This window comes from Streptococcus ovis DSM 16829, from assembly GCF_000380125.1.
GTDB lineage: Bacteria > Bacillota > Bacilli > Lactobacillales > Streptococcaceae > Streptococcus > Streptococcus ovis.
In genome coordinates, this window is sequence record NZ_KB904562.1 from 171,152 (window position 1) to 228,822 (window position 57,671).

Annotated in this window: 53 protein-coding genes and 1 pseudogene (2 of these 54 running past the window's edge); 41 read left to right on the plus strand and 13 right to left on the minus strand. The window is 39.8% G+C overall.

Translation table 11 applies throughout. The features are described from left to right. Window positions 1–1,445, plus strand: partial view of a cation-translocating P-type ATPase gene (locus A3I9_RS0100890; protein WP_018377198.1) — the 3' portion only. The gene continues 1,243 nt to the left of window position 1, outside the view; only the last 1,445 of its 2,688 coding nucleotides appear in the window; its start codon lies beyond the left edge, outside the window; it ends in the stop codon at window positions 1,443–1,445. 42 nt (window positions 1,446–1,487) lie between these two features. On the opposite strand, the gene A3I9_RS0100895 is transcribed toward A3I9_RS0100890, so the two are convergent. Further along, window positions 1,488–1,895 carry a hypothetical protein gene (locus A3I9_RS0100895; protein WP_018377199.1) on the minus strand — a complete coding sequence of 136 codons (408 nt, stop codon included), beginning with the start codon at window positions 1,893–1,895 and terminating at the stop codon, window positions 1,488–1,490. Between the two features lie 108 nt (window positions 1,896–2,003). On the opposite strand from A3I9_RS0100895, the gene A3I9_RS0100900 reads away from it, so the two are divergent. From A3I9_RS0100900 to ftsX, 6 genes are all read left to right on the plus strand, one after another. Continuing rightward, entirely contained in the window at window positions 2,004–2,726 is a 723-nt protein-coding gene (locus tag A3I9_RS0100900; RefSeq protein ID WP_018377200.1) for a glycerophosphodiester phosphodiesterase, read from the plus strand. Between the two features lie 56 nt (window positions 2,727–2,782). Next, a complete protein-coding gene (locus tag A3I9_RS0100905) occupies window positions 2,783–3,142 on the plus strand; it encodes a TM2 domain-containing protein (RefSeq protein ID WP_018377201.1) in 360 nt (119 codons plus the stop codon). A 231-nt stretch (window positions 3,143–3,373) separates the two neighbouring features. Next, window positions 3,374–4,501 (plus strand): tRNA epoxyqueuosine(34) reductase QueG, encoded by a 1,128-nt coding sequence (gene queG, locus A3I9_RS0100910; protein WP_026217273.1) that lies wholly within the window; start codon window positions 3,374–3,376, stop codon window positions 4,499–4,501. Between the two features lie 35 nt (window positions 4,502–4,536). Continuing rightward, window positions 4,537–5,632 (plus strand): peptide chain release factor 2 gene (gene prfB, locus A3I9_RS0100915; protein WP_156809149.1). Its coding sequence is split into 2 segments (ribosomal slippage): window positions 4,537–4,608 and window positions 4,610–5,632, totalling 1,095 coding nucleotides; the frame shifts between segments, so codons are not numbered across the junction. 37 nt (window positions 5,633–5,669) lie between these two features. Next, on the plus strand, window positions 5,670–6,362 hold the full coding sequence (gene ftsE / locus A3I9_RS0100920) for a cell division ATP-binding protein FtsE (protein WP_018377204.1): 693 nt from the start codon (window positions 5,670–5,672) through the stop codon (window positions 6,360–6,362). Beyond that, entirely contained in the window at window positions 6,355–7,284 is a 930-nt protein-coding gene (gene ftsX, locus A3I9_RS0100925) for a permease-like cell division protein FtsX (RefSeq protein ID WP_018377205.1), read from the plus strand. Before ftsE ends, ftsX begins: the two co-directional genes overlap by 8 nt. A gap of 39 nt (window positions 7,285–7,323) precedes the next feature. Here the strand turns inward: ftsX and A3I9_RS0100930 are convergent, their stop codons facing one another. After that, a complete protein-coding gene (locus A3I9_RS0100930; protein WP_018377206.1) occupies window positions 7,324–7,959 on the minus strand; it encodes an MBL fold metallo-hydrolase in 636 nt (211 codons plus the stop codon). 77 nt (window positions 7,960–8,036) lie between these two features. Here A3I9_RS0100930 and A3I9_RS0100935 point away from each other — a divergent pair, with 77 nt between their 5' ends. The 4 genes and pseudogenes from A3I9_RS0100935 (at window position 8,037) to proC (ending at window position 12,785) form a co-directional block, all read left to right on the plus strand. After that, entirely contained in the window at window positions 8,037–8,717 is a 681-nt protein-coding gene (locus A3I9_RS0100935; protein ID WP_018377207.1) for an endonuclease III domain-containing protein, read from the plus strand. Between the two features lie 10 nt (window positions 8,718–8,727). Next, a complete protein-coding gene (locus A3I9_RS0100940; RefSeq protein ID WP_026217274.1) occupies window positions 8,728–11,217 on the plus strand; it encodes a bifunctional DnaQ family exonuclease/ATP-dependent helicase in 2,490 nt (829 codons plus the stop codon). 134 nt (window positions 11,218–11,351) lie between these two features. Further along, a pseudogene (locus A3I9_RS12325) lies at window positions 11,352–11,993 on the plus strand (glutamate-5-semialdehyde dehydrogenase); the annotation flags it as partial. Window positions 11,994–12,002: 9 nt separating this feature from the next. Then, window positions 12,003–12,785: a pyrroline-5-carboxylate reductase gene (proC, locus tag A3I9_RS0100950; RefSeq protein ID WP_018377210.1), complete on the plus strand. Its 783-nt coding sequence runs from the start codon at window positions 12,003–12,005 to the stop codon at window positions 12,783–12,785. A gap of 134 nt (window positions 12,786–12,919) precedes the next feature. On the opposite strand, the gene A3I9_RS0100955 is transcribed toward proC, so the two are convergent. Beyond that, window positions 12,920–13,324: a TetR/AcrR family transcriptional regulator gene (locus A3I9_RS0100955; protein WP_018377211.1), complete on the minus strand. Its 405-nt coding sequence runs from the start codon at window positions 13,322–13,324 to the stop codon at window positions 12,920–12,922. A gap of 141 nt (window positions 13,325–13,465) precedes the next feature. Here A3I9_RS0100955 and A3I9_RS0100960 point away from each other — a divergent pair, with 141 nt between their 5' ends. The 3 genes from A3I9_RS0100960 (at window position 13,466) to A3I9_RS0100970 (ending at window position 17,941) form a co-directional block, all read left to right on the plus strand. Further along, window positions 13,466–14,314 carry a DegV family protein gene (locus A3I9_RS0100960; RefSeq protein WP_018377212.1) on the plus strand — a complete coding sequence of 283 codons (849 nt, stop codon included), beginning with the start codon at window positions 13,466–13,468 and terminating at the stop codon, window positions 14,312–14,314. A gap of 136 nt (window positions 14,315–14,450) precedes the next feature. Beyond that, window positions 14,451–16,208, plus strand: a complete 1,758-nt coding sequence (locus A3I9_RS0100965) for an ABC transporter ATP-binding protein (protein ID WP_018377213.1) — start codon at window positions 14,451–14,453, stop codon at window positions 16,206–16,208. Then, window positions 16,205–17,941, plus strand: coding sequence for an ABC transporter ATP-binding protein (locus tag A3I9_RS0100970; RefSeq protein WP_018377214.1), 1,737 nt, complete (start codon window positions 16,205–16,207; stop codon window positions 17,939–17,941). The genes A3I9_RS0100965 and A3I9_RS0100970 overlap by 4 nt, the downstream gene beginning before the upstream one ends. Before the next feature lie 213 nt (window positions 17,942–18,154). On the opposite strand, the gene A3I9_RS0100975 is transcribed toward A3I9_RS0100970, so the two are convergent. The 4 genes from A3I9_RS0100975 to A3I9_RS0100990 form a co-directional block, all read right to left on the minus strand. Then, complete coding sequence (locus A3I9_RS0100975) at window positions 18,155–18,790, minus strand: bifunctional 4-hydroxy-2-oxoglutarate aldolase/2-dehydro-3-deoxy-phosphogluconate aldolase (RefSeq protein ID WP_018377215.1); 636 nt, start codon at window positions 18,788–18,790, stop codon at window positions 18,155–18,157. Between the two features lie 13 nt (window positions 18,791–18,803). After that, a complete protein-coding gene (locus A3I9_RS0100980; RefSeq protein WP_018377216.1) occupies window positions 18,804–19,811 on the minus strand; it encodes a sugar kinase in 1,008 nt (335 codons plus the stop codon). Window positions 19,812–19,888: 77 nt separating this feature from the next. Beyond that, window positions 19,889–20,527 (minus strand): RpiB/LacA/LacB family sugar-phosphate isomerase, encoded by a 639-nt coding sequence (locus tag A3I9_RS0100985; RefSeq protein ID WP_018377217.1) that lies wholly within the window; start codon window positions 20,525–20,527, stop codon window positions 19,889–19,891. A gap of 43 nt (window positions 20,528–20,570) precedes the next feature. Next, the gene (locus A3I9_RS0100990) at window positions 20,571–21,380 is read right to left on the minus strand and encodes a gluconate 5-dehydrogenase (protein ID WP_018377218.1); all 810 of its coding nucleotides are present in this window, start codon (window positions 21,378–21,380) and stop codon (window positions 20,571–20,573) included. Between the two features lie 328 nt (window positions 21,381–21,708). Between A3I9_RS0100990 and A3I9_RS0100995 the strand changes: the two genes are divergently transcribed. The 6 genes from A3I9_RS0100995 to A3I9_RS0101020 all read left to right on the plus strand — a co-directional run bounded on the left by A3I9_RS0100995 (window position 21,709) and on the right by A3I9_RS0101020 (window position 26,966). Next, complete coding sequence (locus A3I9_RS0100995; RefSeq protein WP_018377219.1) at window positions 21,709–22,146, plus strand: PTS sugar transporter subunit IIA; 438 nt, start codon at window positions 21,709–21,711, stop codon at window positions 22,144–22,146. Further along, window positions 22,124–23,344: a glycoside hydrolase family 88 protein gene (locus tag A3I9_RS0101000; protein WP_018377220.1), complete on the plus strand. Its 1,221-nt coding sequence runs from the start codon at window positions 22,124–22,126 to the stop codon at window positions 23,342–23,344. The genes A3I9_RS0100995 and A3I9_RS0101000 overlap by 23 nt, the downstream gene beginning before the upstream one ends. 76 nt (window positions 23,345–23,420) lie before the next feature. After that, complete coding sequence (locus tag A3I9_RS0101005) at window positions 23,421–23,912, plus strand: PTS sugar transporter subunit IIB (RefSeq protein ID WP_018377221.1); 492 nt, start codon at window positions 23,421–23,423, stop codon at window positions 23,910–23,912. Between the two features lie 14 nt (window positions 23,913–23,926). Continuing rightward, the gene (locus A3I9_RS0101010; protein ID WP_018377222.1) at window positions 23,927–24,790 is read left to right on the plus strand and encodes a PTS mannose/fructose/sorbose/N-acetylgalactosamine transporter subunit IIC; all 864 of its coding nucleotides are present in this window, start codon (window positions 23,927–23,929) and stop codon (window positions 24,788–24,790) included. Beyond that, on the plus strand, window positions 24,777–25,595 hold the full coding sequence (locus tag A3I9_RS0101015) for a PTS system mannose/fructose/sorbose family transporter subunit IID (RefSeq protein WP_018377223.1): 819 nt from the start codon (window positions 24,777–24,779) through the stop codon (window positions 25,593–25,595). Before A3I9_RS0101010 ends, A3I9_RS0101015 begins: the two co-directional genes overlap by 14 nt. Window positions 25,596–25,964: 369 nt before the next feature. Next, entirely contained in the window at window positions 25,965–26,966 is a 1,002-nt protein-coding gene (locus A3I9_RS0101020; RefSeq protein ID WP_018377224.1) for a LacI family DNA-binding transcriptional regulator, read from the plus strand. 125 nt (window positions 26,967–27,091) lie between these two features. Here the strand turns inward: A3I9_RS0101020 and A3I9_RS0101025 are convergent, their stop codons facing one another. Together A3I9_RS0101025 and A3I9_RS0101030 are read right to left on the minus strand one after the other, a co-directional pair. Further along, window positions 27,092–28,351 (minus strand): aminotransferase-like domain-containing protein, encoded by a 1,260-nt coding sequence (locus tag A3I9_RS0101025; protein ID WP_018377225.1) that lies wholly within the window; start codon window positions 28,349–28,351, stop codon window positions 27,092–27,094. Window positions 28,352–28,420: 69 nt separating this feature from the next. Beyond that, a complete protein-coding gene (locus A3I9_RS0101030; protein WP_018377226.1) occupies window positions 28,421–29,257 on the minus strand; it encodes an AraC family transcriptional regulator in 837 nt (278 codons plus the stop codon). A gap of 118 nt (window positions 29,258–29,375) precedes the next feature. Between A3I9_RS0101030 and A3I9_RS0101035 the strand changes: the two genes are divergently transcribed. The 9 genes from A3I9_RS0101035 (at window position 29,376) to A3I9_RS0101075 (ending at window position 42,445) form a co-directional block, all read left to right on the plus strand. Then, the gene (locus tag A3I9_RS0101035) at window positions 29,376–31,541 is read left to right on the plus strand and encodes an alpha-galactosidase (protein WP_018377227.1); all 2,166 of its coding nucleotides are present in this window, start codon (window positions 29,376–29,378) and stop codon (window positions 31,539–31,541) included. A gap of 9 nt (window positions 31,542–31,550) precedes the next feature. Continuing rightward, window positions 31,551–32,786 (plus strand): extracellular solute-binding protein, encoded by a 1,236-nt coding sequence (locus A3I9_RS0101040; protein WP_018377228.1) that lies wholly within the window; start codon window positions 31,551–31,553, stop codon window positions 32,784–32,786. A 168-nt stretch (window positions 32,787–32,954) separates the two neighbouring features. Then, window positions 32,955–33,830, plus strand: coding sequence for a carbohydrate ABC transporter permease (locus A3I9_RS0101045; RefSeq protein ID WP_018377229.1), 876 nt, complete (start codon window positions 32,955–32,957; stop codon window positions 33,828–33,830). Window positions 33,831–33,838: 8 nt separating this feature from the next. After that, a complete protein-coding gene (locus tag A3I9_RS0101050; protein ID WP_018377230.1) occupies window positions 33,839–34,669 on the plus strand; it encodes a carbohydrate ABC transporter permease in 831 nt (276 codons plus the stop codon). 121 nt (window positions 34,670–34,790) lie between these two features. Beyond that, a complete protein-coding gene (gtfA, locus tag A3I9_RS0101055) occupies window positions 34,791–36,236 on the plus strand; it encodes a sucrose phosphorylase (protein WP_018377231.1) in 1,446 nt (481 codons plus the stop codon). 243 nt (window positions 36,237–36,479) lie between these two features. Continuing rightward, entirely contained in the window at window positions 36,480–37,328 is an 849-nt protein-coding gene (locus A3I9_RS0101060) for a helix-turn-helix domain-containing protein (protein ID WP_018377232.1), read from the plus strand. 117 nt (window positions 37,329–37,445) lie between these two features. Further along, window positions 37,446–38,999: an ATP-binding cassette domain-containing protein gene (locus tag A3I9_RS0101065; RefSeq protein ID WP_018377233.1), complete on the plus strand. Its 1,554-nt coding sequence runs from the start codon at window positions 37,446–37,448 to the stop codon at window positions 38,997–38,999. Window positions 39,000–39,007: 8 nt separating this feature from the next. After that, window positions 39,008–40,582, plus strand: coding sequence for an ATP-binding cassette domain-containing protein (locus tag A3I9_RS0101070; RefSeq protein WP_018377234.1), 1,575 nt, complete (start codon window positions 39,008–39,010; stop codon window positions 40,580–40,582). 243 nt (window positions 40,583–40,825) lie between these two features. Further along, a complete protein-coding gene (locus A3I9_RS0101075; protein WP_018377235.1) occupies window positions 40,826–42,445 on the plus strand; it encodes a glycoside hydrolase family 13 protein in 1,620 nt (539 codons plus the stop codon). Between the two features lie 34 nt (window positions 42,446–42,479). Here A3I9_RS0101075 and trhA read toward each other — a convergent pair whose 3' ends face one another. Beyond that, complete coding sequence (trhA, locus tag A3I9_RS0101080) at window positions 42,480–43,130, minus strand: PAQR family membrane homeostasis protein TrhA (protein WP_018377236.1); 651 nt, start codon at window positions 43,128–43,130, stop codon at window positions 42,480–42,482. Then, complete coding sequence (locus A3I9_RS0101085) at window positions 43,114–43,593, minus strand: DUF1836 domain-containing protein (RefSeq protein ID WP_018377237.1); 480 nt, start codon at window positions 43,591–43,593, stop codon at window positions 43,114–43,116. The genes trhA and A3I9_RS0101085 overlap by 17 nt, the downstream gene beginning before the upstream one ends. Window positions 43,594–43,685: 92 nt before the next feature. Here A3I9_RS0101085 and yaaA point away from each other — a divergent pair, with 92 nt between their 5' ends. From yaaA to A3I9_RS0101105, 4 genes are all read left to right on the plus strand, one after another. Further along, a complete protein-coding gene (gene yaaA / locus A3I9_RS0101090) occupies window positions 43,686–44,420 on the plus strand; it encodes a peroxide stress protein YaaA (RefSeq protein WP_018377238.1) in 735 nt (244 codons plus the stop codon). 86 nt (window positions 44,421–44,506) lie between these two features. After that, on the plus strand, window positions 44,507–45,196 hold the full coding sequence (locus A3I9_RS0101095; protein WP_018377239.1) for a response regulator transcription factor: 690 nt from the start codon (window positions 44,507–44,509) through the stop codon (window positions 45,194–45,196). After that, window positions 45,132–46,643 carry a sensor histidine kinase gene (locus tag A3I9_RS0101100; RefSeq protein ID WP_018377240.1) on the plus strand — a complete coding sequence of 504 codons (1,512 nt, stop codon included), beginning with the start codon at window positions 45,132–45,134 and terminating at the stop codon, window positions 46,641–46,643. The genes A3I9_RS0101095 and A3I9_RS0101100 overlap by 65 nt, the downstream gene beginning before the upstream one ends. A 116-nt stretch (window positions 46,644–46,759) precedes the next feature. Continuing rightward, the gene (locus A3I9_RS0101105) at window positions 46,760–47,377 is read left to right on the plus strand and encodes a PepSY domain-containing protein (RefSeq protein ID WP_018377241.1); all 618 of its coding nucleotides are present in this window, start codon (window positions 46,760–46,762) and stop codon (window positions 47,375–47,377) included. Window positions 47,378–47,440: 63 nt separating this feature from the next. Here A3I9_RS0101105 and A3I9_RS0101110 read toward each other — a convergent pair whose 3' ends face one another. After that, window positions 47,441–48,427, minus strand: coding sequence for a helix-turn-helix domain-containing protein (locus tag A3I9_RS0101110; protein WP_018377242.1), 987 nt, complete (start codon window positions 48,425–48,427; stop codon window positions 47,441–47,443). A gap of 229 nt (window positions 48,428–48,656) precedes the next feature. On the opposite strand from A3I9_RS0101110, the gene ptcA reads away from it, so the two are divergent. From ptcA to A3I9_RS0101150, 8 genes are all read left to right on the plus strand, one after another. Next, window positions 48,657–49,670 carry a putrescine carbamoyltransferase gene (gene ptcA / locus A3I9_RS0101115; protein ID WP_018377243.1) on the plus strand — a complete coding sequence of 338 codons (1,014 nt, stop codon included), beginning with the start codon at window positions 48,657–48,659 and terminating at the stop codon, window positions 49,668–49,670. A gap of 65 nt (window positions 49,671–49,735) precedes the next feature. After that, complete coding sequence (locus A3I9_RS0101120) at window positions 49,736–51,094, plus strand: APC family permease (protein ID WP_018377244.1); 1,359 nt, start codon at window positions 49,736–49,738, stop codon at window positions 51,092–51,094. Between the two features lie 27 nt (window positions 51,095–51,121). Continuing rightward, window positions 51,122–52,234 (plus strand): agmatine deiminase, encoded by a 1,113-nt coding sequence (aguA, locus tag A3I9_RS0101125; RefSeq protein WP_018377245.1) that lies wholly within the window; start codon window positions 51,122–51,124, stop codon window positions 52,232–52,234. A 71-nt stretch (window positions 52,235–52,305) separates the two neighbouring features. Then, window positions 52,306–53,253, plus strand: coding sequence for a carbamate kinase (gene arcC / locus A3I9_RS0101130; RefSeq protein WP_018377246.1), 948 nt, complete (start codon window positions 52,306–52,308; stop codon window positions 53,251–53,253). A 134-nt stretch (window positions 53,254–53,387) separates the two neighbouring features. Next, a complete protein-coding gene (locus A3I9_RS0101135; RefSeq protein ID WP_018377247.1) occupies window positions 53,388–54,236 on the plus strand; it encodes an SAM hydrolase/SAM-dependent halogenase family protein in 849 nt (282 codons plus the stop codon). Between the two features lie 26 nt (window positions 54,237–54,262). Further along, window positions 54,263–54,808 (plus strand): ECF-type riboflavin transporter substrate-binding protein, encoded by a 546-nt coding sequence (locus tag A3I9_RS0101140; RefSeq protein WP_018377248.1) that lies wholly within the window; start codon window positions 54,263–54,265, stop codon window positions 54,806–54,808. Between the two features lie 87 nt (window positions 54,809–54,895). After that, complete coding sequence (locus tag A3I9_RS0101145; protein ID WP_018377249.1) at window positions 54,896–56,572, plus strand: ABC transporter ATP-binding protein; 1,677 nt, start codon at window positions 54,896–54,898, stop codon at window positions 56,570–56,572. Continuing rightward, a complete protein-coding gene (locus tag A3I9_RS0101150) occupies window positions 56,565–57,398 on the plus strand; it encodes an energy-coupling factor transporter transmembrane component T family protein (RefSeq protein WP_018377250.1) in 834 nt (277 codons plus the stop codon). Before A3I9_RS0101145 ends, A3I9_RS0101150 begins: the two co-directional genes overlap by 8 nt. Before the next feature lie 46 nt (window positions 57,399–57,444). Here the strand turns inward: A3I9_RS0101150 and A3I9_RS0101155 are convergent, their stop codons facing one another. Further along, window positions 57,445–57,671: the final stretch of an NADPH-dependent FMN reductase gene (locus A3I9_RS0101155; RefSeq protein ID WP_018377251.1), read on the minus strand. 319 nt of this gene lie beyond the right edge of the window; 227 of the gene's 546 nt are visible here — the last part of the coding sequence; its start codon lies off the right edge, out of view; its stop codon occupies window positions 57,445–57,447.

A 57,671-nucleotide genomic window follows, 5' to 3' on the forward strand; every position in this document is an offset into this window, starting at 1 on the left:
AGCCACGTGTGGCTGAGTTACCATTTGATTCAGATCGTAAATTGATGTCAACGATTCATAAATTGGCGGACGACAAATACCTCGTTGCTGTCAAAGGTGCGCCAGATCAATTGCTCAAACGTGTCACTCAGATTGAAGAAAATGGGACAGTTCGTCCAATCACTGACGCTGATAAAGAAGCGATTCTTGCAACCAATAAATCACTCGCTAAAGAAGCGCTTCGTGTCCTCATGATGGCTTACAAGTATGAGTCAGAAATTCCAACGCTTGAAACAGAAGTGGTTGAAAATGATTTAGTCTTTGCTGGTTTGGTTGGTATGATTGACCCAGAACGTCCAGAAGCAGCGCAAGCCGTTGCGGTTGCCAAAGAAGCTGGTATCCGTCCAATCATGATCACAGGTGACCACCAAGATACAGCAGAAGCAATTGCCAAACGACTTGGAATCATCGATCCTAACGATACAGAAGACCACGTCTTTACTGGTGCTGAGTTGAACGAGCTTTCTGATGAAGAATTCCAAAAGGTCTTCAAACAATACTCCGTTTATGCGCGTGTATCTCCAGAGCACAAGGTTCGTATCGTGAAAGCATGGCAAAATGAAGGTAAAGTCGTTGCCATGACAGGTGACGGGGTGAATGATGCGCCATCTCTTAAAACAGCTGATATCGGTATTGGTATGGGGATCACTGGTACAGAAGTTTCTAAGGGTGCTTCTGACATGGTCCTTGCCGATGATAACTTTGCAACTATCATCGTTGCCGTTGAAGAAGGACGTAAGGTCTTCTCAAACATCCAAAAAACAGTTCAATACTTGCTTTCAGCGAATATCGCTGAGGTACTTACAATCTTCCTTGCTACCTTGTTTGGTTGGGATGTTCTTGAGCCAGTTCATCTTCTTTGGATCAACTTGGTAACAGATACGCTTCCAGCGATTGCACTTGGTATGGAACCTGCTGAACCAGGCGTTATGAAACACAAACCTCGTGGACGTAACTCGAGCTTCTTCTCAGGTGGTGTACTTGGTGCCGTAGCTTACCAAGGTTTGATGCAAGGTGCTCTTGTACTTGGTGTCTATGGTTACGCTATTGCCAACCCAGTTCACGTCGGTGACTACCATGCTATCCACGCAGATGCCCTAACTATGGCTTACGCAACGCTTGGTTTGATCCAATTGGTACATGCTTTCAACGTCAAGTCTGTTTACCAATCAGTCTTCACAGTTGGTCCGTTTAAAAACAAGATGTTCAACTGGGCAATTCTTGGTTCTCTCTTACTCTTGGTGGCGACATTAACCATACCATTCCTAGAGAAAATATTCCACGTTGCTCACCTTGATATGAATCAATGGACCGTCGTTCTAATTGGTAGCTTCCTTGCCCTTGTGATTGTTGAAATTGTAAAAGCAATTCAACGTGCGCTTGGACAAGATAAGAATGCTATTTAATTTACCATGTTAAAAAAGACGCCTAGGGCGTCTTTTTTGCGATTAGGATAATAGACTATTTTTAATCTGCATGTTTGGACTGACAAACGGTTTAAACCGATATTGTGGAACGAAGAAAATAGTGATGGATAGAAGTGTTATAATGGCTAAATAGAAACCTATACGTATCCATTGTGCTGTCACGATAAAACAAAGTATTAACAGTACGGTAGAAATGAGCGTTAACAGTTGGTACAATGGATTATTCTCCATAATGAGGATTTGGTGGTTATGGGCGATAAAAAAAGATTTAGGGTCTTCCTTAACCGTTACTTTTGCTGGATAATAGGGCAGTTTAAAGGTCTGTGATTGTTGATGAGATAAGCGAACGACAGACTGTTGGTCTACTGTTAGCTCTAACGTTCGCCAAGAGTTTAGAACATTTGTGTTTCGCAGAACGGTGATACTCATATCGTCCCCTCCTTTTCTCTATTATATCATAGGAAAAGTGGATAGAGCACTCCAATCTTAAAAAAATGTGGTACAATATAGGAAGTTTTGGAAAGAGTGGAGAGTGTCATGACAGAGATTGTAGCGCATAGAGGGAGTCGAATTAATCGACCTGAAAATACCTTGGCAGCCTTTGAAGAGGCGATTCGAGTAGGAGCAGACGGTATTGAGCTAGATGTGCATCTGAGTAAGGATGGAGAGATTGTTGTCATTCATGACGAAACAGTTGATCGAACAACAAATGGTTCTGGTCTCGTGAAGGAAATGACCCTAGCAGAACTGAAGGAACTGGATGCGGGAATTTGGTTTGATACAGAATATGCTGGTCAGACAATTCCGACCCTACGTGAAGTGTTTGAGTTATTAGAGGAACGCCAGTATCAGGGGTGTCTGAATATAGAGTTAAAAACCTCTGTCTATCCCTATAAGGGAATTGAGAAAAAAATTGGCGACTTATTAGTGGAAACTGACCGTCCTTTTGAAGTCATGTATTCATCTTTTAGTTTACGCTCATTATTGAAAATGCACCGCATTGATCCTACAGCTGAGCTTGGGTATTTGGTGAGTAAACGAAGCATTTTGGTTTTTCTAGGGGCTTTCCTGCCATGGATTGGTGCGTTGCATTTATCACATAAATGGTATTTTAAAAAAGGGAAATCGGCTAAGAAACATTTGCGTTTGTGGACGGTAAATGATGAAAAAGTGATGAAAAAAGCCTTCAAAAAAGGTGTCACAGCTATTATCACAGATAAACCAGAAGTCGCACTTGCCCTTCGAAACGAGATGAGTTAATCTTTACAAAAGAATATTTTCCCTGTATACTAGAGTGACAAAGGAGAGGAAATTAGATGTCAGTATTTTCAGATGCTTATTTAGCAGCCAATGCAAGTAACTTACCTGCAGCAGCAGTACCTATGATTCGCCAGCGTTTAGAGAATTTAACAGATAGCCAGCAGGCTTATATCTTTTCAGCAGAAATGAAAAATCCAACGATAGCCTTGATTTTTTCGATTTTCTTAGGCTACCTAGGTGTTGATCGTTTTTATATTGGTCACATTGGATTAGGTGTTTGTAAATTATTGTTTTCTTGGGCCACACTTGGTATTTGGCCTTTAGTAGATTGGTTCTTGATTATGGGGGCTACCAAAAAAGCAAACCTTGAGAAATTAGAAGCTGCGATCAATGCAGCAACTATTTATGGTCAGTAGAAATAAGGATTGAAATGTCTCAATTCTATCATTTTGTAAGATAGTTGTAATTTAAAGAGGCGAATCGTTACCTATTTGTAATTTGATTCCCTCTTTTTTATGTTATACTAATTATCTGTTTTCCTTTTTTAAAACGGATAATTAGTGATAATCTAGAAAGTTCTGTTTGAAAAGTCGCATTGGATTTTGAGAATCATTGCAATTTTAGGCATTTTTGCTAAAATAGAAGTGATGAATCTGAAAGAAACAATCACACAATTAGCGCAGGAAATTGGGATTTCAAAGATTGGTTTTACCACAGCAGATGATTTTGCCTATTTGGAAAAATCCTTGCGTGCTGCTGTTGAAGAAGGACGTTCTTCAGGCTTTGAACATAAGAATATTGAGGAGCGAATTCAACCGAAATTGAGTTTAAACTCTGCAAAGACGATTATCTCGATTGCGGTTGCCTATCCTCGAAGGTTGCCACAACAGCCTCAAAAGACAGCTTTTCGACGCGGGAAAATCACGCCCAATTCCTGGGGCTTAGACTATCATTACATCGTTCAAGATAAGCTAGAGAGATTGGCCCGTGGTATTGAAAAATTGACCGCAGACTTTGAATACAAAGGGATGGTTGATACCGGTGCATTGGTGGATACGGCTGTTGCACGGCGTGCAGGAATTGGTTTTATTGGGAAAAATGGATTGGTCATTTCCAAGGAATATGGTTCCTACATGTTTCTAGGTGAGTTGATTACCAATTTGGAAATTGAGCCAGATAGCCCAGTAGATTATGATTGTGGAAATTGTAATCGCTGTGTCGACATCTGTCCAACCTCCTGTCTGATAGGTGATGGGAGTATGAATGCCCGTCGTTGTCTTTCTTTCCAGACACAAGTCAAGGGCATGATGGAGCTAGAATTCCGCAAGAAAATCAAGACGGTCATCTATGGTTGTGATATTTGTCAAATCTGTTGTCCTTACAATAAAGGAATTGACAGTCCGCCTGTAGTGGACATTGACCCTGATTTGGCACACCCTGAATTATTGCCTTTTTTGGAATTGTCCAATGGTCAATTTAAGGAAAAATTTGGCATGATTGCAGGAAGCTGGCGAGGGAAGAATATCTTACAACGCAATGCTATTATTGCCCTTGCCAATTCGCATGACCGCTCAGCTATTCCCAAACTCCTTGAAATCATCGATAAGATGCAAAATCCCATCCACGCTGCGACAGCTATTTGGGCCTTGGGAGAATTGGTGAAAGAACCTAGCGACGACCTAATTTCCTTCATTGAGGAGATTCAATCAGAACATCCAGATGTACAAGAGGAGAGGGCCAATTTTTTGAAATTAGCCAAACCGCATCAAATATGATAAAATGGAATGAACAATAAAGAATGAGGTAGACAATGGATACAGCAGAAATTTGCCAAAAGATAGACGAACTGTCAGCCAAATTAGACTCGTTCAGGGGGTCTCTTTGACTTAGAAGGTCTAGAGGAAGAGATTGCCATCTTGGAAAACAAGATGACGGAACCTGATTTTTGGAACGACAATATTGCCGCACAAAAAACATCACAAGAACTCAATGAACTCAAGAATACCTACAACAATTTTCACCAGATGATTGATTTGTTGGAAGAATCAGAAATTCTGCAGGATTTTCTGGCAGAGGATGATTCTGTGCGAGATGAGTTGGTTGAAAAGTTGGTTGAGTTAGATAAGCTAATGGCCAACTATGAAATGACCTTGCTCTTGTCAGAGCCTTATGACCATAATAATGCCATCCTGGAGATTCATCCAGGTTCTGGTGGTACAGAGGCGCAAGACTGGGGTGAGATGCTGATGCGGATGTATATTCGCTACGGAAATGCGCATGGCTATAAAGTAGAGACTTTGGATTATCAAGCGGGAGATGAAGCAGGAATCAAGTCAGTGACACTTGGCTTTGAAGGACCAAATGCCTACGGTTTTTTGAAGTCAGAGATGGGTGTACATCGATTGGTTCGGATTTCACCCTTTGATTCAGCTAAGAGACGCCATACCTCCTTTACTTCTGTTGAGGTCATGCCAGAATTGGATGATGCAATCGAAGTGGATATCCGTGACGAAGATATCAAGATGGATACTTTCCGAAGTGGAGGTGCTGGTGGACAGAACGTCAACAAGGTTTCGACTGGTGTGCGTTTGACCCACATTCCAACGGGGATTGTCGTGGCTTCAACGGTTGATCGGACCCAATATGGGAACCGTGACCGAGCTATGAAAATGCTGCAAGCTAAACTCTATCAGCTAGAGCAAGAGAAAAAAGCAGCAGAAGTTGATGCCTTAAAGGGTGACAAGCAAGAAATCACTTGGGGAAGTCAAATCCGTTCGTATGTCTTTACGCCATATACAATGGTAAAGGATCATCGCACGAATTTTGAAGTGGCACAAGTGGACAAGGTCATGGATGGAGAATTTGATGGCTTTATCGACGCCTATTTAAAATGGCGCATTCGTTAAAAATTAAAGAAAGGACTGTCTTTGGACAGATAACCTTATGGGAATTATAGAAATGAAAGACGTTTCCAAAAAATACGGAAACGGGACAACGGCTCTTCGCGGAGTGTCCGTCTCTATTGAGGCGGGTGAATTTGCCTATATCGTAGGGCCTTCAGGGGCTGGGAAATCAACCTTTATCAAGTTGCTCTACCGTGAGGAGAGTATTGATAAAGGGTCTTTGAAGGTTGGAAAATTTAACCTCGCTAAGATTAAGAAAAAAGATGTGCCTTTACTTCGTCGGAGTGTCGGTGTTGTTTTCCAAGACTACAAATTATTACCACGTAAAACTGTATTTGAAAATATTGCTTACGCGATGGAAGTTATCGGTGAAAAACCGCGTAATATCAAAAAGCGTGTCATGGAAGTCTTGGATTTGGTTGGTCTCAAGCACAAGATTCGGTCTTTCCCGAATGAATTGTCAGGTGGTGAGCAGCAACGGATTGCGATTGCGCGTGCTATTGTCAACAATCCTAAAGTATTGATTGCTGATGAGCCAACAGGAAATTTGGACCCTGAAAATTCATGGGAAATTATGAATCTTTTGGAGCGTATTAATTTACAAGGAACCACCATTTTGATGGCGACCCACAACAGTCAAATTGTAAATACCCTCCGCCACCGTGTTATTGCCATTGAAGATGGCCGTGTAGTACGGGATGAAACAGAAGGAGAGTACGGATACGATGATTAGACGATTTTTTAGACACTTTATAGAGTCTCTCAAGAGCCTGAAGCGAAATGGGTGGATGACAATTGCGGCCGTTTCATCTGTAACAATCACTTTGACTCTAGTAGGAATCTTTGCTTCTGTGATTTTAAATACTGCAAAATTGGCTTCTGATTTGGAAAATAATGTCCGTATCAATGTTTACTTGCGTGCAGATTCAACGGATCAGCAAGAAACCATAGTTAATGACGAAGGAAAGACAGTCAAGAATGAAAGTTACCAAGCAGTCTACAAGCAAATCATGGATTTATCGGACGTAGAGAATGTGACTTATTCAAGTAAAGACGAACAGTTACAGAATTTGACAAAGACGCTAGGAAAAACTTGGAATCTTTTCAAAGGAGATGCTAATCCGCTTTATGACGCTTATATCATTGAAACCAAAACTCCTTCCAGTGTGAAAAAAGTAGCGAAGGAAGTTACAAAGATTGATGGTGTATCAGAAGTACGTGATGGAGAAGTAGAGACAGAGAGAATCTTTAAATTAGCAGATCTTGTGCGAACTTGGGGACTTGCAGCAACAGTTCTCTTGCTCTTCACAGCTATTCTCTTGATTTCAAATACGATTCGAATTACCATTATCTCTCGTAGTCGTGAAATTCAGATTATGCGTCTGGTGGGTGCAAAAAACTCATACATCCGTGGACCATTCCTATTAGAGGGAGCATGGGTAGGCTTGTTGGGAGCAATCATCCCATCAGCTTTGGTTTACTTTGCTTATCGTGTGGCTTTCCAGTCTGTACATGCTAGTCTTGCTTCACAGAATTTATCCTTGATTCCAATGAATCTATTTATCCCTGGAATGATTGCAGCCCTCTTTATTGTCGGTATTGTCATTGGTGCATTGGGGTCGATGATTTCAATGAGCCGATTCCTAAAGATTTAAATTGCTTAAAAAAGACCCGTGAGGGTCTTTTTTAATTACTTATTGAAAAAATGGATTGAAAATGCGTTCGTGAGAAATGGTTGTGTCTTGCCCGTGTCCGGGGTAGACTTTGTAATGTCCTGGAAGAGAGAACAGTTGTTCTTTGATACTGCGAATGAGTTGGTCAAAATTCCCTGTTGGTAAATCTGTTCGCCCGATGGTTCCGCGGAAGAGAGCATCTCCTGTCAGAACTAGTTCTTGGTCTGGGAAAATGATAGAGACACTGCCCCAAGAGTGTCCCGGAGTTTCTACTACATGAAAATGAAAACCGGTGATGTCATAACTTTCTTGATATTGAAAGGTCTGTTCTGCAGGTTTGCAGACAACATCCGGTAGATCATCGTGTCGTGGTTGACCAGACCCATTGTCCAAGGGAGTATAGAGCCAGCTGGCTTCTTTTTCAGAAACATAGACGGATGGTTGCCCAAATGTTTCTCTAACCTTTTCTAGACTCATAATGTGATCATAGTGAGTATGAGTCAGTAGAACGGCAGCAACAGGCTTTTGAAGACGATGAATTGTTTGTTCAATGGTGTCCCAGTCACTTCCCGGATCAACCACGATGAGATACTCTTCATTTTCAAGATAGTAGGTATTTTCAGCTGCAATTGGATTGATGGTGCGGTAGATATTCATTTGTCAACCTCTCATTGTTCTTTCTTTTAGTTTATCAAAAAATGGTGGATTTAGCTGATATTTGATAAAATAAAACCATGGAATTAACATTATATGATCTCTATCAAAAATTATTAAGCCATATGGGACCGACGAATTGGTGGCCGGCGGATACGAAGCAGCAGATCTTAGTAGAAGCGATTTTGATTCAAAATACTACCGAAGCCAATGCAACAAGGGCATCCACCCTTATCGGAAATAAAACAGATTACCGTCTGGAAAAGATTGTGAACCTGTCTCAGGAAGACTTACAAGAATTGGTTCGACCAGCTGGTTTTATGGTGAATAAAAGTAAGGCTATACAAGGTTTGGCGAATTGGTATCTATTGCATGATGAACATCCTGAAGCAATTGTGGCGCAATACGGTGCGGGGTTGCGAAATCAACTCTTGCAATTGCATGGCATCGGCCTAGAAACGGCAGATGTGTTGCTGACCTATGTCTTTGACCAGCCCCAGTTTGTAGCAGACAAATACGCAAGAACACTGTTTATGCAATTAGGAGTACCTGCTTTTGCGAATTATCAAGAGTTACACCGGCAACTTTCTCGTTTACCAGAACCCTTTACTGTTCGCGATGCTCAGGAATTTCATGGGTTGATTGATGAATTTGGTAAGAAATTTCTTCGTTCAAAAGAGAATTTTCAGAAGAGTTTTCTTGCAGAAGATTGTTTGATATGGGAGAAGGACCATATAGAAAGTTCTTCAAATATGGTATAATTTGGATATCATGACAGAAAAACATAATGGAACCCGTTATGCAGTTGTGGACTTGGAAGCCACTGGAACGGGAAGTGAAGCAAAAATTATTCAGGTTGGCATCGTGATTGTACAGGACGGCAGAGTGATGGATACGTATGAAACAGATATTAATCCTCATGAGACTCTAAGCCCCTACATTCGCCAGTTGACAGGAATTTCCAATCGTCGGTTAAAAAAGGCACCTGATTTTGGACAGGTTGCAGAGGAAATTTACCGCTTGATTGAAGATGCAGTCTTTGTTGCCCATAATGTCAAGTTTGATGGCAATTTATTGGCCGAAGCGCTATTTTTTGAAGGGTACGATCTCTGGACGCCACGGGTAGATACGGTAGAATTGGCGCAGCTTTTTTTTCCAACAGTTGAAAAATACAGTTTGAGCCATCTGGCTGAGGAGTTGAATCTTGAGTTAGAGCAGGCTCACACAGCGATTGCTGACGCTTGGGCTACAGCTCACTTATTATTGAAAATTCAAGAGAAGATTGCTCAATTGCCCAAGACTACAATTGGTCAAATCTTAGAGTTGAGTGATAACCTGATTCATGAAACACGAATGGTCATAGAAGAAGTGTATGAAAACATGTCTGATTACACGGGCAAGGACTATGTTTCTGTTCACGGCTTAATGATCAAAAAAGAGTCAGATGAAACAATTAGTCGGAGGCTTGATAAGGATTTTTCAAAGAATATCCAGAAACTTGGTTTGGAAAGACGCACCACACAAGAAGAGTTTGCAAAACTCGTAGAAGAACGATTATTAGACCAAGAAGATCAGGTACATTTCTTGCAAGCGCAAGCAGGACTTGGTAAAACGTATGGCTACCTTTTACCATTGCTAGCACATACAGAACAACCACTAGTGGTTTCTGTACCAACTCACTTGCTTCAGCAACAAATCATGGAGAAGGAAGGAAAGCAGCTAGCAGAAGGATTTCAGATTTCAGTGCAATCAATTAAGTCTGCTCGGCATTTTCTGAAATTGGAACATTTTTGGCAAACCTTACAACGTGAAGACAGCAATCGTTTGTTAAATCGTCATAAAATGCAGTTATTGGTCTGGCTATGCGAGACTGAAACAGGAGATCTAGATGAATTCAAACAGCGCCAACGATATCAGCCTTATTTCGATGAATTACAACATGATGGAAATGTAGCAGCTCAGTCTGTTTTTGCTGAATGGGACTTTTGGCGACGCCTGCAATCCAAAGCTCAACGGAGTCGAGTGTTATTGACCAATCACTCTTATTTGCTCCATCATCTGAAAGACCAAGCCTATCTTTTTGAACATCGAATACTTGTGGTGGACGAGGCACAAAAACTATTACTGACTGCAGAGGGATTGGCAAGTCAGCGGCTGCTTGTCTCGCCATTGCTCAATAGTATGCAGAGCTACAAAGACCGTGCATTTGATTTATTGGAAAAGAGGCTGTATGAAAGTTTATTCTTTGAATTACAACAGCTTGTCTTAGAGATGCAAGCAGGAAATCGTAGTGACATACGAAGGGAACAGTTGCAGCAATTGACGCAAAATCTACAAGAACTGGGAGAATTGCCTGCTCCCTTAGCTGACTTGCGTTGGCTCTTAGAGTATTATGACCATTTTTGGTTGGTAAAAGAAGAATTAGATGGTCAGAAGGTTCCTGTATTACAGGCCAGCCAAATGGAGTTGTTGGATGTAGCTTCACTCCTCCCTCAAACAAAAATTTTCTGCATTAGTGCCACATTAGAATTGGGGAAAAAGATTCGTTTATCAGATTTACTCGGTTTTTCTAAAGTCACAATGGATTGTCTACCAAGTCAGAAAAGTCAGCAGCAAGAGATTATTCTGCTAAAAGATCTTCCATCTTTGGTAGATATGGATCTTACTGAACAGGCGCATTATATTGCTCGTTTTTTACAAGAATTAGAACGTTTTGGTCGGCCAATTTTAACCTTGTTTACCTCGTATGCTTTGTTATCAGCCGTTTCGGATAATCTAGCAGAGTGGGGAGTGGAACACATAGCTCAGCAGAAACATGGGGAGGAGTCGGTTGTCAAAAAACGCTTTGAACGCGGGGACTGTCGTCTTCTGTTAGGGACAGGCTCTTTTTGGGAAGGGGTGGACTTCTCTAATCAGCCAGAAATCATTCAGGTGATTCCTCGTCTCCCATTTGAAAATCCCAAAGATTTGCTTGTGCAGAAGATAAACCACCACTTAAGGATAGAAGGCAAGCAACCTTTTTATGATTATAATTTGCCTGTGATGCTTCTTAAGTTAAAGCAGGCAATCGGGCGGACGAAGAGGACCGCAGAGCAAATGTCTGCCGTTATCCTCTTGGATCATCGTGTGCTTCGCAAGCGATATAGTCGACGGATTACGCATTTCTTAAAAAACGAGTACCATGTCTCCGTACTAGATTGGCAAGAATTAGAACCACATATACAGCATTTTTTCGAAAGTGAAACAAATAGCGAAGAATAATTGAAAAAGGCCTGTTAGCCTTTTTCGGTTTAAAAGACAATAGAGAAACGAGAATGGAGCACGTGAAATAGTTAGGCGTACAATGGAAATCCAATTCTGTTGTAGTACAAGTCATTGGCTTATCTTGATGGAGCAGAGGTGGGGCAGGACTGATTCAGGCAGTTGTAAAAAACGCGACTGTTCCAGTTATTGAGACAGGCACAGGCATTTGCCATGTTTATGTAGATGAAACAGCGGATTTGAACAAAGCCTTGTCTATTGTGGTCAATGCCAAGACGAGTCGACCGTCTGTTTGTAACTCTGAAGAAGTACTCTTGGTGCATGAAACCGTAGCAGAGCAATTTTTACCGATGCTGGAAAAAGGTCTTGCTGGTAGTGTAGAATTGCGGGCAGAAGAAAAGGCCTTGCCTTACTTCAAATCAGCTATTCTTGCTAGCGCATCGGATTTTGACACAGAATTCTTAGATTATATTTTAGCTGTTAAAGTTGTGTCTAGTGTGGAAGAAGCGGTGCAACACATTGGCCAACATTCGACAGGACATAGTGATGCCATTGTGACAGAAAATGCAGAACATGCTACCTACTTTACCCGTTCAGTTGATTCGGCAGCGGTTTATGTCAATGTATCAACGCGTTTTACAGATGGTGGGGAATTTGGTCTCGGCTGTGAATTAGGCATTGCTACTCAAAAGATGCATGCGCGCGGACCAATGGGATTACATGAAATGACAACTTACAAATATATTATAAAAGGTGATGGACAGATCCGAGTATAGGAGAAAAAGATGAAAATTGGATTTATTGGTCTAGGAAATATGGGCACAGCTGTGCTACAAGCTATCGCAAAATTAGAGGAACATGAACTCCTTTTGAGCGATTATAATGTCAAAAAAGCAGAAATCATACAAGGACAATACGGAGGACATATTGTCTCTAATCAAGACATTGTGAAAGAGGCAGAAGTTGTGTTTCTGGGGGTGAAACCTCATTTATTAAATGGCTTATTGGATGGATTGGCGCAGGATATCCAACATTCTTCTGTGCAACTCTGGATATCAATGGCAGCTGGCGTGCCTCTCAATCAACTAGGCAAATATCTCCCACTTGACAACATTGTTCGAATGATGCCCAATACCCCTGTCGCTATCGGTAAAGGGATGACGACTTTTTCTACTGTAAAGTCTAAAAATGCTGTACTTTTCAGTGACTTGATGGCTGCATCAGGAGAGGTGAAAGAAATGCCTGAACAGCTTCTAGACGCAGCGACAGCGATTGCTGGATGTGGCCCTGCCTTTGTTTATGAATGGATAGAAGCGATCACCAAATCAGGTGTCCAGCATGGACTAAGTGTAGTAGATGCTCGTTTCTTAGCTAGCCAAACCTTGATAGGTGCAGCCGAGATGGCCTTTTATACGGGCAAGCATCCTGCTCAATTACGAGATGAAGTGACGTCCCCAGGGGGAGCGACTATTGCGGGCTTAGAAGCTATGACTCAGGCAGGATTTCAAGCGGCTGCGATGGCAGGTATTACCCGTGCGCTAGAGCGTACCCGAGAATTAGGACAATAGTGTATAAATTACGTTTGCAAAAAAAGAAGCATAGTGGCTCCTTTTCACTGTTAACGGTTAGTTTTACTGCTGTACTATAGTTAGTATAAGAATAGAAAAACGCTTAAGACTATCTCAAGCGTTTTTGTTGTTAATTAAGGACGTTTTCTCTTTTCCTTAATCCATTGACTGACATTGGATAAGGTTGGATTTTCAGCTACTTTTTCTTTTTGCTGCTGTAAAAACTCAGAGAAAGTCTGAGGTACCCCATTTTTGTGGACTTTATCTTGTAATTTTTTCCATTTTTCCATCAAGGCGTGAGAGGTCCGCTCATAGGCCATCTCTAGAATTTCTTCTTTAGATTTATAATTTCTATAGAAGGCATTGCGGGAAACCCCAGCTTTTTGCACTAATTCAGAAATAGAAATTTGAGCTAATTCCTTCTTTTCAAGCAAAAAGAGGAGGGCAGTTTCAATAGATTCGCGGGTTAGTTGATTGGATTCTTTGTTAGATTGATAAAGGTTTTTCAGAGACTTAGGGGAAATATTGCGTTTTGACATACCTTCTCCTTTATAATTGTGACAGCCGAATGATTCAGAGATAAGTTGAAATGGGTTTCATGTTATAATTGTAAAAGAAGATAGTCTGCTTGTCAAATAAAAGAGCAGGTTCTTCGATGATTGAAAAAGATTGGAAAAAATATGACAAAGTGGAAAATTGTAGCTGACTCTGGCTGTGATTATAAAGAATTAGTAAACTTAGCGCCTGACACGGTATTTGAGAGTGTTCCATTATCTATCCAAGTGGATGGGACTGATTTTGTAGATGATTCACATCTAGATATTGATTACATGATGAATGCCATGTATACTTCCTCCAAAGCAGCAAGTTCTGCCTGTCCAAGTCCTCAAGCTTTTGCAGCTGCTTATGAGGGGGCTGAAAATGTTGTGGTGATTACTATCACGGGTGGTTTATCAGGCAGTTTTAATAGCGCGCGTGTTGCCAAAGAAATGTTTCTTGAAGACCATCCAGGGGTGAATATTCACTTAATTGACAGCCTATCAGCAGGTGGTGAAATGGATTTGTTGGTTGGTGAAATGAATCGTCTGATTGGTCAAGGCCTTGCGTTTGAAGAGTTTGTTGAGGCAATTACAGCTTATCAGCAGAAAACAAAGTTATTGTTTGTGTTGGCAAAGGTCGACAATTTGGTGAAAAATGGCCGCCTCAGCAAGTTTGTTGGAACTGTCGTAGGACTGTTGAATATTCGAATGGTTGGAGAAGCTAGTGCTGAAGGCAAATTAGAATTGCTACAAAAAGCTAGAGGCCATAAGAAGTCAGTGACGACTGCATTTGAAGAAATTCAAAAGGCAGGGTATGCTGGTGGTAGAATTACCATTGCACATCGCAATAACGATAAGTTCTGCCAACAATTCACAGACTTAGTTCATGCAAGCTATCCACAAGCAGTGATTGAATGTCTTCCAACATCAGGTTTATGTAGTTTCTATGCAGAAGAAGGCGGCCTTCTGATGGGGTATGAAACACACTAAGTAGTCAAACAATTCTATCAGAATAAATGAATAATGGAAAAGAGGTGATTTCACCTCTTTTTTGCTGGAGAAAATCGAATTCTTGCATTTCTAGAATCTCAGGCGTATAATAGTAAGGTTATTAAAAGGAGATGCTATGTATTTACTAAAGAAACTTTCTTGGTTTTTTAAGCTCGAAAAGCGGCGTTATATTGTTGGAATCATTGCGCTAGGGCTTGTGAGTGTGTTTAATTTAGTTCCCCCTCGCGTGATGGGGGAGGTGATTGACCATATAGCCGGTCATGATTTGACCTTGCATCAGCTATTGGTGAATGTTTTTTACCTAGTAGTGGCTGGCTTTGCGATGTATGGTTTGCGTTATGTTTGGCGGATGTACATTTTAGGAACAGCCAATCATCTGGGGCGCATTCTACGTTTTCGCTTGTTCGAACATTTTACAAAAATGTCTCCGTCCTTTTACCAACGTTTTCGGACGGGGGATTTGATGGCTCATGCGACCAATGATATTAATGCCCTGACCATGACAGCAGGAGCAGGAGTGATGTCAGCAGTCGATGCTTCTTTGACTGCTTTGGTTACACTTGCAACGATGTTCGTGTTACTAGATTGGCGTTTGACCTTGATTGCGATTTTACCTCTACCGTTTATGGCTATGGGGACGAGTGCGCTAGGACGTCGTAATCACACAGCCTTTCGAAATGCACAAGAAGCCTTTTCTGCCCTCAATAATCATGTACAAGAAAGCGTGTCAGGGATTAAAGTCATCAAGTCATTTGGCTATCAAAAGGATGAAATTGCAGCTTTTTCAAAGACCAACCAAGAGGTTTTTGAAAAGAACATGACAGCTGCCAAGTACAATGCCCTTTTTGATCCATTAACGCTGACCTTTGTTGGTTTGTCTTATGTGCTGACTTTAGTCGTTGGTGGCTTGTTTATCTCGCGTGGTGAATTAACTATTGGAGAATTGGTGACCTTTATTACCTATTTGGATATGTTGGTCTGGCCGTTACAGGCAATGGGTTTTCTCTTCAATGTCATTCAGCGTGGTTCTGTTTTTTACGAACGGATTGATAATCTGTTGGCGCAAGAGTCTGATATTGAAGAGGCGAGCAATCCTCTAACTAGCATTCAAAACGGCGATTTAGCCTATGATATTGACCAATTTTCATATGACGAACAGGTGACCCTATCCAATGTCCATTTTGGCTTGAAAAAAGGTCAGACTTTAGGAATTGTTGGGCCGACTGGGTCTGGGAAAACGACCTTGCTCAAATTGCTCTTGCGGGAGCGTGACGTGGAGGAGGGGAATATCCGCTTAGATGGTCATGACATTCGCGATTACCGCTTGAAGAATCTTCGAAGCCTTATGGGTTACGTTCCGCAGGATCAGGTTCTCTTTGCCATGAGTATTCGGGATAATATCCGCTTCGCCAATCCACAATTACCTGATGAAGTCGTGGAAAAAGCAACGAAACTTTGTGGAGTCTATGAAGATATCATGGCCATGCCAGATGGTTTTGATACCATCATCGGAGAGCGTGGTGTTTCCTTGTCAGGTGGACAGAAGCAGCGGATCGCGATGAGTAGAGCCTTGGCGATGGATCCAGATATTCTCATGCTGGATGACTCTCTTTCAGCGGTAGATGCTAAGACAGAAAATCTGATAGTGGAGAATTTGAAAAATGAACGAGAAGGCAAGACTACTATTATCACTGCTCATCGTTTATCAGCTATTGTCCATGCAGACCTGATTCTGGTCATGGAAAATGGCACCATCAAGGAAAGTGGTACTCACGAAGAATTGATGGCAGAAGAAGGTTGGTACTACGATACTTACCAATCGCAGCAACTCACAGAAAGTTTGACAGCAAGTCTAGAAGGAGGGATGGCATGAAACAATCAGTCTTAAAGCGCTTGATGAGCTATTTGTATCGGTACAAATGGTTGACTTTAACAGCCCTCTTCTTTATTTTGCTAACGACTTTGACACGAACAGCGATTCCCTTGGTCGCCCAGTATTACATTGACCATTTTGTGGCAAACGACGCGGCACAGGCAGGTTTGATGCTTTTAGTTGGTTATTACGCACTCTTTCTCTTGCGAATTCTTTTCACCTACTTAGGGAGCTATACTTTCTCGCGTGTGGCTTACAGTATTGTGCGTGATATGCGGCAGGAGACCTTTGCTAATGTGCAGGCCTTGGGAATGTCCTTCTTTGATAAGACCCCTGCTGGTTCGATTGTCTCACGGATTACCAATGATACACAGGCTGTTGCAGATATGTTTGGGACGGTTTTTGCTAGTTTTATTTCTTCCTTCTTTATCTTTACAGCCACGCTGATTACCATGTTGCGACTTAACTGGCAATTGACCCTCTATATCCTTCCTTTCTTGCCAGTAATCTGGGGATCAGTTTGGCTCTATCGAAAACTATCCAACCATTTGGTTATGATGACGCGGAGCAAACTCAGTGACATCAATGTCAAATTGTCTGAATCCATCGAAGGGATGCGGATTATCCAAGCCTTTCGCCAAGAAGAACGGTTAATCAATGAATTTGAAACCATCAATCAAGAACACTTAGATTATGCCAATCGTTCTATCAATGTCAATTCACTCTTCCTTCGTCCAGCCATGTCTGTCTTGAAGGTTTTGGCCTATGCAGTGATTTTGACCTTCTTTGGTCTCAACTGGCAGACAGCGACCTTTACAGCCGGTCTCATGTATGCTTTTATCCAATACATCAACCAACTCTTTGATCCCTTGATTGAAGTGACGCAAAACTTTGCGACTTTACAGACCTCTATGGTGTCGGCTGAGCGTGTCTTTGCGATGATGGACCAAACAGTCTATGAACCTGTTCAAGCCGATTCTACAGCCCGCATTGAAGCTGGAAATATTGAATTTAAAAACGTCAGCTTCTCCTATGATGGTAAACAAGATGTCTTAAAAGACATTTCCTTTACAGTCAATCAAGGGGAAACAATCGCTTTTGTAGGACATACAGGCTCTGGGAAATCCTCCATTATCAATCTCTTTATGCGCTTTTATGAATTTGACCGTGGGCAGATTTTGATTGATGGGGTGGATATTCGTGATTACAGCCAAGAGGAATTACGTAAGTCAATTGGTCTGGTCTTGCAGGATCCGTTCCTCTACCATGGAACGATTGAATCCAATATCAAGATGTACCAAGAAGATTTAACACGCGATCAGGTCATTGCTGCAGCAGAATTTGTAGATGCGGATGACTTTATCTGCTGTCTACCAGATGGCTATGATCAGCCAGTCAAAGAACGAGGCTCGACGTTATCATCTGGTCAGCGCCAGCTCATTGCCTTTGCCAGAACGGTGGCAGCTAAGCCTAAAATTCTCATCTTGGACGAGGCGACAGCCAATATTGACTCAGAAACAGAAGAAGTGATTCAGCATTCTCTGAAGAAAATGCGTCAGGGTCGCACGACCATTGCCATTGCCCATCGTTTATCCACTATTCAAGATGCCAACTGTATCTATGTGCTGGATAAGGGACGGATTATTGAAGCGGGAACGCACGACGAACTCCTAGCTCTGGAAGGAACCTACTATAAAATGTACCAACTTCAGTCTGGTATGATGGAGAACTAGAGATAGAGAAAACGAGTTTGGGACAAAACTCTGAGCAATAAAACAAAAAACGAACAAAGGTTATCTCTTACATATTGAAAGAGATAACCTTTGTTCGTTTTTATGTACATTTTATTGGAAAAGTAGATTTATTGGTATAGATTTTCTAAACTCAAAATCTTTTTGTTTCAGCCTTGTTTTTTTATGATAATACCTATGTAAAAAGTTATACAGTTAGCGAACACGTTTTATATACTCTTTAGCCATCTCTGTTATTTTATCAAATTCTCCAATTGCAGAAAGTTTATTAAATTCACCACCGATACCAATCGCATCAACGCCAGCTTTAAACCAATCAGTGGCATTATCTAAATTGACTCCACCGGTTACCATTACCTGTACTTGAGGAAGTGGTGATTTAAGAGAGGAGATGAAGGAAGTACCAAGTGTACCTCCAGGGAAGATTTTGACAATTTCACAACCAGCTTCAAGAGCGTTTGTGATTTCTGTCAAAGTCATACATCCAGGATAGTAGGGAATAGCATAGCGATTGCAAAGGCGAGCAGTATCTGGGTTAAACGATGGAGAAACGATAAACTTTGCGCCTGCAAGGATGGCTGCGCGAGCTGTTTCCGCATCAAGAACGGTACCAGCTCCGATAATCACATCTGGGTTGCTAGCATCATATTGTTCAGATAAGGCTTCAATAACCTGAGTAGCTTTGGTATTTGTGTAAGCTACTTCGATTGCTGTGATACCACCGGCGATACAAGCCTGAGAAGACTGGAGCGCTTCTTCAAGGCTGTTCCCACGGATAACGACGACAACCTTTTGTTCCAATAATTTGAGGTTAGTTTCTGATTTTGTCATAAGCTTCTCTTTTCTAACGAATAATATCTTTTGCTTGGTTGAGGACTTGATTGACATGGTGAACAGATTCAAACATGTTATCCCCTTCCAGAGTGCATTTGAGGGTGGCGCTAGCGACGGCGAAGTCAACAACGGTTTGAGGTTCTGCGCATTCGGTTAATTGATAGAGTGCGCCTGCCACAAAAGCATCACCACTGCCAACGCGTTGAAGAACGGCAGTTTTCAGTTGTGGAGAAACCGTGAAATTTCCATTACTTGTCGCCAAGTATGCTTGATAGATGTTGCGACCCCATTCGTCGTTTGCGCGATAGGTATGAAAAATCGCTTTAAAATCATAGGTTTTGAGTAAGGCTTGCATTCGATCTTTTATAGTCTCAGAAGTTGCATTATCTCGATTAAAGAAGGCAGTATCTGTTGCATTTACCATTAGAGGTTCAATCCCAAAGCAGTAGTCTGCGTAGGAGGCAAAGTCTGAAAAAACTTTTTTAGCTTCATCTGGAGATATGAGACGACTTCGAAAATTGAGATCAAAGGAAATAAGAATCTGTCGTTTCTTAGCTTCTTCAAGTAAAATGCGCAGTTGGTCACGGATGGATTGCCCCAGTGCGAGTGTGATGCCGCTGAAATGGAAGAGACTTATATCTTGAAAAAGATGATCAAAGTCTACATTCTCCATCTTGAATTCGTACAAACTGGAGTGAGTACGATCGTAGATAACTTCACCTTGGCGACAACCCATACCATTTTCCAAGAAGTAAATACCAATTCGGTTTCCTACACGCTGAATGTGCTCGGTATTGATCTGATTTTGCTGAAGAAATTGTAGGAAACAATCTCCCATACCGTTAGCTGGAAGTGCTGTTGCTAATTTCGTCGAACAACCAAAAGCTTGAAGAGAACGAGCAATATTAACTTCAGAGCCACCAAAGTAGAGTTGGCTACTACAACTATCGGAGAAATGTGTGAAGCTTGAGGGGCTAATTCGTATCAATGGCTCGCCGAAGAAAAGAATGTGAGACATGATGAAAGTCCTTTCAGAAGATAATGGTTTCACTCCAAAACGAAACGCTTTGGAGTGAGTGTTTTTGTAACGATAAATTATACCAAAACAGATTGAATATAATCTGCAATTTCTTGGTTTTGACAATTAGCACAGAAATATTCTTGGAAGTGTTCGCTAGCGATTGCTCCTTTCAAGAGTTCTTGATCAATGTTTTTAAATACTGTTAGGATATCAGTATGTGTTACTTTCTTGACATCATTCAAAATACGAGCGTTGCGTTGTTCAAAGACTGCGCGATCTTTAGGATAGCCGCCACCGACTTCATCTTCAAAGAGGCGCTCAAACATGTAGCGGAGATTGAGTTCAGCCCCCCAACCAAATCCTTTAGCAAATGGAAGGGCAAGTGCGTTTCCGCCATTTACTTGAGAGAAGAGGTAGGCGTCAAGAGGGTCGGCAGCAAAACCACATATAACACCGGGGAAGCTGTTACAAGCAAGCATTGCCCCCATACCAGTTCCACAACCTGTGATGACAAAGTCAGCAGCGCCAGAGTTGAGAAGAATCGCTGCTAGGATACCGTTTTGTACATAGGTCAAAGAGTTTTCTCCTTCAATACCATACATACCATAATTGAATACCTCAAAACCTTTCGCATCTGCAACGGTTTTCAATGCGTTGAAGATGGTGGTATTTTTTGCAGCTTGGCTGTTTTCGTTAATCAATGCAATTTTCATGTTCTTATTAAGTCCTTTCATTTATGTATATATTTTATTATTTTTAAGGTTGTTTACCAATATAAGCCAGGATACCACCATCTACATATAGGATATGCCCATTTACAAAGTTAGAAGCATCACTTGCGAGAAAGACAGCAGGGCCAGCTAAGTCATCGGCTTCCCCCCAACGAGCAGCAGGAGTTTTAGCGATGATAAATTGGTCGAATGGATGGCGAGAACCATCTGCTTGCAATTCGCGAAGCGGTGCAGTTTGTGGTGTTGCGATATAGCCGGGGCCGATACCATTACATTGGATATTGGCTTCGCCAAACTCAGAAGCAATGTTTTTTGTCAGCATTTTCAAACCACCTTTTGCGGCAGCATAGGCGGCAACTGTCTCTCGTCCGAGTTCACTCATCATCGAGCAGATGTTGATAATTTTTCCGTGTCCCTTTTTAATCATACTTGGTAAGACGGCTTTGGAAACAATAAATGGTGCGTTCAGGTCAATATCAACAACTTGACGGAAATCGCTAGCTGTCATGTCAAGCATGGGTTCGCGTTTTATAATACCAGCATTGTTGACGAGGATGTCAATCATTCCAACTTCTTTTTCGATTTGAGCGACCATTTCTTGAATACCCTCTTCGTCGGTAACGTCACAAACATAACCGTGGGCTTCAATGCCAGCTTCTTGGTAATTGGCTAACCCTTTTTCCAGTGCTTCTTGGTTACGGTCGTTAAAGACGATGGTGGCACCGGCTTTAGCATAGGCTGTTGCGATTGCAAAGCCAATACCATAAGAGGCGCCAGTAATCAACGCAACTTTTCCTTTGAGGGAAAAGCTATTCATAGAGAATTGTTCTGCCATTAGGAATTCCTCCGAAAATTTGTAATTTATTCAGGCAAACCTGTTTACTTATATCCTATCACTGTAAACCGGTTTTGTCAAGAGTAAGCATTTTATTATTTTAAAAAAAAGATGTAAATTCTTTGAAAATAACTGCTAATAGGTACAATAGTAGTCGAAAATTCGGAATTTTGCTGAAATTATAGTCTATCAAAAGATAAGAAATGGGTTTTATTCTAGTAAAAAGTTTAAAAAATTTCAAAAAAGTATTGACACAAAAAAATGAAAGCGTTATAATCTTTTTATAAAAAGTAAACCGGTAAACTCAAAGGGATAGAAGGAGGTCAATTTGATTAAATTAATTGTAATAGGACATGGACACTTTGCGACAGGGATTTTAAGTTCCCTTGAACTGATCGCTGGTAAGCAAGAAGATATTATCGGTATTGATTTTGTAGAAGGGATGTCCTCAGAGGATGTGAAACTTGCTCTAAAAGAAGCCATCGCAGATTCAAAAGAAGTACTGGTGCTAGCAGACTTGCTCGGTGGAACACCTTTCAAAGTTGCCTCAGCCTTGATGGTGGAATTGTCGGATGTCGCTATGAATGTTATTTCAGGAATGAACTTAACGATGTTAGTAGAAGTTGCGTTCGCTCGTATGACTGCTGAAAGTCTAGACGCTTTGGTTGCTAAAAGTGTAGCGACTGGTAAAGAAGGAATTATCGACTGGAAAACCTTGCTTGGTAGTGACGACGAAGAAGCTAATGATTTTGAAGGAGGTATCTAAATTGCCTGCTATTAAAAAAGTAAATATTGAAACCATTGAGCGTTCAGAGTGCTTCTTGAATACTCCTTTATTAACAAAGGCAGAGGTAGAAGCTGCAATTGAAAAAGCCTTGAAACAGGTTTACATCAATATGGGCTACTTTGGAGAAGATTATCCCACTCCTGCAACTTTTGACAATATCTACCAAGTGATGGATAACACCGAGTGGACTAATGCCTTCTGGACAGGCTGTCTCTGGCTATCTTATGAGTACAGCCAAGATGAGAAAATAAAAGATTTAGCGCATAAAAATGTTTTATCATTTTTAGAACGTGTGAACAATCGTATTGAATTGGATCACCATGACCTTGGTTTTCTTTACACACCATCTTGTATGGCTGAGTATCGTATCAATGGCGATGAAAAAGCGCTTGAAGCTTCTATCAAAGCAGCAGATAAGCTAATAGAACGTTATCAGGAAAAAGGAGGCTTCATCCAAGCTTGGGGTGAACTTGGTCACAAGGATCACTATCGTTTAATTATTGATTGTCTGCTCAATATCCAGTTACTCTTCTTTGTTTCTGAGCAAACAGGGGATCCTAAGTATAAAGAAATAGCTGAAAATCATTTCTATGCTTCAGCGAACAATGTCGTCCGTGATGACGCTTCGGCCTTTCATACTTTCTACTTTGATCCAGAAACAGGAGAACCCGTTAAAGGGGTTACCCGTCAAGGCTTTAGTGATGATTCGGCATGGGCACGAGGACAAGCTTGGGGGATTTATGGGATTCCACTGAGCTATCGCAAGATGAAAGACGAACAACAAATTAGTCTCTTTAAAGGGATGACAAACTATTTTCTAAATCGTCTTCCTGAAGATAAGGTTTCCTATTGGGATCTGATTTTCGGAGATGGCTCAGGACATGCTCGCGATAGTTCTGCGACAGCGACAGCTGTCTGTGGTATTCATGAAATGTTGAAATACTTGCCAGAGGTAGATGAAGATAAATTAACCTACAAGTATGCCATGCACGCCATGCTTCGCAGCTTGATTGAAAATTACACGAATGATGAATTTGTAGAAGGTCGTCCCCTTCTCTTGCATGGTGTCTATTCTTGGCATTCAGGCAAGGGGGTCGATGAAGGAAATATTTGGGGAGATTACTATTACTTAGAGGCCCTGCTTCGCTTCTACAAAGATTGGGAGCTCTACTGGTAAAACATTTGCGTTAGGGTATAGTTTTAAACCCCACACTTATTATCGTTAATAAAATAAAAAAATTTAGGAGGCTATTATGTCAGGACCAAATATTGTGATGACTCGTGTTGATGAACGTTTGATTCATGGACAAGGACAGCTCTGGGTGAAATTCCTAAGCTGTAATACGGTTATTGTCGCTAACGATGCTGTATCAGAGGATAAAATTCAGCAAACGCTGATGAAAACAGTGGTACCAGATTCGATTGCCATGCGATTTTTCTCTATTCAAAAAGTAATTGACATCATTCATAAAGCTAATCCTGCTCAAACAATCTTTATTGTTATCAAGGATATGAAAGATGCTCTTCGCTTGGTGGAAGGTGGTGTACCAATTAAAGAAATCAACATTGGTAATATCCACAACGCCGAAGGAAAAGAACAAGTGACTCGTTCGATTTTCCTTTGTGCAGAAGATAAAGATATTATCCGTCAATTGCATGAAAAACATCAGGTTACGTTCAATACGAAGACGACACCAACAGGTAATGATGGTGCTGTTGAAGTGAATATTTTAGATTGTATTTAATAAAGGAGATGACTATGGCAATTAGTTTATTTCAAGCAATGTTAATTGGCTTGTGGACGGCTTTCTGTTTTAGCGGTATGTTGCTCGGTATCTATACAAACCGCTGTATTATCTTGTCGATAGGTGTAGGGATTATTTTGGGCGATCTCCAAACGGCACTTATGATGGGTGCGATTTCTGAACTGGCGTATATGGGATTTGGTGTAGGTGCTGGTGGTACCGTACCACCAAATCCAATTGGTCCTGGGATCTTTGGTACTTTGATGGCTATCACTACTGTTGGAACAGCCAAAGTTATTACCCCAGAGGCAGCGCTTGCCTTATCAACTCCAATCGCAGTAGGGATTCAATTCTTGCAAACTTTTGTGTATACTCTCTTCGCTGGTGCTCCTGGATTGGCTAAGAAGAGTCTAAGGGAAGGCAATATTACAGGGTTTAAAATTGTTGCGAATGGGACTGTTTGGGTCTTTGCATTAGTTGGCTTTGCACTGGGTGTCATTGGTGCTTTATCAACTGAAACACTGACCAATTTATTTGCACTTATCCCACCAGTATTATTGAACGGGTTGACACTTGCTGGTAAAATGCTTCCTGCAATCGGTTTTGCAATGATTCTTTCTGTTATGGCTAAAAAAGATTTGATTCCTTACATCCTTCTTGGTTATGTGCTTGCAGTTTATTTTGGTCTTCCAGTTCTTGCACCGGTTGTAAAAGACGGCTTCCTTACAGCTGTATCAGCTACAGGTGTAGCAGGGGTGCCAACCATTGGTGTTGCACTTATTGCCACAATCTTTGCCTTGATTGATATTTACAAGAAACCAGCGACGCCAGCTTCAGAAAACAAGACAGAAGGAGACGAAAAAGATGACTGGATCTAAAAAATTAGTAAAATCAGATTACATTAAAACAGCACTTCGCGCATTTTTCTTGCAAAATGGTTTTAACTATAGTAATTACCAAGGAATTGGGTATGGGAATGTCATTTATCCAGCTCTGAAAAAATTCTATGGAGACGATAAAAAAGCCCTTAGTGAGGCTTTGGAAGATAATGTAGAGTTTTATAACACCAATCCACACTTCTTGCCATTTATCACAAGTTTGCATCTGGCAATGCTTGAAAACAAACGTCCTAAAGAGGAAATCCGAGGAATTAAGATGGCACTTATGGGACCTCTTGCTGGTATCGGTGATTCTTTATCACAGTTTTGTTTGGCACCACTCTTTTCTACGATTGCTGCATCTCTTGCAATGGATGGTTCGATTCTTGGACCAATCTTGTTCTTTATCTGTATGAATACTGTTTTAACTGGTATAAAATTGGGGACTGGTCTCTATGGATACAAATTGGGAACGAGCTTCATTGAAAAATTAAGTGAGCAGATGTCAGTGGTTTCACGTGCTGCAAATATTATTGGCGTGACGGTTATTTCTAGTTTAGCAGCGACACAAGTTAAAATGACGATTCCGTTCACATTCCAACCTTCTGTGGAAGCCGCCGGAGCTGCACAAAAGATTGTAACAATCCAAGGTATGTTGGATAAAATTGCACCAGCTCTCTTGCCGGTTCTTTATACAGCATTGATGTTCTACTTAATTAAGATTAAAAAATGGAATACTTACTGGCTTGTCCTTCTGACAGTTGCTATTGGTATTATTGGTAGTTGGTTGGGCATTCTGGCATAATAAGATAGCTAGAGATCTATCGTTTTATAGTAAATAAAGGATTAGGATTCTGGTTATAGAACTAATCCTTTTATATTAGCAGAATAGATATGAAACAGGGGTCATGTAGGGATATTTTGGATCTTAATGCAGAGCTATAACGATATTCATGATATAAAATCAAATCTTATCAAAATAATCTGAACTCATTTATAACCTTGCTAGCTGATGCCCTCATAGGAGGTAGTATCTGTGTGATAGATGGAGCAATAGAAAATAGGTAAGTTATTCTCGATAACAAAAAATCGTAATTTTTTCCGATTCAAACAGTAAACATTGCTACTTATGTGTGATATACTAAGATTATAGAAAGAAAGGAGTATTCGTGACTTGCGGGAGAAGATAACCATTAAGACGATTGCTGAAATGGCTAGCACGTCGAAAACAACAGTATCTTTTTATCTCAATCAAAAATTCGACAAGATGTCAGAAGAGACGCGTAATCGAATTCAAAAAGTCATTGAAGAAACAGGTTATCAACCAAGTGTGGTGGCTAGAAGCCTGAATTCAAAACAGACTAAGATGATTGGTGTTTTAATAGGTGATATTACCAATTCTTTTTCCAATCAGATTGTCAAAGGAATTGAAAATGTTACTAAGCAGAAAGGTTACCAAATTATTATTGGTAATAGTAATTATGATTCTAAGCGTGAGAGCCAATATATTGAAAGTATGTTGGACTTAGGAGTAGATGGTTTTATTATTCAACCAACTTCGAATTTTAGGAAGTATTCACGTGTGATCAAAGATATGAAGAAGCATATGGTTTTCTTTGATAGTCAGCTCTATGAACATAAGACGAATTGGGTTAAGACTAATAACTATGATGCCGTTTATGATATGGTGCAAGGATGTATTGAAAAAGGCTATCGTAAATTTATCATGGTAACAGCGGATACCAGTTTATTGAGTACTCGTATTGAACGTGCTTCTGGGTTTGTGGATTCTCTGACTGATAAAGGATACGATTATGAAACTTTGGTGATTGATAATACCCCTGTAATGGAAGAGGATATTATTGCTTTTTTGAAGAAAACTGTGCCAGCGGATGAAAATACACTTGTATTTGCCCCTAATTGCTGGGCGCTTCCGACGGTTTTATCGGCTATGAAGAAGTTAGAGTTTGATATGCCAAGAGTTGGGTTGGTTGGTTTTGATAACCTAGAGTGGACAGACTTTTCAACTCCCACGGTTTCAACAATTGTACAACCTGCCTATGAAGAAGGTGAGCAAGCAGCCCAGATTTTAATTGATGAAATTGAAGGTAACGTGCAAATAGAAAAACAGCAGATTTTTGATTGTCAGGTAGCATGGAAAGAATCTACTTTATAAAAATTTAATGCAAAGGTCAGTTCTACAGTATAAAAAAAGCAAATCCGTTTAACCTATTCGGATTTGCTTTTTCGTATTTGATAGAACTGGCAATAAAAATTAAATTCGTTGTTGTTTTCATCTATTTAGAATTTTTGTTGAGAAATCCATTGTAGATTGTGTTCTAAATCCTCATCATGAGAGAGAATCAGATAGGTGTACTGCTTGCTCTCTATGAATTGGGCTGAGGTGAGGCCGTGTTTGAAGCGAACTGTTAGTTGCTGAGGCTCTAGTTGCAAGACAAGGGTCTCAGTTGCTATTTGATAAGGGACAGCAAGTGGATATTGCTCCAATAGACCAGCGATTTTTTCGTTTACTAAGGTTTGTTTTTCTTGGAGGAGGCGGGTGTTTCGGGCAAACATTCCATTGTCAATATAAAGAGAGAGCGCCATTTGCATGATGAGATTGGTATCGTAGTCAATCAACCCCTTATCCTTCAGAAATCCATCCATTAAGGTCGGAGGAAGGCAGACACCACCAATCCGCAGGGCGGGAAAGAGGGTCGTTGTAAAGGATTTGATGTAGATTACTCTATCTTGCGTATCTAGGTAGTGGAGTGGCAGCGACTTGCTCTTATCAAAATCAGCCAGATAATCGTCCTCAATAATATAAACCTCATATTGTTGAGCCAATCGCAGAATTTCTTTTTTCTCTTCTAAAGAGTAAGTCGTTCCTAAGGGATTATGAAGACGAGGAATGGTATAGAAAAACTTGATAGTCCCCGTTTGAAAGAGGGATTCCAGTACCTTTAAATCAATCCCGTTCAGCGTTCGTTCAATGGTCTGGAAGGGGAGGTGTTGTTCTTCTACCAGAGTTCGCATTCGGTGGTAGGTCGGTTCTTCCAGTAAAATATCCGTCCCCTGATTGGGAAAATCCATCCGTGAAAGAATGTAGAGGGCCTGCTGTGTTCCAGCTGTAATGACAATCTGCTCTTTTTTACAATAAACATCATAGTCCATCAAAAGCTGATGGACAGAGTGAATCAGTTCTTCTAATCCCTCTTGCTGGTGATAGTAGTTGAAGAGGTAATCTTCCCGACCAATCAAACTTTCATTCAGACAGGTTCTAAAGTCCTCGTAGGGGAGTTGCTGAAAGTCATTGGGGTCTAGTTGTAATTTTTGCTCTTGAAAATCCTTATCTTCTAAGATATAGTACCCACTTTTTTCCACAGCATATAGGACATTTTGATATTTTAATTCTGACATTGCCTTTTGTACAGTATCCTTACTACAACGATACTGTCTACTGAATTGGCGAATAGAAGGCAATTTTTGTCCTCTTGTAAAACGCCCCTCCTCAATTCCTGAAAGAATATCCTGAATAATCACCTGATATTTACTTGTCATAAACTGTCCCCTTACAGATTCTTGGCTCTATTGTAGCTTATTTCCATTGAATTGACAATATCTGAAGACCTAAATGGACGTGTCGTTTTTTCGGAATTGACTAGGAGACACGGAGTAAAATTCTTTGAAGGCTTTTGAAAAATAGAGTGGATCAAGATAACCAACAGAATAAGAGATGACTTTGATAGGCTCTTGCGTATTTTCCAATAATTGCTTGGCTCTCTTCATTCTGGTTTGAAGCAGGTAGTCTTTAGGGCTTACATGATAATATTTTTTAAAAAGAGTTGTTAGATAGCTGCGATTAACGTTGAGTTTTTGGGCAATGGAAGAAATAGATAGACCATCAATATTGTAATGTTTTTCAATGACATAACGACATTCCTGACACAATTTTTCTGTTTGATTTAATTCGTGAGAGGAAGCATTAGGTGAAAGGATGCTTAATTCAAAGAGGAGCTTATAGGCCTGACTGAGTAACTCTAGTTGATTACTTGTCGTACGCTCTTTTTCTTCAGCTTGAGTAATGAGCTGGATCATTTGGCTAGCTACCTTTTTCGTTGCTTGCTTTTTATTATGCTGGAGATAGGCCACATCGCCTAAGCTCGATAAGCCAAAATAAAGATCTGTCTTATTTCCCCCAATTCCAATCCAATAATAAGCCCAAGGGTCTTCTTGGTCGGCTTGATAAAAAGTAACCTCATTGGGTTTTAGTAGAAATAAATCTCCTGCCGAAAGTGGGATTTCCTGATTTTTTATGCAAAAAATTCCTTTTCCTTTTGAAATATAGTGGATAACGTAATTTTCCCGAATAGCTGGACCGAAGGAGTAGGAAGGAGTGCATTCTTCGTAGCCGTAAAAGTCAATGGAGAGATCCATTGTGTCTGTATTGAGTTCAGAAAAAAACATATTTGATTTCACCTCGTTTTAGAATTACTAACATTTTACCATATTTTACTAACAAAATTCCATTTTTTAAAGCGCTTTCAAATGATAGAATAAAATCAATATTACAGGAGGAGTTGAGATGATTGAATACCAAGAATCAGCTTTATTGTTCCATTTAAAGACAAGAAGTTTTTCTTATATCCTACAAGTGTTAGAAAATAAACTCCTCGTTCACCGATATTTTGGAAAACGAGTGGAGCACTTTAGTCCAGATAACAAAATAACATATTTAGATAGAGCTTTTTCACCGAATCCAACGAGCAAAGATAGAACTTTTTCACTAGATACCCTACCGTTAGAGTATAGCAGCAATGGATTGGGAGATTTCAGAACCGCAGCCATTGAAGTTACCTGTGAAAAAGGAACAGCATTGGATTTGCGTTATCAAGCGCATCGAATGTATAAAGGGAAACCAGCCTTATCAGGATTACCTGTTAGTTTTGGGGACGAAGATCAAGTGGAGACACTCGAAATCGATCTTTATGATGAGTTGACGGATGTCACCGTGACCCTTTTCTACAGCGTCTTTGAAGAAGCCAACTACCTGACACGATCTGCTGTGATTAAAACAGGAAATCAGCCAGTAAAACTAGAAAAAGCGTTATCATTGACACTGGACTTGCCTCATAAGGACTTTACTCTTCATACCTTAACAGGGCGATATGCTTATGAAAAAGAATGGACGAAGACACCGTTAACACAAGGGAAATACTCTGTTGGGAGTATTCGCGGGGCTTCCAGCCATTCTCGAACACCATTTATCGCTTTAGCAGACCCTAATGCTACAGAGGAACAGGGCGATATCTATACCGCTCAATTGGTTTACAGTGGCAATTTTACAGCTTTTGTGGAAACAACTGCCCTCCAGACGACACGTTTGGGGATTGGCTTGGATGATGAGAAGTTCCGTTGGCAATTAGCTGCGAATGATTCGTTCCAAACCCCAGAAGCACTTCTGAGTTATACGGACAAAGGTTTCACTGGTTTGACATCAGATAGTCAACATTTTGTGCGATACCATATTGCGCGTGGCAAATGGGCTCATAAGGAGCGCCCAATTCTTATAAACAACTGGGAAGCGACATACTTCCACTTCACAGAAAATAAAATAGTAGAACTGGCCCAGTCAGCTAGAGATGCTGGTATTGAGTTGTTCGTGCTAGACGATGGTTGGTTTGGCAAGCGCAATTCAGATACCTGCTCACTTGGTGACTGGTTGGAAAATCGTGATAAACTCCCTTCAGGTCTGGCTGGTCTTGCTCAAAAAATCAATGAATTGGGGATGGAATTTGGCTTGTGGTTTGAGCCAGAAATGGTCTCTGAAGATAGTGATCTTTATAGAGCACACCCAGACTGGGCTATTCAGATTCAAGGACGGGGTCATACCTATAGTCGTGAACAGTTGGTGTTAGATTTGTCTAAAGATGAGGTGTGTGATTATTTGATTGAGTCTGTCTCATCAGTACTACAATCCGCTAATATTTCCTATGTGAAATGGGATATGAATCGAAATATCACGAATATTCCAGAATATCAAGCCAATCACCAAAAGAATGAATTTTACCATCGGTATATGCTTGGGCTTTACAGGGTGCTTGAAACACTTAACCAACGTTTCCCAGAAGTTCTGTTTGAATCCTGTTCTGGCGGTGGCGGTCGAAATGATCTGGGAATGCTTTATTATATGCCGCAGGCTTGGGCGAGTGACAATACGGATGCGATTGGACGCCTTTCTATACAAGAGGGAACGGGACTTATCTTCCCTTCTATCAGCGTAGGATCGCACGTATCAGCTGTACCAAATCATCAGACTGGACGCATCACCCCTCTGTCTACTCGAGGCAATGTTGCCATGTTAGGTAACCTCGGCTATGAATTGGATTTGCATGCCCTACCTGAACACAAAATCGCAGAAATTACGGAACAGGTAAAAACTTACAAGTCTATTCGGCAAACTGTTCAGTTTGGTGATTACTATCGCTTAAAAAAGACTGATAATACCTATGCTTACAATTATGTGAATGACGATAAGAGTCAAGTTGTCTTCACCTTCGTCAAAATTCTTTCTCAGCCAGAAGCACCACTCATTCAAGTGAAGCTAAGAGGCTTAGATGCAAGTGCACAATATTACTCAAAAGAGTTAGATGCTACTTTTTACGGAGATGAACTCATGAACATTGGCTTAACCATGCCTCATGTTCAAAAAGATTATTTTAGTGTACAATATATATTTCATAAACAATAGGAGGATCTTATGAAATTCAAAACTTTCTTAAAATGTGCAAGTGTTTGTGCATTTGCTAGCTTCTTAGTTGCTTGTGGCAATGGCCAAAGCAGTGACACTGTCCAAATTGAATTCTTCTCGCAAAAACCTGAGATGAAAGCCACTTTGGAAGAAATCGTCAAAGATTTCGAAAAAGAAAACCCAGAAATTGATGTCAAATTCACCAGTGTACCGGATCCAGGAACAGTGTTGAAAACACGTATGGCAAATGAAGAAGCACCCGATATTATCAATATCTATCCACAGAATGCTGACTTTAAAGAGTATGCAGCTGATGGACGTTTTGTTGAATTAACAGATGATGCAGGTCTGTCCAACCTAAAAGCTGGAGCAGCAGATACGTATGCTGTGGATGGTAAAGTCTACTCCTTACCACTTAATGCTAATGCCTATGGTATCTATTACAATAAGACAGCATTTGAAAAGATGGGCTTGAAAGTTCCAACGACTTATGCTGACTTTAAAGAGTTAGTAGCAGCCATCAAAAAAGATGGTTCAGTAGCACCATTTGCCTTGTCATTGGGGGATGCATGGTCACTCAATGGCTATCATCAGTTGGCTTGGATTACAGTTGCAGGTGGTTTTGATGGTGCCCAAGATAAATTGATTCGTAGCGGAAAAGGAGCAATTTCTGCAACCGATCCAGCTACGACAGCTGTTCTTGAACGCTTAGCATTGTTGACAGATAATGGCCAAAAAGGATTTACCGGTGCCAAGTATGCAGATGCAGTAGCAGCCTTTGCCAAAGGTGAAGCCTTGATGATGCCACAAGGGACTTGGGCAGCGACCGTTGTGAATCAGCAAAAACCAGACTTTGAATATGGCATGTTTGCCTTTCCGACAGAAGATGGTAAGACATATACGGTTGGTGCAGCAGATATGGCACTTTCCATCAGTAAAGAATCAAAGCATCAAAAAGAGGCACAGAAATTCTTGAGCTATATCTCAAGCAAAGAAGTCTTCCAAAAATATTATGACGTTGATGGTTCACCAACTGCGGTAGAAGGAGTAGAAACAGAAGGTAAATTCCAAGAAATTGCAGGGGTAACAGAACTTGCCTTTACAGAGTTTCACCCAGTTTGGCTTCAAAGCGAATGGGAATCAGAAGACGAATTTTGGAATGTGACGGTTGAAACGGTCAAGAAACCTGATGCAGCAGAATTAGCGAAAGATTTGAACGCATTCTTTGATCCGATGAAAAAATAAATCAGGTCATTTTATCTGAATAAAGTCAACGAGGAGGTTGGGAGATTATTCTCGATCTCCTCTTATTTTAATCAATGATAGAACAGGGACGATTGACACATGAGAAACTAACCTGTTCTCATATGTCAGTTGTTTCAGTATTTCAATCAGATGATGAGGAGGCAGTTTATGGTAAAAAATAAAGGATTTATTGAGAGGTATTGGGCATATTTATTTGTCCTTGTTCCAATCATGTTACAAGCCTTGTTTTTCTTTTATCCACTTATTCAAGGGATTTTTTATAGTTTGACTGACTGGAATGGTTTGAGTAGCTCATTTAAGGTCATTGGGATTCAAAATTATATAGATGTGCTAAAAGACAGTCATTTCTATACTAGTATTACGTTCACCATTTTGTTTACCATTGGACTATTAGTTGGGGAAATTGTGATTGGTATCTTTATGGCAACTTTACTGAATCGAAAAATTAAGGCGCTTGGTTTTTTCCGAACATGGTATTTTTTCCCAGCTGTTTTATCAACCGTGACACTCGGATTGATCTTTAGCCAACTATTCAACTATGGCTTGCCACAGATTGGTGAGCTGTTGGGAATAGACTGGTTATCTGAGAATCTGCTTGTTCAAGAACATACCGTTATCCCATCAGCCATCTTTGTTGCACTCTGGCAAGGTTTGGCGATGCCGATTATCATTTTTCTAGCTGGTCTTCAAAGCATTCCTTCCGATATACTCGAAGCCGCTGAAATCGATGGTGCCAATCGTCGTCAGAAGTTCTTGAATATTGAATTGCCTTTCTTGCTTCCATCTATTTCTATGGTCTTCATTTTGGCTTTGAAGTCTGGGCTCACAGCTTTTGATCTGATTTTCTCATTGACAAAAGGAGGACCAGACGGCAAGACAGAATCATTGGGGCTCTTAGTCTATAACTATGCCTTTGTAGACAATAAATTTTCGTATGCAAATGCTTTAGCTGTCATATTATTCTTGATTATAGCTATTATTTCTGTGATTCAGATTTCTGTATCACGTAAATTTGAAGTGTGAGGTGTCAGATGGCAAATAAAAAGCAAAAAAATTGGTGGGTTTACCTCATTCTCTTTGCAGGGATCTTGATGATGTTGCTTCCATTGGTGATGACTGTCATCAGTTCTTTTAAACCAACGAGTGAGATTACAGGAAACTTTTTTGGCTTTCCAGAAGAATTTATCCTAGATAATTATATTCGTCTCTTTGAAGATGGTGTTACCCAATACTTTGGCAATTCTGCCCTGATTACAGTAGTCGGAGTAGCGTTGATTATCGCTATTATTCCGATGGCAGCCTTTGCAATTGCCCGGCATATGGACCGTAATAAGGCGTTCGCTATAATGTACATGCTGTTGATTATCGGAATTTTTGTACCTTTTCAGGTTATTATGATTCCAATGACTAAACTGATGTCAACCTTAGGACTTAGCAATATCACAGGTTTGATTTTGCTCTACCTAGCCTATGCAGTACCACAAACGCTTTTTCTCTATGTAGGCTACATTAAGACCATCGTCCCTGCGGATATGGATGAAGCGGCAGCGATTGATGGCTGTGACAAGTTCACTATGTATTGGCGGATTATCTTTCCTTTAATGAAGCCAATGCACGCGACCGTTTTGATTATCAATGCTCTTTGGCTATGGAATGACTTTCTCCTACCATTACTTGTTTTGAACAAAGATCAAAATCTGTGGACACTACCTCTGTTCCAATACAATTACCAAGGCATGTACTTCAGTGATTATGGACCAAGTTTTGCATCTTATGTTGTAGGGATTATTCCAATTCTGATTGTTTATCTCATTTTCCAAAAAAATATTATCTCTGGTATGACCAGCGGTGCTGTAAAATAGAAAAAGGTAGTTTGTATTTTTGTGCAAACTGTCCTAAATTTTCAGCTGGAATGCCCCTATAATGAAAGCGCTATTTTTGTTATGATGAAAGAAATATAAAAATCGGAGGACACAACAATTTATGGCCATTACAAATAAGACGATGCTCATCACTTATTCGGATAGTTTAGGAAAAAATCTAAAAGAGCTAGATGAAAACTTGAGCAAGTATTTCGGTGATGCGGTGGGTGGTGTGCACCTACTTCCATTTTTTCCATCAACAGGCGACCGTGGTTTTGCACCAGTGGATTATGATGAGGTCGATTCCGCCTTTGGTGACTGGGATGATGTGAAGCGTCTTGGGGAGAAATATTACCTCATGTTCGACTTTATGATCAATCATATTTCCCGTCAATCTAAGTATTACAAGGATTTCCAAGAAAAGAAGGACGAGTCAGAATACGCTGATTTATTCCTACGCTGGGAAAAATTCTGGCCTGAAAATCGTCCAACAAAAGAAGATGTCGATTTGATTTACAAACGTAAGGATAAAGCCCCAATGCAGGAAATTGTCTTTGCAGATGGCTCAAAAGAGCATCTCTGGAATACCTTTGGTGAGGAACAAATCGACCTTGATGTGACAAAAGAAGTGACCATGGACTTTATCAAAAAGACCATTGAACACTTGGCGGCAAATGGTTGTGATTTAATCCGTTTGGATGCCTTTGCCTATGCTGTGAAGAAATTGGATACCAATGATTTCTTTGTGGAGCCTGAAATTTGGGACTTGCTGGACAAGGTGCGCGACATGGCAGCAGAAGCTGGAGCAGAGTTACTTCCTGAAATTCATGAACATTATACGATTCAGTTCAAGATTGCGGATCACGACTACTATGTCTATGATTTTGCGCTTCCAATGGTGACGCTTCATGCTCTTTATTCCACTCATACGAATCAATTGGCCAAATGGTTGAAGATGAGTCCGATGAAGCAATTCACAACGCTGGATACACATGATGGGATTGGTGTGGTCGATGTCAAAGATATTTTGACAGATGAAGAAATTGACTTTGCATCAAATGAGCTTTATAAAGTCGGTGCCAATGTCAAACGGAAATATTCTTCAGCTGAGTACAATAATTTGGATATTTATCAAATTAACTCGACCTACTATTCGGCTCTCGGTGATGATGACAAGAAATATTTCCTTGCCCGTCTTATCCAAGCCTTTGCACCAGGGATCCCACAAGTGTATTATGTAGGGTTCTTAGCTGGAAAGAACGACTTAGAGCTGCTTGAAAGTACCAAGGAAGGTCGTAATATCAACCGTCACTACTACACAAGCGAAGAAATCGCTCAAGAAGTAGAACGCCCAGTGGTCAAAGCTCTTCTAAAACTCTTTACCTACCGTAATCAGAGCGCAGCCTTTGACCTAGATGGTGGTATTGAGGTAGCAACACCAAATGAGCATACGATTATTATTACTCGTCACAATGCGGACAAGTCAGTAGTCGCAGAAGCAACTCTTGATTTGAAAGAACTGACTTACACAGTAGTCGAAAATGGAGAAAGATTAGCATTTGAGTAACACTTCGTCTGCAATACTGAGTGCAGGAGTCGTAATCAAAAAAATGAAAAAATCTAGTTGATTTATGGTTAGCAACTAGATTTTTTCATTTTTGTATAGCGCTATTATCCAATTTTTCAAGGACATAGTAAGAACAAAGTGTGAGAGTTTTATGTGATAATTTTCACTTTGTTTTTTTATGAGAATATGATACGATTGTTTCAATTGGAATAGGTTCCCATATATGCGTAATGGAGGTAAAGTATGAGGCATTTTGGAGTGATGTTCAAGACTTTTCGAGAATCAAGAGGTTTACGATTAAAAGATGTGGCAAAGGCTGGTATATCAACCTCTCAGCTCTCACGTTTTGAAAAAGGTGAGACGGATTTGACGATTTCAAAATTCATAGCTATTTTAGATGCCATTAACATGCCTATTGACGAGTTTATGTATGCTGTGCATGATTTTCACCGGGATGAACTAAATGAACTCTTGTCAAAAGTTCGGCATTTTGTATCAACTCACGATATTGAAGGCATGAAACAGTTGCTTCACGCTCAGATAGAATTAGAAAATACAGGAAGGAAATTTCATCGAATCAATACTATTTTATTGAGAATTCGCTTGCAAGATTTGTCGGGAGAAAATTATTACGATGAGAAGGAGTTGGAGGATTTAACTGACTATTTATTTAGCGTAGAATACTGGGGGAATTATGAACTCTTGATTTTTTCAAATACTTTAGATGTCCTAAAACATGATGTTTTCATGGTTTTGGCTAGGGAAATGATCCGGCGCTCAGATTTTTATAAAGAAATTCCTAATAATAGGCGTTTAATTTCCACAATGCTATTAAATGGGTATATCACCTGTATTGAAAGAGGAAAGTTACTTGATGCCTTGTATTTTGAAAAGCAATTAAATCAGTGTTTTTTCATTGAGACAGAAATTTATGAGCGCTTGGTTTTCCAGTATGCTAAACATTTTTATGACTATCGCGAATCGGGTAACCAAGGGGCCATTGTAGGGATGCAGAAATGTATTGAAGCGATGATGTTAGCTGGGAGTGATCAACTGGCACAGATTTATCGTAAGCATTTAGATAATTTGTAGTAATACGCAGATATGGGAAAAATTTTTAGTAGAAGTTGAGAGTGATATACTTAAAGGGATTAGCCATTGATTGCTTTCACTGGTTATGTCTAGGTGGTTTAATTCGGAGGAAATATCATGAAACTATTGTCTTATCTTGGAAAATTCAAGTATGTCGCCCTTCTTACCTTTATTCTGGGTGGCTTTGCTAGTATTTTACAATCACTCGTGATTAAAAAGGTTATTGCGATTGATACGATATCTGATTTTAATTCTTTGTGGAAACTCTTTGCTGTGGGGTTATTGACCTATTTGGTATTCTATGGTCTAGAGTTTGGAGCAAATGTAGTTTACGATATGTCTTGTAAACGCATCATGTTAGCTTTGCGGGATAAATTGACAAAGACGTTCCTCTTAACGAAGGAGTCAATAGACCAACATGAGACGACCAATTTTCTTAGTCAAGACCTAGAGTTTTTCTATGATAATTATGTGACGCAGGTTATGCGTTTGCCCAAAAATGGAATGCTTTTCCTTGTAGTGTCTATTTATTTAATCAGCTTAAATCCTGTTCTAGCGCTTCTCTTTATTCTTGGTTCTCTTTTACGCCCATTACCACAATTGTTTTTAAGTAAAGTTTCGGACGCTTTTGGACAAAAGCAGAGCGAGGAGCGAGAACATTCGATGGGTTTACTGATGGATTATGTTAATGGTGGAAGTACTTTATTACATCATCAGGCTTTTGAGACTACCTATGGTAAACTTAAAAACCAAGTAATAACCTACGAAACAGCTCGTCGCAATTATTATTACTTGTCTAATTTTCTCTTTTTCTGTAATGGTTTGACACAGTTTTTAGGGCGTGTATTGCCAGTTGGTATTTATTTCTTATTTCCAAATACGTTTGGTCATATTCCCGTATCTTCTCTTGTAGCCATGTTTATTGCTTCAAGTAGTTTGTCCAGTCCTCTTCAAAATATGATGTATGCAACATTTAGCATGCAGGCTGCCAACTCGATCAAAACAAAAATCTATGAACTAATGGATAAGCCTGTTGATGAAGCAGAAGTTCCATACATCCCTGATTTTGAGGTCCTGACTTTGGAAGATATCACAAAATCCTATGGAGAGAAATCCATTTTTCAAGAATTTTCCTATACCTTTGAAAAAGGGAAAAAATATTTGATTAAGGGAGCCAGTGGACGAGGAAAAACGACCTTACTAAATATCATCAAGGGTGAGACTGTAGATTCTGGAAAAGTTGCTCTTGTGACAAATGACAATCGAGTCTTTGAGACTTACCAAGCCAATATCGGGATGGTGAGTCAATCGCCTTTTCTCTTTAATGGAACTCTAGAAGAAAATATCTGTCTGAATCAGACTTTTTCCCGTGAAGAAATGACCAAAGTATTAAAGCAAGTTCATTTACTTGAAGAATTCCCTGAAGGCTTAGATTTCCAAATTGAAAATAATGGTAGTAATGTTTCAGGTGGTCAGCGTATCAGGATAGAGCTAGCAAGATTTTTACTCCGTCAAAAGGATATTTTGCTTTTGGATGAGGTAACTGCTGCTTTGGATAAAGACAATGCTCGAAGAGTAAGAGAGTTGATTTTCTCGTTGCCAGTGACCATTATTGAAGTGGCTCACCATGTGGACGAAGCAATCGTTTATGATGCTGTGATAGAATTGTAGGTGATGAGATGTTTAAGTATTTTAATAAATTTTTGGTGACGTTAGCCCTCATCTCCAGTGTTTTAAACAGTTTTGTCTTTCTCATTGAACCATTGATGACAGACAAAATCTTCGACCTTACAGCGTTAAATAGCCGCAAAGAGACATGGGATTTTTTGGTCTATGGACTGACACTCTATTTGCTCTTATATGCTGTCATGTTTATTGCCAATCTCTTACTGAACCAGATAATGACCATTGGTTGTGGCAACATTCGACTTCGTCTCTATCAGCAGTTGATGTTAGGTCATCAGAAAATGGGCAATGATAAGAAAATTTCGCTATTGACACAGGATGTCGAATATTATCTCTGGAATCATATTAGCCCTAGTATTCTCCTTGTTGCACATATTAGTAATTTCCTCTTACTTAGTATCTACCTCTTGTCCAAAAATATACCGATTGATTTGCTGTTTATTGTCTGTGCCTTTCTTTTCTTAATTGTTCAACTTAGAATTAGTAAAATAGCAGAGCAAAAAGGGGGCGAACAAGCCGCAGAAAGACAGAAATTACTGAGTTCATTGAGTGATACGATTGCTGGAAGGTCAACATTGGCTCAGAATCAAGCTCTTTCTCCTAGTTTTAAAGTGCTTCAAAAACAATCAGCATACTATGAAAAGTCACGGCAAACATTTGGGATCTATCAATCTTTTTTTGCCTTTTTAGCCAATCTGATGCTCTTTGTGTCTCAATTCTTACCAATCTTTTTAGGCCTGGTTTTGATGACAGTAGGGACAGATTTGAGAACGACTGACCTGATTGCGATGTTTATTGCGGCAACACGTCTGGAACAACCTTTGATGAATATCATTAACGATATTTTTAGGCTCAAAGGAGCAAAGGCTATTTCTGATAAATTCGATCAAATATTGGCACAGGATATCCCTAACGTTCAGACAAGTTCAGTATCTACTAAAAGTTTTAAAGCGTTAGCATGTCATCAATTGACCAAATCTTTTGCAGGTAGGGTGCTATTTTCTGATTTCTCTTATCGCTTTGAAAAAGGGAAGAAATACTTGATTAAAGGACCAAGTGGCTCTGGAAAATCAACCCTCTTTAAACTAATGTTACAAGAATTAATTCCAGACAAAGGCGGGCTAACGATGGTACTTGATGGCGGTCAGGTGACGAAAGATTACCAACAGCGGATCGGTTTAATTGCTCAGTCACCTTATCTCTTTAATGATAGCATTCGATATAATTTGACACTAGGAGCTGAATTTTCCGATGCCATATTATTGGAAAAGCTAGAGCAGGTAGGTTTGACGTCTGAGATTGATAATGTTTTAGAGTACCAAATTGTGAATAATGGGGAAAATATTTCTGGTGGACAACGGGCACGGCTTGAAATTGCACGCAGTCTGATTAGACAAAAAGATGTTCTTCTTGCAGATGAAGTGACAGCTCCGCTTGATGCTGAAAATGCCAAGAACATTCGAAATCTGCTATTTAATCTACCAGTCACTGTTATTGAAATCGCCCACCATATTGATGATGATTTTGTCTATGATGGTGAGATTGATCTATCGCAAGTTAGAGATTAAAATGACCAATAAGAAAAGCGGTCACTCTGGATCAGGGCATCAAAGAAGTGCTGCTCAACAATTATGGGGAAGTGAACATAGACACAACGATTTTGACGCTATTCCCCTATCAAGCACTCGTTGTAGCGCTATAGATAGAAAATGAGGCAAGCTGCACAAAGAAATTTGGCAGCTTTCCTATTGCCATAAAATGAAAACGTTTGCTATACTATAAGGGATTAAAATGATGAAAAGGAGTACTTTATGGAACAACATTGGTGGCATCAGGCAACGATCTATCAGATTTATCCTAAATCATTCATGGATAGTGATGGTGATGGGGTTGGTGATTTAAAAGGGATTATCAGCAAACTGGATTATTTGCAGTATCTAGGAATTACAGCGATTTGGTTATCTCCTGTTTATCAGTCGCCTATGGATGATAATGGCTATGATATTTCAGACTATGAAGCGATTGCTGATCTGTTTGGGAATATGGCAGATATGGAGGAATTGCTAGCGCAGGCCCATCAACGTGGTATCAAAATTATTATGGATTTGGTTGTTAATCATACCTCTGATGAGCATGCTTGGTTTGTAGAAGCTAGGGAAAATCCTGATAGTCCTAAGCGAGATTACTATATTTGGCGGGATGAGCCTAATGAATTGCTCTCCGTTTTTAGTGGTTCTGCTTGGGAGTATGATACAAAAAGTGGCCAATACTATCTCCATTTCTTTAGTAAAAAACAACCAGATTTGAACTGGGAAAATGAGGAACTTCGCCATCAGATTTATGACATGATGAATCGTTGGGTGGACAAAGGAGTTGCTGGATTTCGGATGGATGTCATTGACATGATTGGGAAAGTCCCAGACCAGTCAATTAAAGAAAATGGTCCCAAGCTACATGATTATTTACAGGAAATGCACCAATTTAGCCTAGCAGGAAAGGATTTGTTAACTGTTGGGGAAACATGGGGAGCCACGCCTGAAATCGCTAAGCTCTATTCTAATCCTGAACGTAAAGAATTGTCCATGGTCTTTCAATTTGAGCATATTGGTCTTCAGCACAAGCCAAATGCACCAAAATGGGATTATGAAAACGAACTTGACGTTCCTGCGTTGAAGAAAATTTTTAATAAATGGCAAACCGAGTTGGAATTGGGTCAAGGATGGAATTCATTATTCTGGGAAAATCATGATTTACCACGGGTTCTTTCTATCTGGGGAGATACAGAAGAATATCATGAAAAATCAGCCAAAGCCCTAGCGATTTTGCTCCACCTCATGCGTGGGACTCCGTACATTTACCAGGGAGAAGAGATTGGGATGACCAATTATCCGTTTGAAAATCTGGGTCAACTAGATGATATTGAATCCTTGAATTATGCGCGTGAAGCACTAGAGGCAGGAAAGTCTGAAGCGGATATTATGGACAGTATTCGCTATATCGGACGGGACAATGCTCGGACTCCGATGCAGTGGGATGATACACCACAAGCTGGTTTTTCCACAGCAGAGAAAACTTGGTTGGCAGTTCACCCAAATCACAAGACAATCAATGTTCAAGCAGCACTGGAGAATCCGAATTCTATCTTCTACACCTATCAGAAATTAGTAGCTCTCCGTAAGAAAGAAAGTTGGCTAGTTGAAGCAGATTTCACACTCTTGGAAACAACTGATAAGGTTTTTGCTTATAAACGGTCAACGGACAATACAACATACTTAGTAGTGGTCAATCTTTCAGGAGAAGAACAGGAACTTGCAGTCGCAGAGATTGGTGAGTTTTCTGATTCTGTTGTCATTGCCAATACGGATGTAGCAGCTGTTTTGGAAAAAGGAGCTCTTGCACCATGGGATGCCTTCTGCCTGTGCTTGAAATAAAACATAGTAAAAAGAACCTCTGCGGAGGTTCTTTTTACTGCATATAAAATACAATAGCCATGTATTGAAGAGCACTGGCCAAAATGATAAATAAATGCCAGATCATATGGAAATAGGGTTTTTTCTTGGCATAAAATCCTGCACCGATGGTATAGGCTAGTCCTCCTGCCAACATAAGGAGCCAAAATGGAAGTGTGGTCTGCTGGACAACAGCTGGGAGGATAAAGACAATTAACCAGCCCATGATGAGGTAAAGGGCTAGACTGAAACGTTCATTCACCTTTTTGGCGAAGATTTTATAAAGAATGCCAAAGATAGTCGTCCCCCACTGGAGAACCAGTATGATGTAACCTTTCCAGTTATTCATTAGGGCGAGAACTACTGGAGTATAACTTCCTGCAATAGCGATGTAAATCATGCTGTGATCGATTATCCGTAAAATATACTTATGAGTAGAGCCATAGGACATGGAGTGGTAGATAGTGGATGAGAGAAACATCAGAAAGAGACTGATGACAAAAATCGAAACTCCAAAAGCCTGCATAGCTCCGTAAGCATTATAGGTGTAAATAGCTGAGAAGGGCAGGAGCATCAACATGATAAAAGCACTGATAGCATGGGTGACAGCATTAGCAACTTCTTCACCAAAACTGAGTTGAGTAGAGAGTTTAAAAGTTCGATTCATTAGCTATACCTTCTTTCATATTGTTCGGACTTGTTGTTTCAGTAAGACTGTCAATTAATTTCATTGCCTCTTGATAAGCTTGAATGGCTTGACAGGCTTTGAGAATGAGTTCTGGGACTTCATCTTGTTCTTTTCCCATGAGGCAATCCACAAAGCAATCATACAGAACTTTCGAATCTGCATCTTGATAATGTACTTCAATCATCTGGCAAATATCTGTAATCGCAAAGATTGGTTTACAAAGGGTCAGCACAATAAGGCGAGCAATTTGCAAGCGACCATACTTTTTCTTTACCGGTTTTGGTAGATAACCATGTTTGACATAATTGTTCACCATGGCCGCTGTCAAAGGTTTTTCAGAATGGCTGAGATAGGTAGCTGTTTCTTGATTGACATAAAGTAAAACTTGGTCTAGATAGAGATCTAGGCTAGGCAATTCTTTCCAGTTAGGTAGTTGTTTCATTATAATCACCACTTTATCTAGTTTTAATAACTAGATAATACTATTTAAAAGATTTGTTGTCAAGTAAAAAGAAATTATGCTACAATAAAAATATGAAAATACTCATTCCAAACGCAAAAGAACTAAATACAAATCTTGATAATTTGCCTTTTCAGCCTTTATCTGGTGAAAGTCGTGCGATTTTAAACGTGTTGCAAGCCATGTCAGTAGAAGACTTGGCTAAGTTTTATCAGCTGAAAGTAGACAGGACAGAGTTAGAAGCAGACCGTTGGTTGCGAATTGCCCAAGGTCAGGCAAAACTGTATCCTGCTTGGCAACTCTACGATGGACTCATGTATCGCTATATGCAACGGCGTGATTTATCAGAGAAAGAAGAAGCCTATTTACGGGAGACGGTCTTTATTACGACTGGTTTCTATGGAGCCATTTCTCTTTTTGAGCCGATTGCACCTCACCGCTTGGATTTTCAAGGTAATTTGAAAATTGAACAAGAGGGACTCAAACAATTTTGGCGTAGTCAGTATGATAGTGTAGTGGCTGATGATGACGTGATTGTTTCCTTGCTTTCTTCTGAATTTGAGGCGGTTTTCTCACCAGACGTTCAAAAGCGTTTTGTGAAAATCATTTTTATGGAAGACCGGTCAGGTCAGTTGAAAATACATTCGACCATTTCTAAAAAAGGGCGAGGTCGTATGGTGTCTGAGATGGCACGGCAGCAAGTACAAACGGTGGAAGACATTAAAAAACTGACAATCGATGATTTCCAGTATCGAGCTGATTTGTCAGAATCTCACAAGCTGGTCTTTGTGAGAACAGCTGAACTTTAAGGTAATTCTGTGGCAAATGCGTTGTGTTTGCCATTTTTGTATGGAAATATGGTATGATTTAGAAAAAGGACAGCGAGGAGCAAGTAGTGGCAAAGGTCTATATTGCAGATGATGAAAAAAATATCCGCGAACTCATTGGCTCATTTTTAACAGAAGCAGACATCGAAGTTGAGTTATTTGAAACTGGGGATCAACTCTTGCTGCGCTTTATGGAAGCAGAAGCGGATGTGGTGATTTTGGATGTGATGATACCTGGGACAGATGGCTTTGGCATTGCGACAGCGATTCGGAAGCGTTCTGATGTGCCGATTATTCTCCTGACGGCTAGGGATAGTGACAAGGATTTTGTGGACGGATTTTCTGCTGGTGCAGATGATTACTTTACAAAACCTTTTTCTCCTGTCCAATTAACCTTACGGATCAAGGCGATTTTAGCGCGCCAGCCTAAGGGACTTTCTTCTTCTGAGGAACTAAGTTATGGAGGTTTGACTGTATCTGAGAAGGACCGCTCTGCTATGTTCCAAAATGAAATCATCAAACTGACCAATACGGAGTTTGAACTGTTGAAAGTTTTACTGAGTCATCAGGAAGAAGCGGTGTCGCGAGATGAATTGCTGACGCGGGTTTGGGGGTATGAGAGCGATGTGGAGACGCGAGTGACAGACGATACCATCAAGCGTTTGCGGAAAAAATTAAGACAGGTGGAGTGTGATGTTCAAATTGAAACAGTCTGGGGGTACGGCTTTAAATTGGTTCAAAAAGAAATGGAAGGTTAATCAGGAGAGGAAAATTCCCCTTAAACGAACCCTCTTTGTGCAACCATTAGTCATTATTGTTGGTGCTTTTGCTTTGATTTTTATCCTCTTTAATTTAAGTTTATCGCTGTTTATAGATGAACAGGTAAATCAAGCTGTACAGCATCAATATGATACCTTAGATGCTTTGTATATCGGCGAAGAACCGAAGCAAATTGGTGCAGATAATATTTTTTCAACGACCTATGTTATCGTCGATGAGGCTCATGAGACCCAGTATATGTCTGCCAGTCAGGATGATTTATCTGCCTCAGTCGTGTCTGGTGAGGTTGTTCGGTATTTTTATGATCATGAAGATGAATGGGAATTTTTTGACGAGGATGATGAGGCAGATGAGGCTGAGATTGAAGATGCAAACGCAAGTAGCCACCCAGTTTTCATTACTTTAGACGATACGACCTACGCAGTTAAGATTCAAGAGTATGAAGGACAATTCAAAGACTATTATATTCGTCAAAACAAGGAGAATGACCAAAGCTACTATATTCTTGTCTTTGCCAATATTACGCCAATTCAATCCTTTGATCGTTTAGTCAATTGGATGCTGGCGATATTGATGGTGATTGTTGGTTTGATAGCCAGTGGCTTTATTTATATAACGGCTGGTAAATTGGATCAAGCAGTTCTAGATCTAAAGGATTATATTTATCGGATTGGAAAACGGGAAAAGGAATTGTCTTTACCTTCTGTTACCTATGAAGAGTTGGAGGATATTGGTCATTCTGTCCAAGGCATGAGTGACATGATTGATGCGAGTCAACGCAGTCAACAAATTTTCTTCCAGAATGCTTCGCATGAATTGCGGACACCTCTCATGTCAATTCAAGGCTATGCAGAAGGGATTCAGGCAGAAGTTATCAAAAATCCTAAGGAAGCGGCAGGCATTATTCAGGCAGAAAGTCAGAAAATGAAGCAGTTGGTAGATGAGATTCTCACCTTTTCGCGTTTGGAAGATATCCAAACCAGATTGGAGTTGGAACCTGTGTCGCTCAAGGATTTGCTCTATGATGCCAGTTGGAAAATGAAGGCAGAGGCGGATGCAAAGAATCTCATATTCCAACATGAATTGGGAGTCGGTCATTCAGAAATCATGGCTGATGAAGACTTGCTTGAAAGAGCCATTAGTAATATTCTAAAAAATGCTCTGCGTTATGCTAAGACGACCATCCGTATTTCCTGTAAGGAGTTGGCAGACGGAGTAGAAATAGCGATTGCAAATGATGGCGAATCTATTCAATCTGAGGATTTACCTCATATCTTTGAACGTTTCTACAAGGGACAGGGTGGTCAGTTTGGAATAGGCTTGGCCATGACAAAAGATATTGTGGAAGCCCACCATGGAACGATTAGAGTGGTCAGTCACTCGGATGAAACCTGCTTTACTATTTTCCTTCCCTTCCTAAATTGAGGAAGACTGCCTCAACCATTGCCTCATTTTTGCCACAATTTTACACCAAATTCACCGAGCTTTTAGGCTCAGTTTTTTATATACTAGGTATATCAATAAGAAAAGAGGGAATCAAAATGGTTCAAATATCAAAAAAGAAAAAAGGTTTCATGATCGCAGGGGGCGTTGTTGGTTTAGCAATTTTATTAACAGGTGGCTGGTTTGCCTACTCAGCTTCTCGTTATAAAATTTCCGCGGAAGAAGCACAAGCGATTGCTTTGAAGAATGCTGGCGTTACTGATAGCGACCTAATCTTTTCGCAAGTTGAGAAAGACAGTGATGACATGAAAGCAACTTACGAGGTATCGTTCAATACAGCAGAAGGTGAATATGATTACACGATTGATGCGGAAACAGGAAGTATCTTAGATCGTGACTATGAAGTGGTTGGAACGGTCGCTTCTTCTAATAATGCCGTTGCAGTTGCAGATACAACCACTTCATCCAATGCTGTCTCATCTGCTGTAGTAACGCCAACGATGACAGAAACTCAAGCCAAGGAAATAGCCTTGAAAGATGCAGGGGTGGCGGAAACAGCTGTTGTCAATCTGCTTGTCCAATTAGATGTGGAAAACGGCAAACAGTATTATGAAGTTGATTTCAACGATCCCAAAGCTGGCTTAGATTACAGCTACACCATCGATGCGGAAACAGGTGCCATCGTTGAAAAATCCAAAGAACCAATCAATGACTAATAGAGAATAAGAAAACCGCCCAGTAGCAAGCTGAGCGGTTTTTTTATAGATAATAATACTAAATTATTTTCGTTGATCTTGGAAATTTTGATAAACTTCAAAAATTTGATGGCGCTTGCTAATTTCTAGCTTTAAAAATCTATTATGAATGTGTGTCTTTACAGTTCCTATGGATAAGTAGAGGTCATTTGCAATTTCTTGGTTGTGTTTTTGTTGAAGAAGTTGACTAAAAATTTCTTTTTCACGGTCTGTTAAGTGAAATTTCTGACAAAAACTATCAAGGAGTTCAGGTGATTTAGCTTGTGAAACAGTAAGTGGTGAAGAGAGAATATTTTGGGTAAACTCACTTAGTGAGTCGTTCTGTTTTTGAGCGATTGATACATAGTAAAAAATAAAAAAACAAATGACGATTGAAAAAACATCTTCTGAAAAATTCCTATTTTGAATTTTTAAATTCAATATATTGTACGAATCAACGTTAAAAATGACAAAAGTGTCTTCGAGTATAATGAGAACTCCAAAAATTATAAAAATATAGGAAATTGTTTTGAGAATGTTTTTAGTTAAAGCTGAAATTTTTAATTCCGTAAGATAATATTTTGCATAGAATCCTGTATAAATCAAAAGTAACTGATTGGGTAGATAGTAAAGATAAACACGGAGAGCAGAATTTTCCATAAAAGGAATAAGCATCCATATAAATGTACTTAGAACAAGAATACAATGTAAAATTGTCAATTTTTCTTTTCGAAGTGACGTAACTATCCAAAGTTGACAAAAATTATTAACTAGAAAGATAATTGTTTTTACTAATGGTACACCTAAGTATTGTTGATTATAGTGATGGCCAAATTCTGAAATGACTTCTGTCATTGATAAGATAAGATTGTCAAAAATAAAGAAAAGGAGGTATAGACTTAAGATTAAGAAAAGTGATTGTTTTTCTTTTTGGTTCTTTGAATCAAATGTTGCTAAATACAATGAAACAGCCATGGTTATCGAATATAGGACTATTAGGAGAATATTGTAGATATAGATAAACTCTGTCATGTAGATTAAAATCTCCTTCTCTGAAGTTTGTGTACTAAACCTTAATTAATTTCAAGAAAAAATAAAAGTTTATTTTTCCATATTGGCCGTATTCCAAAAGTTAAAAAATAAAGGGTTTAGGTACTAAACCTTTTATTAGAAACCGTTTACACCCTATAGTTTATCGTAAACTTAATTGATTTGCAATATGATGGGAGTGTAAAAACAAAAAACTTAAGGAGGTCTCATTATGAGCAACAAATTAGATTATATCACTACTGAGGAGTTTACGAAAGAGCAACTTTTAGAAATTGCGAATCTTTCTCTTAAAATTAAAAATTGTATTAAAAATGGATACTATCCTCCATTACTAAAAAATAAGACACTTGGAATGATTTTCCAACAGTCATCGACTCGTACGAGAATTTCATTTGAAACAGCAATGACACAACTTGGTGGTCATGCTCAATATTTGGCACCTGGACAAATTCAACTTGGTGGACACGAAACATTAGAAGATACAGCAACTGTTGTTTCCCGTTTAACAGATATTATTATGTCACGCGTTGAGCGGCATAAGAGTGTTGTTGATTTAGCAAAATACTCTAAAGTACCAGTGATCAACGGAATGTCTGATTATAATCATCCAACACAAGAGCTTGGTGATTTAGTCACAATGATGGAACATTTGCCAGAAGGAAAGAAATTAGAAGATTGTAAGGTTGTTTTTGTTGGAGATGCTACTCAAGTTTGTTTCTCACTTGGTTTGATTACTTTAAAAATGGGAATGGAATTTGTTCATTTTGGACCAGAAGGTTTTCAATTGAACGATATGCATAAAGCAAAATATGATGAAATTTGTAAAGTTTCTGGTGGTAAATACACCGTAACTGATGATATTGAAAGTATTGTTGGAGCAGATTTCCTTTATACAGATGTATGGTATGGCTTATATGAAGCAGAGTTATCAGAAGAAGAGCGTATGAAAGTTTTCTATCCAAAATATCATGTGGATAATACAATGATGAGCAAAGCAGGTGCAAATTGTAAATTTATGCATTGTTTACCTGCAACTCGTGGGGAAGAAGTAGCAGATGAGGTCATGGATGGACCAAATTCTATTTGTTTTGATGAAGCAGAAAATCGTCTGACTTCTATGCGTGGTATCCTTGTTTACTTGATGAGGGATTATGCTAAAAAGAATCCGTACGATTTAGAAAAGCAGGAAGAAGCAAGAGTAGAGTTAGAAAAATTTTTAAAATGAAATAACGAGGGTGGAAGTCTATATTGACTTTCCTTCCCTCTCTAATTTCTGAAAGGAAAAGAAAAATGGGAGAAAAGAAAAAATTTAGCTTATTTAGTGCTGTTCTTTCTGTGATTTGTGTTGTTTTTGTGGCGGAAGCAGCAGCACCAGTAGCCGCTATAGGTAATTCTCAGTTTTTTTGGTGGATTTTTCTATTAATAGCCTTTTTGTTACCGTATGGCCTTATTTCATCTGAATTAGGGACTACATATATTGGTGATGGTGGGATTTATGATTGGGTGACAAAAGCATTTGGACACAAATGGGGTTCTCGTGTTTCTTGGTATTACTGGATTAACTTTCCACTTTGGTTAGCTTCTTTAGCAGTTATGACCCCTGAGTTATTAACGACAATAACTGGTGTACAATTTTCGACGTTTTGGTCAATTTTGATTGAATTAGCTTTTATATGGGTTATCGTTTGGATTAGTTTTTATCCAGTAAGTGATAGTATTTGGATTTTAAACGGTGCAGCAGTCATCAAAATGATTCTAGCATTGCTAGTAGGTGGTCTAGGGTTATATACTGCAATAACTAAAGGAATGGCGAATGAAATGACATTGTCCTCATTATTACCATCTTTTGACCTAAATAGCCTGTCATTTATCTCTGTCATCATTTTTAATCTTCTTGGTTTTGAAGTTATTTGCACTTTTGCTGATGATATGGAAAATCCTAAGAAGCAAATACCACAATCTATAATTGTAGCGGGGTTGGTTATAGCAGCAATCTATATATTCTCCGCTTTTGGTATTGGTGTAGCTATTCCAGTAAAAGAAATTTCAACAAGTAGTGGGATGATGGATAGTTTTAAATTGTTGACTGGTTCAACTGGTGGATGGTTTATCATCTCTATGGCCTTTCTATTCTTGCTTACTTTGTTTGGGAATATGATTTCCTGGTCATTGGGAGTGAATAATACCGCTTGTTATGCAGCTGAAAACGGTGATATGCCATCATTTTTTGCAAAACGTAGTCATAAAAATGAAATGCCAATTGGTGCAGCAATTGCAAACGGATTGGTAGCTAGTTTTGTAGTGATTATCGCTCCACTTTTACCGAACCAGGATTTGTTTTGGGCGTTCTTCTCTTTAAATTTAGTAATGTTTTTACTAGCCTATGTTCCTGTATTTCCAGCTTTTTATCGCCTAAGAAAAACAGATCCCGACACACCTCGTCCGTTCATGGTAAGCGGTAGCGATAATTTATTAAAATTGTTGGTAGTTGTGCCAATGATTCTTATATTGATCTCGTTAATTTTTACGGCTTTACCATTATCTTTTGATACAGAAACACTGAATGCCCAATTACCTATTACTATAGGCTCTATTGTCTTTATTCTCATTGGAGAAGTTATTATTCTAATAAAGAAAATACAAAAATAAGTTTACTAAATTTTTAAGGAGGCTATTATGGCAAAACGTATTGTTGGGACTACCCCAAAACAGGATGGCTTTAGAATGCCTGGTGAATTCGAGAAACAAGAACAAATTTGGATGTTATGGCCTTGGCGTAATGATAACTGGCGTTTAGGAGCAAAACCAGCTCAAAAAGCATTTTTAGAGGTTGCTAATGCGATTAGTGAATTCGAACCTGTTACTCTTTGTGTCCCTCCCGTTCAATATGAAAATGCACTTGCACGTGTATCTGAGCTTGGTCGTGATAATATTCGTGTTATCGAAATGACAAATGATGATTCTTGGATTCGTGATTGTGGGCCGACTTTCCTTATAAATGATAAAGGTGAGCGGCGTGCGGTTGACTGGGAGTTTAATGCTTGGGGTGGATTAGTAGACGGATTGTATTTCCCGTGGGATCAAGATGCATTAGTAGCAAGAAAAGTTTGTGAATTGACAGATACGGATTCATATAAGACAGAAGGATTTGTTTTAGAAGGTGGTTCTATTCATGTTGATGGTCAGGGAACTGCTTTAGTTACTGAGATGTGTCTTCTTCATCCGAGTCGTAACCCACATCTTACCAAAGATGAAATTGAGCAAATGTTAAAAAATTATCTAAACTGTGAAAAAGTAATCTGGGTTAAGGATGGTATTGATCCATATGAAACAAATGGGCACATTGATGATGTAGCGTGTTTTGTAGCACCTGGAGAAGTTGCCTGTATTTATACCGAAGATACTAATCACCCATTTTATAAAGAAGCGAAAGCTGCTTATGATTTCTTAGTAGAGCAAACAGATGCTCAAGGTCGTACATTAAAAGTTCATAAAATGTGTGTAACAAAAGAGCCTTGTTACCTAAAGGATGCAGACAGTATTGACTATTCTGAGGGGGCAATCCCTCGAGAAGAGGGAGAAGTAGCAATCGCTTCTTATCTTAATTTTTTAATTGTCAATAATGGAATTATTTTACCACAATATGGTGATGAAAATGATGCTCTTGCTGTTGAACAAGTGCAGGCTATGTTCCCAGATCGTAAGGTAGTTGGCGTACAAACAACAGAGGTTGCTTATGGTGGTGGAAACATCCATTGTATTACACAGCAACAACCTGCAGTACAATAAACGAAGTATGTCTACCTTTTGGTGGACATACTTCACTTTTAGATTTTATAAGAAATAAGAAAGTGATTAATATGGCAAAACGAAAAATTGTAGTAGCTTTAGGCGGAAACGCCATTTTATCATTTGATGCTTCCGCTGACGCTCAAAAAGAAGCTCTTGTCCAAACAGCAAAATATCTTGTTCAATTTATCGAAAATGGAGATGAATTAGTTATTACACATGGGAATGGGCCACAAGTAGGGAATCTTCTATTGCAGCAGAGTGCGGCAGATTCTGAGAAGAATCCTGCTATGCCATTGGATACATGCGTAGCTATGACAGAAGGCTCTATAGGATTTTGGTTGCAAAATGCTTTGGTTAATGAATTAAAAGGAAGAGGAATCCAAAAGGATGTTGTTTCATTAGTAACGCAGGTACTTGTCTCAAAAAATGATCCTGCTTTTGCAAATCCGACTAAACCTATAGGACCCTTCTTAACGAAAGATGAGGCAGAATTTCAGGCAGGACATACAGGAACAATTTTTAAAGAGGATGCAGGCCGTGGTTGGAGAAAAGTAGTGGCCTCCCCTAAACCAATCAACATTAAGGAAATTGATGTTATAAAATCTCTAATTAGTACAGGAGTTGTGACTATTTGTGCTGGGGGAGGAGGTGTTCCAGTTTTCGAAGACGAAATAGGGAATCTAATTGGTGTTGAAGCAGTGATAGATAAGGACTTTGCCAGTCAAACATTGTCAGCTTTGATTGGAGCGGATTTGTTTATTGTTTTGACAGGTGTAGATAACGTTTTTGTTAATTTCAATCAACCAAACCAAGAAAAATTGGAGACTGTAACAATTTCACAATTGAGAGAATATATCAGCCAAGAACAATTTGCTCCTGGTTCTATGTTACCTAAAGTAGAAGCAGCCATCGCTTTTGTAGAAGGTTATCCAGAAGGAAAAGCTATTATTACGTCTTTGGAGAATATTTCTGAAATTCTACAAGGTAGTGGTGGAACACAAGTTGTTTATGGATAGTAGTGCTATAGAAAACCGCCCAGTAGCAAGCTGAGCGGTTTTTCAATAGATAAAACCTATCATCGTTGATAAAAAATATCTAATTGTGCTTCGTCACGAATTTTGGTATGATGAGAGAATATAAAGGAGAATTTATGTCAAATAATTTGTTAGTCTTACAATCAGATTTTGGTCTGGTTGATGGGGCTGTATCAGCGATGATTGGGGTTGCCTTGCAAGAATCTCGTGATTTGATTGTCCATAACTTAACGCATGATATTACCCCCTATAATATTTTTGAAGGCTCCTATCGCCTGTTTCAAACGGTGGAGTATTGGCCAGAAGGTACTACTTTTGTATCGGTCGTGGATCCTGGGGTCGGTTCGAAGCGCAAGAGTGTAGTTGCTTTAACTGAGAAAAATCAATACATTGTTACGCCAGATAATGGGACCTTGTCTTTCATCAAGCAATATGTTGGTATCAAGGCTGTTCGTGAAATCTCAGAAGTGGCCAATCGTCGTGCCAATACAGAGTTGTCTTATACCTTCCATGGTCGCGATGTCTATGCTTATACAGGAGCGAAACTGGCTTCAGGTCATATTAGCTTTGAAGAAGTTGGACCACTTTTGCAAGTAGAGGATATCGTTGAGATTCCAACGGTGGCAACAGAACTTGGTGAGGATTTTGTTAAAGGGGCTATCGATATCTTGGATGTTCGCTTTGGTTCACTCTGGACGTCTATCACGCGAGAAGAGTTCTACAGTTTAGAGCCACAATTTGGAGATCGCTTTGAAGTGACTATCTACAACAATGATATGCTGGTCTACCAAAATCAGGTGACTTATGGCAAATCCTTTGCGGATGTCCGTATTGGTCAGCCACTCATTTACATTAACTCCCTCTATCGGGTCGGAGTGGCCATCAACCAAGGTTCTTTTGCTAAGGCTTACAATGTTGGTGTCGGACAAAATTGGCACATAGAGATTAAGAAAATTGCGAACTAGGATGTCGCAAAGAAAAGGATACTATCATGAAAAATAATTCTATTAAAACGGTTGTTGCTATCGGCGTGGGTGCTGCCCTCTTTGTGGTGATTGGTTTGTTAATCAATATTCCGACCCCAGTTCCCAATACATCTATTCAGCTTCAATATGCTGTTCAAGCTCTCTTGTCCATTATTTTTGGCCCGATTGCTGGCTTCTTTGTCGGTTTCATCGGTCATGCAGTAAAAGATGCTGTGACCTATGGACCATGGTGGTCATGGATTATCGCATCAGGTGTCTTCGGTCTCATTGTCGGTTTCTTTAAAAATCGCTTCCGCATCCAAGAAGGGCAATTTACAGGAAAAGATATCATCTTCTTTAATGTGATTCAAGTGGTTGCAAACGTTCTTTGCTGGGGTGTTGTGGCGCCAGTTTTGGATATCTTGATTTATCAGCAACCAGTTGATTTACTTTTTGCACAAGGTTTAGTAGCAGGGATTGCCAATGCGATTACAGTTGGTATCGGAGGCACTCTTTTACTCATTGCCTATGCAAAATCGCAAGTAAAACAAAATAGCTTGACTAAGGAATAAAAGTGAGGAGGCTATGAAGCAAATTCATAGTCTTCTTTGCTTATTTTCATATTTCCAAGAGAGTAGAAATAGGATATAATAGGACTTATGAAAGAAAAAATGATCGAATTTGTCGATTTTAGTTTTAAATACCAGGCGCAACAAGAGCCAACTTTGACCAATATCAATCTGACAATCTACAAGGGGGAAAAGGTCTTGATTGTTGGACCATCGGGCTCTGGAAAATCGACCCTGGGCCAGTGTCTCAATGGCATTATTCCAAACATTTTCACAGGTGAAAGCAGCGGTCAGCTATTGATTGCTGGTAAGGACGCCTTCCAAAAGTGTATTTATGAAAAATCGCTCTTGGTTAGTACAGTTTTGCAGGATACGGACGGACAATTCATTGGTCTGTCTGTTGCAGAAGATTTAGCTTTTGCACTGGAAAATGACATGGTCTCAAGCTCGGAAATGAAGAGGCGTGTTGGAGACTGGGCAGAACGTTTAGACTTGCGGGGCCTATTAGCTCACCGCCCACAAGATTTATCAGGTGGACAGAAGCAACGTGTCAGCTTAGCAGGTGTCTTGATTGATGAAAGTCCGATTTTGCTTTTTGATGAGCCATTGGCCAATCTTGATCCAAAATCTGGACAGGACACTATTGATTTGATTGACCGTTTGCATCAGGAAGAGGGAGCGACCACTCTGATCATCGAGCATCGTTTGGAAGATGTGCTCTATCGCTCAGTGGACCGTGTTGTTCTTGTCAATGACGGAACGATTTTGTACAATGGCACCCCTGATGATTTGTTACGCACCTCCTTGTTACGAGAAAATGGGATTCGTGAACCACTTTATCTGACTACCTTACGGCAGTTGGGGGTGGATTTTAAAAGACTTCCTCATTTGGAAACATTGGACACCTTGGACTTGCCAGATATATCGTTATCGGAGACTCGAGTGCCTTTTCATGTTGCTGAAACTGCCTCTCCTCTTTTAGAAATACGTCATCTGCAGTTTTCTTATCCCCTAAAATCTGTTTTGAAAGATCTTCATCTCACGATTGGAAAGGGGGAACGAATCGCCATTGTCGGGAAAAATGGTGCTGGAAAATCAACCTTAGCCAAGGCATTATGTGGATTTTTGAAAGTAGAAGGTGATCTTCTTTGGCAGGGACAGTCCATTCTAGGAGATTCAATTAAAGAACGCTCAGAACGAATCGGATACGTCTTGCAAAATCCAAATCAGATGATTAGTCAGACTATGATTTTTGATGAAGTGGCACTCGGACTGAAGGTTCGAGGGTTTTCTCAACATATCATTGAAGAACGGGTCAACGAAGTCCTAGAAGTCTGTGGTTTGTCTGCTTTTCGGAATTGGCCCATTTCAGCCCTTTCTTATGGACAGAAGAAGCGGGTTACCATTGCGTCAATTCTCGTGTTGAATCCAGAGATAATCTTGCTAGATGAGCCAACAGCAGGCCAAGACTATAAACACTATACAGAAATGATGAATTTTATAGATGAGCTCAATCAACAGGGACAAACAATTGTCATGATTACTCACGATATGCAGCTCATGTTGGACTATTCAGAACGAGCGATTGTATTGGTAGATGGGCAGGTGATTGCAGATGCCAGTCCAGCAGAGATTTTAACCAATCAAGCCTTGCTCAAGCAAGCCAATCTTAAAGAAACGAGCATCTTTAAGTTGGCGCAAAAGATTGGTGTAGACCCGTTGGCTCTTACACAGTTTTATATGGAAAAGGAGAAAGCGAATGAATGAACAAAAAATCATAGGCTATCATGCTGGCACAGGCTTCATGTATGAAGTGTCTGCCGTTAGTAAGCTCCTCTTTTTCCTTTTGGTGTCCATTGCTGCCATGATGACCTATGATACACGATTGATTCTTGGCATAGCAATTTTTTCGCTCTTTCTTTTTCACCTATCTCAGATTCGCTTGAAAGATATTTCCTTTGTATTAATTTTTACCATTATCTTTGCAAGTTTGAATGCTCTGATGGTTTACCTATTTTCTCCAAAATATGGTGTCGAATTATACGGACAGGAAACCATGATCTTGGGTGGTTTAGGCCATTATTCACTTACAGCACAAGAGTTGTTCTATTTGTGCAATTTGCTCTTGAAATACTTCTGTACGGTTCCTCTGGCAGTCATCTTCCTGATGACGACTCACCCTAGTCAATTTGCCTCAAGTTTAAATCAAATCGGTGTACCCTATCGCATTGCCTATGCAGTTAGTTTGACCATGCGCTATATCCCTGATATTCAAGAGGAATTTTATACCATTCGAATGTCGCAGGAAGCAAGAGGAATAGAGTTATCTTCAAAGGGAAAATTGATGGATCGAATCAAAGGCAACCTCGCCCTTGTCATTCCTCTGATATTTGGCTCATTGGAGCGGATTGATACCATTTCGACAGCCATGGAACTTCGACGTTTCGGTAAAAATAAAAAGCGAACCTGGTATATGTCACGCCCTTTGGATAGCAGGGACTGGCTGGTGATTGCCTTGGCTCTTGCCATTGTCTTTTTGACCTTCCTTCTTTTCTGGCTCAACCAAGGCCGATTTTACAATCCGTGGAAATAAGAAGATAAAACAAAAAATCTGAGAGATTTCTCAGATTTTTTGTTGCTTATTTTGTAGCAGCCACCAAAGCGTCTGCTTGTGCAGCAAGTGCAGTTAATTTATCTTCTGCAACAACCAATTCACCTGTTCCCCAAGCTTCTGGGTTTACTGGCACACCAGTAAATTCACCTGCAACTTGTGTACGAATGAATGGAAGAAGTGCATTGAACTCAGCAAAGAGTTGGTCATGTCCACCGTTGGCAACAGAAGCGACTGTGACAACTTTATCTTGAA

What these genes read in the sequence shown, in the direction of transcription:
- A3I9_RS0101050 (WP_018377230.1), top strand. Translation starts at nt 33,839, where the DNA reads ATGGCAAATAAAAAGCAAAAAAATTGGTGGGTTTACCTCATTCTCTTT.
- A3I9_RS0101075 (WP_018377235.1), top strand. Translation starts at nt 40,826, where the DNA reads ATGGAACAACATTGGTGGCATCAGGCAACGATCTATCAGATTTATCCT.
- A3I9_RS0101140 (WP_018377248.1), top strand. Translation starts at nt 54,263, where the DNA reads ATGAAAAATAATTCTATTAAAACGGTTGTTGCTATCGGCGTGGGTGCT.
- A3I9_RS0101045 (WP_018377229.1), top strand. Translation starts at nt 32,955, where the DNA reads ATGGTAAAAAATAAAGGATTTATTGAGAGGTATTGGGCATATTTATTT.
- A3I9_RS0101035 (WP_018377227.1), top strand. Translation starts at nt 29,376, where the DNA reads ATGATTGAATACCAAGAATCAGCTTTATTGTTCCATTTAAAGACAAGA.
- A3I9_RS0100985 (WP_018377217.1), bottom strand. Translation starts at nt 20,527, where the DNA reads ATGAAAATTGCATTGATTAACGAAAACAGCCAAGCTGCAAAAAATACC.
- gtfA (WP_018377231.1), top strand. Translation starts at nt 34,791, where the DNA reads ATGGCCATTACAAATAAGACGATGCTCATCACTTATTCGGATAGTTTA.
- queG (WP_026217273.1), top strand. Translation starts at nt 3,374, where the DNA reads ATGAATCTGAAAGAAACAATCACACAATTAGCGCAGGAAATTGGGATT.
- aguA (WP_018377245.1), top strand. Translation starts at nt 51,122, where the DNA reads ATGGCAAAACGTATTGTTGGGACTACCCCAAAACAGGATGGCTTTAGA.
- A3I9_RS0101105 (WP_018377241.1), top strand. Translation starts at nt 46,760, where the DNA reads ATGGTTCAAATATCAAAAAAGAAAAAAGGTTTCATGATCGCAGGGGGC.
- A3I9_RS0100935 (WP_018377207.1), top strand. Translation starts at nt 8,037, where the DNA reads ATGGAATTAACATTATATGATCTCTATCAAAAATTATTAAGCCATATG.
- A3I9_RS0101015 (WP_018377223.1), top strand. Translation starts at nt 24,777, where the DNA reads ATGACTGGATCTAAAAAATTAGTAAAATCAGATTACATTAAAACAGCA.
- A3I9_RS0101060 (WP_018377232.1), top strand. Translation starts at nt 36,480, where the DNA reads ATGAGGCATTTTGGAGTGATGTTCAAGACTTTTCGAGAATCAAGAGGT.
- A3I9_RS0100930 (WP_018377206.1), bottom strand. Translation starts at nt 7,959, where the DNA reads ATGAATATCTACCGCACCATCAATCCAATTGCAGCTGAAAATACCTAC.
- A3I9_RS0101025 (WP_018377225.1), bottom strand. Translation starts at nt 28,351, where the DNA reads ATGACAAGTAAATATCAGGTGATTATTCAGGATATTCTTTCAGGAATT.
- yaaA (WP_018377238.1), top strand. Translation starts at nt 43,686, where the DNA reads ATGAAAATACTCATTCCAAACGCAAAAGAACTAAATACAAATCTTGAT.
- A3I9_RS0101010 (WP_018377222.1), top strand. Translation starts at nt 23,927, where the DNA reads ATGGCAATTAGTTTATTTCAAGCAATGTTAATTGGCTTGTGGACGGCT.
- A3I9_RS0100990 (WP_018377218.1), bottom strand. Translation starts at nt 21,380, where the DNA reads ATGGCAGAACAATTCTCTATGAATAGCTTTTCCCTCAAAGGAAAAGTT.
- A3I9_RS0100955 (WP_018377211.1), bottom strand. Translation starts at nt 13,324, where the DNA reads ATGTCAAAACGCAATATTTCCCCTAAGTCTCTGAAAAACCTTTATCAA.
- A3I9_RS0101145 (WP_018377249.1), top strand. Translation starts at nt 54,896, where the DNA reads ATGAAAGAAAAAATGATCGAATTTGTCGATTTTAGTTTTAAATACCAG.
- A3I9_RS0101100 (WP_018377240.1), top strand. Translation starts at nt 45,132, where the DNA reads ATGTTCAAATTGAAACAGTCTGGGGGTACGGCTTTAAATTGGTTCAAA.
- A3I9_RS0100970 (WP_018377214.1), top strand. Translation starts at nt 16,205, where the DNA reads ATGAAACAATCAGTCTTAAAGCGCTTGATGAGCTATTTGTATCGGTAC.
- A3I9_RS0101005 (WP_018377221.1), top strand. Translation starts at nt 23,421, where the DNA reads ATGTCAGGACCAAATATTGTGATGACTCGTGTTGATGAACGTTTGATT.
- A3I9_RS0100940 (WP_026217274.1), top strand. Translation starts at nt 8,728, where the DNA reads ATGACAGAAAAACATAATGGAACCCGTTATGCAGTTGTGGACTTGGAA.
- A3I9_RS0101135 (WP_018377247.1), top strand. Translation starts at nt 53,388, where the DNA reads ATGTCAAATAATTTGTTAGTCTTACAATCAGATTTTGGTCTGGTTGAT.
- ftsX (WP_018377205.1), top strand. Translation starts at nt 6,355, where the DNA reads ATGATTAGACGATTTTTTAGACACTTTATAGAGTCTCTCAAGAGCCTG.
- A3I9_RS0100980 (WP_018377216.1), bottom strand. Translation starts at nt 19,811, where the DNA reads ATGTCTCACATTCTTTTCTTCGGCGAGCCATTGATACGAATTAGCCCC.
- A3I9_RS0101000 (WP_018377220.1), top strand. Translation starts at nt 22,124, where the DNA reads ATGATTTTGAAGGAGGTATCTAAATTGCCTGCTATTAAAAAAGTAAAT.
- trhA (WP_018377236.1), bottom strand. Translation starts at nt 43,130, where the DNA reads ATGAATCGAACTTTTAAACTCTCTACTCAACTCAGTTTTGGTGAAGAA.
- ptcA (WP_018377243.1), top strand. Translation starts at nt 48,657, where the DNA reads ATGAGCAACAAATTAGATTATATCACTACTGAGGAGTTTACGAAAGAG.
- A3I9_RS0100900 (WP_018377200.1), top strand. Translation starts at nt 2,004, where the DNA reads ATGACAGAGATTGTAGCGCATAGAGGGAGTCGAATTAATCGACCTGAA.
- A3I9_RS0100965 (WP_018377213.1), top strand. Translation starts at nt 14,451, where the DNA reads ATGTATTTACTAAAGAAACTTTCTTGGTTTTTTAAGCTCGAAAAGCGG.
- A3I9_RS0100905 (WP_018377201.1), top strand. Translation starts at nt 2,783, where the DNA reads ATGTCAGTATTTTCAGATGCTTATTTAGCAGCCAATGCAAGTAACTTA.
- A3I9_RS0101040 (WP_018377228.1), top strand. Translation starts at nt 31,551, where the DNA reads ATGAAATTCAAAACTTTCTTAAAATGTGCAAGTGTTTGTGCATTTGCT.
- A3I9_RS0101065 (WP_018377233.1), top strand. Translation starts at nt 37,446, where the DNA reads ATGAAACTATTGTCTTATCTTGGAAAATTCAAGTATGTCGCCCTTCTT.
- A3I9_RS0101070 (WP_018377234.1), top strand. Translation starts at nt 39,008, where the DNA reads ATGTTTAAGTATTTTAATAAATTTTTGGTGACGTTAGCCCTCATCTCC.
- proC (WP_018377210.1), top strand. Translation starts at nt 12,003, where the DNA reads ATGAAAATTGGATTTATTGGTCTAGGAAATATGGGCACAGCTGTGCTA.
- A3I9_RS0101150 (WP_018377250.1), top strand. Translation starts at nt 56,565, where the DNA reads ATGAATGAACAAAAAATCATAGGCTATCATGCTGGCACAGGCTTCATG.
- A3I9_RS0101110 (WP_018377242.1), bottom strand. Translation starts at nt 48,427, where the DNA reads ATGACAGAGTTTATCTATATCTACAATATTCTCCTAATAGTCCTATAT.
- A3I9_RS0100895 (WP_018377199.1), bottom strand. Translation starts at nt 1,895, where the DNA reads ATGAGTATCACCGTTCTGCGAAACACAAATGTTCTAAACTCTTGGCGA.
- A3I9_RS0100975 (WP_018377215.1), bottom strand. Translation starts at nt 18,790, where the DNA reads ATGACAAAATCAGAAACTAACCTCAAATTATTGGAACAAAAGGTTGTC.
- A3I9_RS0101085 (WP_018377237.1), bottom strand. Translation starts at nt 43,593, where the DNA reads ATGAAACAACTACCTAACTGGAAAGAATTGCCTAGCCTAGATCTCTAT.
- arcC (WP_018377246.1), top strand. Translation starts at nt 52,306, where the DNA reads ATGGCAAAACGAAAAATTGTAGTAGCTTTAGGCGGAAACGCCATTTTA.
- A3I9_RS0101030 (WP_018377226.1), bottom strand. Translation starts at nt 29,257, where the DNA reads ATGTTTTTTTCTGAACTCAATACAGACACAATGGATCTCTCCATTGAC.
- A3I9_RS0101120 (WP_018377244.1), top strand. Translation starts at nt 49,736, where the DNA reads ATGGGAGAAAAGAAAAAATTTAGCTTATTTAGTGCTGTTCTTTCTGTG.
- ftsE (WP_018377204.1), top strand. Translation starts at nt 5,670, where the DNA reads ATGGGAATTATAGAAATGAAAGACGTTTCCAAAAAATACGGAAACGGG.
- A3I9_RS0100960 (WP_018377212.1), top strand. Translation starts at nt 13,466, where the DNA reads ATGACAAAGTGGAAAATTGTAGCTGACTCTGGCTGTGATTATAAAGAA.